Here is a 55,980-nt window from a genome sequence, read left to right as displayed (position 1 = left end):
GTGGCCCGGGCGTGGTGCTCTGCCAGGAGATCTTCGGCGTCAATGCGGCCATGCGCGAAGTGGCCGACGCGCTCGCCGAGGAAGGCTACACGGTGCTGGTGCCGGACCTGTACTGGCGCCAGGAGGCCGGGGTTGACCTGGGCTACGACGAAGCCGACTTCCAGCGCGCCTTCGCGCTGTACCAGGCCTTTGACGAAGCCCACGGCATCCGCGACATCGCCGCCAGCTTGCGTCACTTGCGCGGGCTGGAGGCCTGCAGCGCGGACGGCCTGGGGGTGGTCGGCTATTGCCTGGGTGGCAAGCTCGCCTACCTCGCGGCCTGCCGCCTGCCGGAAGTGGCCTGCGCCGTCGGTTACTACGGGGTGGGCATCGAACAGGTGCTGCACGAGCTGGAGGGACTGTCCGGCCGCCTGGTCCTGCACTTCGCCGAACTGGATCAGTTCTGCCAGGCCGACGCCCGCGAGGCGATCATCGCCGCCCTGGAGCAGAAGCCGGGCACCGAGGCCTACGTCTACCCCAACGTCGACCACGCCTTCGCCCGTCCTGCCGGCCATCACTACCACAAGCCTTCGGCACTGCTCGCCCACGAGCGCAGCATCGCCGCGCTGCGTCGCACCATCGGCCCGGACTACAACCTGTCGGCACTTTGGGAAGAGCATATTCGCCACGAGTTCGATACCCGTGACGTGCCGGCCACCATGGCGACCATGGTGCCGCAGCCCTATGTCAACCATATCCCGACCATGACCGGCGGCGTCGGCTACCGCGAGCTGGCGCGCTTCTATCGCTATCACTTCGTCCATGGCAATCCGAAGGACATGAGCCTGACCCCGATCTCGCGCACCGTCGGCGCGTCGCAGATCGTCGACGAGTTCATCATGAGCTTCACCCACGACCGCGAGATCGACTGGCTGCTGCCGGGCGTCGCGCCTACCGGGCGTTTCGTCGAGATCCCCATGCTCGGGGTGGTCAAGTTCCGCGGGCCGAAGCTCTACCACGAGCATATCTACTGGGACCAGGCCAGCGTGCTGGTGCAGATCGGCCTGCTCGACCCTGCCGGCCTGCCGGTGGCCGGGGCGGTGACGGCGCACAAGCTGCTCGACGAGAGCCTGCCCTCCAACACGCTGATGCCCGGCTGGGGCGCCAGCGCCGACCTGCCGATCGAGGGCTGAGCCATGTCCATGAACCTGCAGGACAAAGTGGCACTGATCAGTGGCGGCGCAACCCTTATCGGCGCGGCGGTGGCCGCAGCGCTGGTCGCTGCCGGGGCCCGGGTGGCGCTTCTGGATATCGATCCCAGGGGGGCCGAGGTAGCGGCGGGCTTTGCCGATGCCGGTCTGTTCGTGGCCGTGGACCTGACGGACGATGCCGCCGTCGGTGATGCGCTGGGCCAGGTGCGCCAGCGCTGGGGGCGCATCGACCTGGTGATCAACCTGGCGTGCAGCTACCTCGACCAGGGCATCGCATCCGACCGCAGCGAATGGCTGCGCGCCCTCGATATCAACCTGGTATCGGCGGTGCAGCTGGTACGTGCGGTGCACCAGGACCTCAAGGCCAGCGGCGGGGCGGTGGTCAACTTCACCTCGATTTCCGCGGGCTGTGCGCAGACCGGGCGCTGGCTCTATCCGGTGTCCAAGGCCGCCATGGCCCAGCTCACCCGCTGCATGGCCATGGATCTGGCCGCCGACGGCATCCGGGTCAATTCGGTATCGCCGGGCTGGACCTGGTCGCGGGTCATCGCCGAGGTCAGTGGCGGCGACCGCGCCAAGGCCGACCGGGTGGCCGCCGACTATCACCTGCTCGGGCGTCTGGGTGACCCGACCGAGGTGGCCCAGGTGGTGGCCTTCCTCTGCTCGCCAGCGGCCAGCTTCGTCACCGGCGCGGACTACGCGGTGGACGGTGGCTACTCGGTGATGGGCCCGGAGCGCAACCTGCCGGCCATTCCCCGGCTGGCTGAATAGATCCTCTTTCTCTCAAGACATTCGAACAACAGGAGACACTCCAATGCGTCGCATCGCCATCGTCGGGGCCGGCCAGGCCGGACTCCAGCTGGGCCTGGGCCTGCTCGCCCACGGCTACCAGGTCAGCATCAGCACCAACCGCAGCGCCGAGCAGATCCGCGCCGGCAAGGTCATGTCCAGCCAGTGCATGTTCAACACCGCCTTGCAGACCGAACGGGAGCTGGGCCTGAACTTCTGGGAAGAGCAATGCCCGGCGGTCGAGGGCATCGGCCTGAGCGTGCCGGACCCGCAGCAGCCCGGGCGCAAGCTCATCGACTGGAGCGCGCGCCTGGAACGCTACGCCCAGGCCGTGGACCAGCGCCTGAAAATGCCGGCGTGGATGGACGAGTTCGTCCGTCGTGGCGGGGAGCTGAAGATCGAGGACGTCGGTATCCCGGAACTGGAACGCCTGGCAGCCAGCCACGACCTGGTGCTGCTGGCTGCAGGCAAGGGCGAGATCGTCAACCGCTTCCCCCGTGACCCCGAACGCAGCCGTTTCGACGCGCCGCAGCGCGCCCTGGCCCTCACCTACGTGAAGGGCATGACGCCGATGTCGCCCTATTCGCGGGTGGCCTTCAACCTGATCCCGGGTGTCGGCGAGTACTTCGTGTTCCCCGCCCTGACCCTGAGCGGGCCTTGCGAAATCATGGTGTTCGAAGGCGTGCCCGGCGGCCCGATGGACTGCTGGCAGGACGTGCAGAGCCCCGAGCAGCACCTGCAACGCAGCCTGGAAATCGTCCGCCGCTATGTGCCGTGGGAAGCCGAGCGCTGCCGCAATGTCGAACTCACCGATGCCGGCGGCGTGCTGGCCGGGCGCTTCACGCCGATGGTGCGCAAGCCCGTGCTGGAGCTGCCTTCCGGCCTGCCGGTGTTCGGCATGGCCGACGCCCTGGTGGTCAACGACCCGATCACCGGCCAGGGCTCCAACAACGCCGCCAAGTGCAGCAAGGTCTATCTCGATGCCATCCTCGCCCAGGGCGAGCAACCCTTCACCGAGCGCTGGATGGAGCAGACCTTCGAGCGTTACTGGGACTACGCGCAGCACGTGGTGGGCTGGACCAACAGCATGCTGCTGCCGCCCCCCGAGCACCTGCTGCAACTGCTCGGCGCCGCCGGGCAGTCCCAGGCCCTGGCCTCGGTCATCGCCAACAACTTCGACGACCCGCGGCGCTTCGCTCCCTGGTGGTTCGATGCCCAGGCCTGCCAGGCCTTCGTTGCCAAGCTTTCGCCTGTTGCGGCCTGAGGAGTGATGACCATGAACGCGCTGCATTTGCCCCTCGACCTGGTCGCTGCCGATGGCAGCGAGCCCCGCGCCTTGCGCAACCTGCTCGGGCAGTTCGCGACCGGGGTCACGGTGATCACCACCCGCGGCGCCGACGGGCGCAAGGTCGGCATGACCGCCAACTCGTTTTCCTCGGTGTCCCTGGACCCGCCGCTGGTGCTCTGGAGCCTGGCGCGCACGGCGCCGAGCGTGAGTGACTTCCTTGCAGCCAGCCACTTCGCCATCAACGTGCTGGGCAGCGACCAGCACGGCCTGTCCGGGCACTTCGCACGGCCTTCGGCAGACAAGTTCGCCGGCGTCGAGCATGTCGAGGCGACGGCTGGCGTGCCGTTGCTGGACGGCGCCATCGCCACCCTGGTGTGCCGCAACCTGACCCAGTACGAGGGCGGCGACCACCTGATCTTCCTCGGTGAAATCGAGCACTACCGACACAGCGGCGGAGAACCGCTGGTCTTCCACGCCGGGCAATACCGGGTCGCCATCGCGCACCCCGAACTCGGGCGTTGAACCTCCTGCCTCCCATAACAACAGCAATGAGGAGCCTTGCATGAAAAATCCGTGTTATCTGGCCTGCGCGCTTGCGCTCGCCACCGGCAGCGCCCAGGCCTACGACCTGCCGGTGGTCAACCTCGGGCTCACCAGCTTCCTCGACGGTGGCTTGCCGGCGGGACCGGGCTGGTACCTGCAGCAGTACTTCCAGAACTACAGCGCCAACCGCCTGGTGGACGCCAACGGCGACAAGCTCGGTCTGCCGAAGACCCGCCTGGACTACCAGGTCGCGGTGACCCAGGTCAGCTACCTCTCGGACCTGCGGCTGGGCAACGCCAGCCTCGGCCTGAACACCGTGCTGCCCATCGTCACCAGGATGAAGGTCGACGATGGCCTGGACAACGCCGCCCTGAAGGACCAGGGCGGGGTCGGCGACTGGTTGATCGGCCCGTTCATCCAGTTCGACCCGATCATGGGCAAGGACGGCCCGCGCTTCGTGCACCGGATCGAGTTGCAGGTCAACCTGCCCACCGGCGAGTACAGCGACAAGAAGGACATCAACCCCGGCAACAACGCCGTATCGTTCAACCCCTACTGGGCGGCGACCTACTGGTTCACCCCGGACTGGACCGCCTCGGTGCGCGCCCACTACCTGTACAACTTCAAGAACCACGACCCTGGCTACGGCTTTGGCGATGCTGGCGACATCCAGGCCGGCCAGGCCCTGCACGCCAACTTCGCCAGCGAATACGCGGTCACCCCGCAACTGCGCCTGGGCATCAACGGCTACTGGCTCAAGCAGATCAGCGATACCCGCGTGGACGGCCACGAAGTGTCCGGGCGCCGGGAGAAAGTCTGGGCCATCGGGCCCGGGGCGATGTACAGCTTCTCCAAGGATGACCACCTGGTGTTCAACGCCTATTTCGAGCAGGACGTGGAAAACCGTCCGGACGGCTCGCGGCTGCAGGTGCGTTACATCCACCACTTCTGATCGGGCCTTGATCGTCAGCCTGCATCAGCGTTTGGCCTGCCGTTAGCGGCAGGCTTTTTTTTGAGGATTTGCCATGGATTTCGAAGCACTGATCTGCCGCACCGACCTGCAGGGGCGGCTGGTGTTCTTCACCGACGACTTTTGCCAGGCCCACGGGCTCGATGCCGCGGCCCTGCATCAGTTGCCGCTCGACGACCTGCTGCATCCCCGGGTGCCACGCCGCCTGGTCGAGCACCTGCAGCAAACCCTGGCCAGCGACCGGCCATGGCTGGGGCCGCTGTGCCACCGGCGTGGCGATGGCGGCGAGCTGTGGCTGGAGCTTTACATCAAGCCGGTGCACGGGGCCGCGGGGATCAGCGGCTACGGCGCGGTGTTCATCGCCCTGGAGCCGGCGCGCATCGAGCAGGTGCGCGGCGGATACCGGCGTATCGCCCGCCACGGTGCGCCCGGCGGGGCGTCCTGGTGGCGCGGGTTGCGCGCGGGGCTTTCCGGCCTGCTGCCGCAGGTGCTGCTGCGCCGGCGCATCGCCGGGTTGCTGGACCAACACGGCAAGGTCTGCGGCGACCCCTGGCTGGCCGGTTTCCTGGGCGGCGAGACGGCCCTTGCCCGTGTGGCCTGGAGCCTGCGCAGCGAGGAACGGCGCCTGCAGGCTGCACTGCTACGCATCGGCAGCGCAGGAGCAGGGTTGGGTGGGCAGGCCCGGGACATGGCCGGGATGATCCGCGAGGAAGCGTTGCAGCTCGATCGCCAGCGCGAGGCCAACCAGCAGGTGGCCACGGCCCTGCACGAACTGGCCGCGACCATCCAGGAGGTGACGCGCAATGTCCAGGTGGCCAGCCAGTCCACCGGTGAGGCCAGCAGCCTGGCCGGTGGCGGGCAGCAGCATGCGCGGCAGGCCCGGGAGGCACTGGGTTCGCTGGAGCAGGCGATTGGCTCCAGCGCCCGCGCCGCCCGGGAAGTGGCCGAGGAGGTCGAGGCCATCGCCGGCTTCACCAGCCTGATCGATGCCATTGCCAGCCAGACCAACCTCCTGGCGCTCAATGCCGCCATCGAAGCGGCCCGGGCCGGCGAGGCCGGGCGGGGTTTCAGCGTGGTGGCCGACGAGGTGCGTCAGCTGGCGTCCCGCACCCAGGACGCCACGGCGCGGATTCAACCCTTGCTGGAGCGTCTGCAGCAGGCCAACGGGCGCAACCGCGAAGTCGCGCAGCGTTGCGAGCAACTGGCACAGGCCAGTGCGGTGCAGGTGCACGGTGTCGACGCGGCGCTGGCGGCGGTGGCCGAGCGGCTGCAAGGGGTGGACAGCCTTGGCCAGCAGATCGCCGTGGCCATGCATGAGCAGGAACAGGTGGTGCAGTTGCTGGATGAACAGTTGCAGGGGAATGTCGATGCCATCGGCCGCAGTGCCGGGCAGGCGAGGGTGGCGGAGGGGGTGAGCGGGGAGTTGATGCGGCAGTCGGAGGGGCTTTTGAGTCTGGCGCGGTATTTCGATCGTTGAAGGTGTGAAGCGAGGACCCTGTAGGATCGGGTAGACCCGCTCTCATGGAGCACCGCCTAACTCATTGATTCATTGGGAACTTGTGGGAGCGGGTTCACCCGCGATTGCGTCGGTGAATTCACTATCGCAATCGCGGGTAAACCCGCTCCCACAGGGTATGCGTCGCTCTTTCAACCTCTGCTCACCCATGCAGCGATGAGGTCATCAAGGGCCCGGAAGAGCTCAGGCCCCTTGCCCTTGCAACGCCCGAGGCCGCTGGCTGCGTTCCTGGTCATCGGCACTGGCCGCACCCTGCAGGGCGAAGTCGAAGGTCATGTGCGCCTGGCGCCCGTCCTCGCTGAAGGTCACGTCCCCCACCAGCCCGTCCCGGGTGGCATAGGCGAAGTCATCCCACAGGTACTGGTCGCCGGACAGGTTGATCTGGGTCGTCAGGTGCCGGTAACCCGGCGCCGAGATGAAGAAGTGCACATGCGCCGGCCGCTGGCCGTGGCGGCCAAGCTGGTCCAGGCATTCCTGGGTCGGTCCCTGCGGGTTGCAGCCGTAGCCGCTGGGCACGATGCTGCGGGCACGGTAGCGGCCTTCGGCATCGGTGACGATGCGCCGGCGCAGGTTGTAGTCCGACTGGCTCTGGTCGAAGTACGAGTAGTTGCCCTTGGTGTTGGCATGCCACAGGTCGACGATGGCGCCGGCGATCGGCGCGCCGTCCAGGTCCAGCACCCGGCCGTCGAGGAACATCACCGTGGCCTGGCCGTCCTCGCTGCCGTCGTCCATGCGCACCTCGCCCTGGGCAAGCGGGGCCCCGGCGACATACAGCGGCCCTTCGATGGTCCGCGGCGTGCCACCGACCTTGCCCGCCTGGGCATCCCGGGCATCGGCGAGCAGGTCGAGGAAGTGTTCCAGGCCCAGTCCGGCCACCAGCAGCCCGGCCTCGTTCTTGCCGCCGAGGCGGTTGAGGTAATCCACGGCAGTCCAGAATTCGTCGTCGCTGATCTGCAGGTCCTCGATCAGCCGCGCGGCGTCCTGCAACACCCGCAGGACAATGCGCTTCATCCGCGGGTTGCCGTTATCGTTGCGGTAGCCGGCGGCTTCTTCGAAGAAGGCTTGCACGTCGGCGGTCTGGGAAATGGCTACGGTCATGATGTTTGCCTCTCTTGTTGTGATTGTTCGGTCAAGCTCGGGTCGTTGCGCTTTGCAGGAATTTCTCCGCATAGACCTGCACCCCCGCCGGGGCCTGCTCGGCCACCCAGCCTTTCACCGCCTCGACCATCGGCGGCGGGCCGCACAGGTACATGTCGAACGGCGTGGCGGCCAGGCGCGTGGCATCGAAGTGCTCGTGGATATAACCGCGGCGGCCTTGCCAGTCCTCCCCCGGCTGGCTCACCACCGGGGTGAACTCGAAACCGGGAATGCGCTGGCGCAGGCCCTCCAGGCGTGCGGTCTCGCACAGGTCGGCTTCCTGGTTGACCCCGTAGAACAGCTGGATCGGGTAGCCGCAGTCACCGCGCTCGGCGATTTCGTCGAGCATGCCGAGGAAGGCCGACAGGCCGGTGCCGCCCGCCACCATCACCAGCGGCCGCTCGACCTGGCGCAGGTAGAAGCTGCCCAGCGGGGCCTCCAGCTGCATGTCCATGCCAGGGGCGCAGTGTTCGCGCAGGAAGTTGCTCATCACGCCGTCCGGCAGCAGGCGGATCAGGAACTGCAGCTGGTTGCCGGGGTTTGGCCGGTTGGCGAAGGAGTAGGCGCGCCACTGGTCGGTACCCGGCACGCGCAGGCGGGCGTACTGGCCGGGAAGGAATTGCAGGGTGTCGGCCTGGGCGCCGGCATCCAGGTGGAGGATCGCGGTACTGGCCGAGACCTGCTCGACCCGCAGCACCTTGCTCTGCAGGCGCAGCGGCTCGCCGGCATGGCAGTGGCTGGAATCGTGGTCGAAGTAGAAGGTGGCGTCGGACTGTACGCGGGTCTGGCAGGCGAGCATCTTCCGTTCGGCCAGATCGCGGGCGCTGAGGGCTTCGTCGTCGACGTATTCCTGCTCGTAGCGTCCGGACTCACAGCGGCCCTGGCAGGTGCCGCAGACGCCCTCGCGGCAGTCCAGCGGCAGGCTGATGCCCTGGCGCAGGGCGGCATCCAGCAGCAGCTCACCGGGCTTGACCGCGATAAAGAAGGTCTTGCCGTCGGCAAAGCTGAGGGCAACGTTATGGGACATGGCGGCAACCCTCAGAGGTGATAGAAATCGAGCACGGAGTCGATGGTGTCGTTGAGCAGCAGCACGTGCTTGCGGCGGATGCGGAAACCCTCGCCGTCCTGGCGCAGCAGGTAGGTGCAGTGGCCGAAGAAGCTGCCCTGGCGCCCCTGGCGGGCGTACAGGGTGTGCCAGGCGACGCGGGCCTCGAACTGCCCGTCGTCCAGCTCGCGCACCCGCAGGTTGCTGATCTGGTGCAGGGTGCGCGGGTGTGGGGTGGACGCCGCCGACTTGCCGGTGCGCAGGCGGAACACCCGGTCTTCCAGGCCGGAGCGATCCTGGTAGTAGATGTACGAGAGGCCCTGGTCGGGGTCTTCGACATAGCGGTGCTCGCTCTCCCACTGCGGCAGGTGGAACAGGCTGTCGGGATCGAACAGTTCCACGTAGGCGTCCCAGTCCTGGGCATCGCACAGCTCGGCCTTGCGCAGCAGGAACTGCTCGATGGCGTAGTGCAGGGAAAGGTTCATGCCGGGATCTCCTTCGGTTGCAGGGCGCGGCGGGCCAGGCCTTCGAGCAGCAGGCGCTGCCAGGTGCCGTGCTGGTTGACATAGAGGCCTTCGTGGGTGAACTCGCGGCCGGTCAGCAGCGGCTGGATACCCAGTGCTTCGCTGTTGGGCGTGGCGCCCTCGGTCCAGCGGTGATGGCCGCGGGAGATATCGCTCCAGCGCTCCAGGCGCGCCTGGAAGCCGCGCTGCTGTTCGCGGAACTCCACCAGGTCGTCCGGCGTGCCCATGCCCGAGACGTTGAAGAAGTCCTCGAACTGGCGAATGCGATTGCGTCGGTCGGCGGCTGATTCGCCCTTGACCCCGATGCACTGGCTGGTGACTTCGGTCTTGTTCCAGGCCACCGGGCGCACGATGCGCAGTTGCGAGCTGATCTGGTCCATGAAGAACAGGCTCGGGTAGATGTTCAGGTTGCGCAGGCGGTGCATCATCCATTCGGCGCGGACCTGCCCGTATTCGCTGACCAGCCGTGGCATCACGCTGGCGTAGCCGGGGCGCACGGCCGGGTTGGGCATGTCGCTGAACAGCACGCTGTGGCCGTTGTGGAAGCTGAACCAGCCATCGTCGGTCTCGGCGTCGCCGGCGCCCAGCTTGCTGTAGTCCAGGGTGCTGTCGCCCTGGCCTTTGGCGGCATTGACCTGCTGGCGGTGCTGCACCGTGGACACGTAGTTGTAGTGCACGGTGCTGACGTGATACCCGTCCAGCCCGTTCTCGTTCTGCAGCTTCCAGTTGCCGTCGTAGGTGTAGGTGGACTTGCCTGGCAGCACTTCGAGTTCGCCGGTGGGGGACTGGGCGACCATCATGTCGAAGAAGATCCGCGCATCGCCGAGGAAGTCTTCCAGCGAGTCGCTGGCGTGAGTGTCCAGGCTGATGAAGACGAAGCCCTTGTAGCTCTGGATCCGCGCCTTGCGCAGGCCGCGGGTGGCCTTGTCGAAGCCTTCGGGGTATTCCCCCGGCGCCTTGACCTTGACCAGGCGACCGTCGCTTTTGTAGCACCAGGCATGGAAGGGGCAGGTGAAGGTCGACTGGTTGCCGGAGCCCTGGCGGGTCAGGGTCGCGCCGCGGTGCTGGCAGGCGTTGATCAGGGCGTGCAGTTGGCCATTGCCGTCGCGGGTGATGATCATCGGCTGGCGCCCGGCGCGCATCGTGAGGAAGTCGTTGGGCTGGCTGATTTCGCTTTCATGGCAGGCGTAGATCCACTGCTTCTCGAAAATCAGCTCCATCTCCAGGTCGAACAGTTCCGGCTCGGTGAAGATATCGCGGGCGACGCGATAGACCCCTTCGACGGGGCGGAAGTCCAGGCAACCCCGGACGTAGTCTTGCCATTGGCTCAGGTTGCGGGCGCTCATCGGGCGTGTCCTCGTTGTTGGCTTTCTGTGCCGGATTGAAGCGCTGGCGGCGGGCTCGCTCTAGCCGCTTTGTGGGCATTGACCAGCCATTTCTTGCGCCCTTGCAGCGGGCGGATGGAGGAGGGGCAAATAGCTGCAGAAAACGGATAGTGGCGAGGGCGCTCGCGCGCGGAGAATCGTCCATGCCCGCCATCGCCAGGAGACGCCCATGCACCGTGCCGCCGCTACCCTGCACAACCACTGCGCCGAACTGACCCAGGCGCAGCAGTGGATGAGTGATATCTGCGGGCCTCACCAGTTGCGCTCGCGGCATCCCGAGCAACTGAGCTTCAGCCACCTGGGCACGCGTCTGCCGGCCCTGGGCACGGTGCTGGGGCGTATCGCCTACGGCACGGCAGTGAGCATCGACATCCGCTCCCTCGATGCCTACAGCATCAGCTTGCCGCTGCGCGGACGGCAGCGCTTGCGCAGCGGTCGCGCCCAGGTACGTTCCGACGCGGCCTGCGGGCTGGTGGTGTCACCGCTGGAGGCGCACTCGCTGGAGCTGGGCGGAGACTGCGAAAAACTCCAGGTGGTGGTGAGCCGCCGCGCCCTGGAAGAGGTGGCCGAGGACATGCTCCAGCGCCCCCTGCGCGAACCGATCCGCTTTCGCGCGGAAATGGACATCGGCTGCGAGCAGGTGGCGGCCTGGTGGCTGAGCGTTCGCCACCTGCTGGATAACTGGCCGCAGCTCGGTGCGCTGTATGCGCAGCCGCGCCTGGCCCGGGACATGGAGTGCCTGCTGATCCGCGCGCTGTTGCTGGCGCAGCCGAACAATCACTCCGACGAGCTGGAGCAGGGCGGGCTGGAGCGGGTCCCGCAGTACCTGGTACGGGCCCGGCAGTTCCTTCAGGAACATGCCCGGGACGCGCTGCGCCTGAACGACCTGGAGCAGGTGGCCGGAGTTTCCCGGGAGAAGCTGTATGAGGCTTTTCGCCGTCATCACGGCCTGACGCCGATGGCCTACCTCAAGCATTACCGGCTGACGGCGGTGCGCAGTGCGTTATTGGCCGGGGGCGCGGCGGCGAGTGTCTCCAGCGTGGCGCTGGAGTGGGGCTTCGGGCACCTGGGGCGCTTTGCCAGTGACTATCGCAAGGCATTCGGCGAGTCGCCGTCGGGCACCCTGGCGCGGTTGCGCTGAGGGTGGGTATCTACACATCTTCAGTCAGTCACGAAACGATAGAGCGCCGCGTACCTGTGGGAGCGGATTTATCCGCGATTGGGCGCGAAGCGGCCATAAAACCTGTGTCCTCGGTGTGTCAGGCAGACTTGGGATTCAGGTTTTACGACGGCTTCGCCGCCGATCGCGGCGGTCCGGCGTCCCGGTAAATCCGCTCCCACAGGGTCCGCGTTCTACCAGATCAAAGATGTGTAGATACCCATGCCCCGCGGGTGCCATCAGGACACCCGGAAGCGCCGGGTCGCCGAGGGCAATTCTCCATAGCGCCGCTTGTACTCCTGGGCAAACCGCCCCAGGTGGGCAAACCCCCATTTGAACGCCACGTCCGTCACCGAGGCCTGGTCGTTGCGGGTCAGTTCCTCGTGCACCTGTTCCAGGCGCAGTTCGCGAATGTAGGCCATCGGGCTGGTATTGCGGAAGCTGCGGAACCCGGCGAACAGCGTGCGCACGCTGATCCCGGCCTGCTCGGCCAGTGACTCGACGCTCAGCGGCTCGTGCAGGTGTTCGCGGATATAGGCCTCGGTGCGCTTGATGAAATAGGGCGAGATGTTCTTGTCCGCCGGACGCTCCAGGTTGTCCAGGGCGCTGTGAGCCTGGCCGTAGAGCAGGGAATTGAGCAGCGCCGATTCGAACTGCTTGAGCACCAGCGGTTGGTGCAGCGGATGCTCGGGACTGCCGAGGGCGTTGGCCAGGGTATTGAGCAATTGCAGGAAGTACGCCGCTCCGGGTCGCGAGAAGTCCAGGCGCGGGTCGAATTGCGGCAGGTGCTGGCTTGCCTGGGGAATGTGCTGGCGGCAGTGGTAGGCCATGTCCGACTGTTCCAGGCGCAGGGTCAGTTGCGGCGAGTGCCCTTGCCAGCGCATGCGCGCCGGCAGGCTCGGCGAGAGCAGCGAGGCGACCTGTGGCGAGGACTCGAACTCCAGCCCCTCGCAACGGATCAGCGCGCCGCCCTGGATGGGGATCTGGATCAGATAGAAATCTTCCAGGCGCCCGGGGTCGATATCCACTTCCGTGGCGTACTCCAGGCGGCTCAGGGCCAGGCCGCCGCGAGCGACATGGTGCATGCAGGCGCCGACCGTCTCCTGGGGGCGTACCGCAGACAGCTCGTGAGGCTTGAAGATGCGCCCGACACTGGAGCGCACGCTGTCCAGGTCGTAGTGCAGGAACAACTGGTTCTCTTCAGTGAACAGCTGCAATTCACTGAAGCACTCACCGCTCGCAAGGCTTGCTTCGTTGGAGATCATTGTCACCTCTCGTTACACAGGCAACCACGGCTGCACGCTTTTGGACCCGGTGCCTTGCAGTTACCGGATGGTCGCTGCAGTGTCCGGATAGTGCCTGGGCGGCAGTGTGATCCTTGGTGCCGATCACCGTCGGCTTGCCTGTTACTCAGCAAGGAACAGACCAATCTGTATGTTGGTCGTCGCTAGGTGGTGAGGCGACCAGCGAACCTGGGCGGCCAGCGCCCGCCAGGCTGCTGCTGTGATTTGCTGCGATGGAAAAACAATCCTCCCATCCGTCTATCTGTCGAGCGCCATCAGGATGTTCAACAGGAAGACGAGGCAATACGCATGCAGGGATCCCCGCGACAGCCAATGACGGCAAAAAGAAAGATCGGACTCGCGCTGCTCGGGTGTCTGGTCATGCCCGCGGCGGCACTGCTGGCCGCCGTAGCCGTTTACGACATCAGGGTATTTCTCCCCCACCGCCAGCAATTCAACGAGATCCTCGCCAGCGCATCGGCTGGGGATCTCGCGCCAAACCCGGCGTTCATCCGAACGACGCAGTCAGTGGATGGAAACGACGCAATCACCTTGATGGTGACTCGGCGATTGCTGACCAATGCGTACCCCGACCGTCCCCCCGTATCGTGGTACCTGGACCTGGCACTCTGGCGCCTGCTTGTGGACCTGCATCTGGCTTCCGGGGAGATCGAGGTCTTGTATCGCGTCCTGGCCGTGCCAGGCGGCTGCAATGGCCTCTCGATGCAGATGTTCGGCAGCCCGCTGAGCCAGCTCGACGATGAGCAACTCATGCGGGTGGCCGTGGTGATTCGCTCCCCAAACCGGTATTTGCACAGACCTGAGCTGGTGGACGAGCATCTGCGCAGATTGCGCGACAACGCAGGGTTCAGGCGCTTCTAGGGGGTTCGACATTCTCGTCGGGTTGTACTCCACTCACGCCTTCCTGATCCCCTGGTCCTGCCTATCGACGCCGTTCAATCGCCACAGGTCGATCGGATTTCAGGATTTTTCGCCGTCGCCCGCCATTCCCGCTCCGTTCGTTCGATGACCTCGACCGGCAGCCAGTAGCCGGTCTGTTCGTCACTGCTGCGCAACACCAGCGTTGCCACGGTCCCGAGCAGGCTGGCCAGCGCCAGCCACCAGATATGCCAGACCATGGCGAAGCCCAGCAGCAGGCTCGACAGACCGATCACCAGCCCCAGGCTGGTATTGTGCGGCAGGTAGATCGGCTGGTAATCCGCTGCCGCCTGGGCCTGGACCCCGCGTTCCTTCATGCCCCAATACGCATCGATGCCTTCCACCACCGGCCGCACGGCGAAGTTGTACACCGGCGGCGGCGAGGCAGTGGCCCATTCCAGGGTCCGGCCGTTCCACGGATCGCCCGTGTGGTCACGGTTTTCGTGGCGCTGGCGGAAGCTCAGCAGCAACTGGGCGAGCTGGCAGCCGACACCGCAGAGGATGATGGCCACGCCCAGCATCTCCATCAGCAGCAGCGGTCGCCATTCGGGCACGTCCACCGCATTCAGGCGCCGGGTCATGCCCATGAAGCCCAGCACGTAGGAGGGCATGAAGGCGAAATAGAAACCCACCAGCCAGCACCAGAACGCCGCCCGCCCCGAGCGCTCGTGGAGCCTGAAGCCGAAGGCCTTGGAGAACCAGTAGCTCAGGCCGCAGAGATAGCCGAATACCGCGCCGCCGATGATCACGTTATGGAAGTGCGCCACCAGGAACAGGCTGTTGTGCAACAGGAAGTCGGCGCCGGGCACCGCCAGCAGCACGCCACTCATGCCGCCGATGCTGAAGGTGACGATGAAGCCCAGGGTCCACAGCATCGGCGTCTCGAAGCGCAGGCGGCCGCGGAACAGGGTGAACAGCCAGGTGAAGATCTTCACCCCGGTGGGCACGGCGATGACCATGGTCATGATGCCGAAGAAGGCATTGACGCTGGCCCCCGCGCCCATGGTGAAAAAGTGGTGGGCCCAGACCACGAACGACAGCACGGTGATGACGATGCTCGCCCAGACCAGCGAGTGGTAGCCGAACAGGCGCTTGCCGGCGAAGGTCGAAACCACTTCGGAGAACACGCCGAACGCCGGCAGGATGAGGATGTACACCTCCGGGTGACCCCAGGCCCAGATCAGGTTGATGTACATCATCGGGTTGCCGCCCAGGTCGGTGGTGAAGATGTGCATGCCCAGGTAGCGGTCGAGGCTGAGCAGCAGCAAGGTGGCGGTGAGGATGGGGAAGGCGGCGAGGATCAGCACCATGGTGCACAGCGCGGTCCAGGTGAACACCGGCATGCGGAACAGGGTCATGCCGGTGGTGCGCATCCTGATGATGGTGACGAAGAAGTTCACCCCGGTCAGCAGCGTGCCGACCCCGGCGATCTGCAATGACCAGATCCAGTAGTCCACGCCCACCCCGGGGCTATGGTCGATGCCCGACAGCGGCGGGTAGGCGACCCAGCCGGTGCGGGCGAACTCGCCGACGCCAAGGGAAATGTTCACCAGCAGCGCGCCGGCGACGAACAGCCAGAAGCTGACCGCGTTGAGAAAGGGAAAGGCCAGGTCGCGGGCGCCGATCTGCAGGGGCACGACGATGTTCATCAGGCCGATCAGCAGGGGCATGGCCATGAAGAAGATCATGATGGTGCCGTGGGCGGTGAAGATCTGGTCGTAGTGGTCCGGCGGCAGGTAGCCCGCCGAGCCGCCGGAGGCCATGGCCTGCTGGGTGCGCATCAGCAGGGCGTCGGCGAAGCCGCGCAGGAGCATGACCAGTGCGGCGACGATGTACATCACGCCGATGCGCTTGTGGTCCACGGAGGTCAGCCATTCGCGCCACAGCCAGGTCCATCGGCGCTGCCAGGTGATCGCCACCAATACCGCCAGGCCGATCAGGCCGACCACGGCCAGGGTGGTCATGATGAGGGTGTCGTGTACCGGGATGGCGTCCCAGCTCAGCTTTCCGAACATGGCTCTGGCCTTGTGCTGGTTTGCCCCGCTTGCAGGCTTAGAAGCAGCACGATGGACGCAGAGTTGCGTAGCGCGCGCAAACGGGCGACGAACGGTCGGTCAGCGCGCTGCCAGGCCCAGCAGCTCCAGGAACGACGCCAGGCACGGATTGCCATTGTGCGGATGCCAACTGATCCCGAACTCGATCTGCGGCGAATCGGCGAGGGCGTGGAAGCGAATGCCTTGCAGGTTGCTGCGGCTCATCGCCGACGGCACGATGGACACCCCCAGGCCCTCGGCCACCAGGTTGACGATGGTGCCCTGCAACTGGGTGTACATGCGCACCTGAGGATCGAAGCCTGCCGCCTGGCACTGGCCCATGATGCTGTCGTACAGCGCCGGTGCCGTGTTGCGCGGGGTGAGGATGAAGGGCTCGTCGCGCAGGTCGCCAAGGCTCAGGTTACGGCGCCGGGCCAAGGGGTGATCGGCGGGGAGGGCGATGCACAGTTTTTCCGTGTGCAAGGGCCGGTATTGCAGGGCTTCGTGACCGGCCTGGCGAAACGACAGGCAGATGTCGTTGAGCCCGCCCGCTACCGATTGCTCCAGCTCCGCCGGCATCAGCTCGTGCAGGGACAGGTCGATATCGGGATAGGCCTCGGAAAAGCCTTTGATCAGTTTCGGAAAACCGGTCCAGGCCACCATCGAGGTGAAGGCGATGCGCAACTCGCCCCGTTCGCCACGGGCCACCGCCTGGCTGGCGCGGATCGCCGAGTCGAAGGCCGCCATCAGCTGGGCCCCGTTGCGCTGCAGTTCGCGGCCGGCGGCCGTCAGGCTCACCGAGCGCGAGTTGCGCTGCACCAGCTCGCAGCCCATGGCCTGTTCCAGGCCGGAGATCTGCCGGCTCAGCGAAGGCTGCGCCAGGTGGAGGCTGGCGGCGGCATTGCCGAAGTGCAGGTGCTCCGCCAGGGCGAGGAAATAGCGCAGTTGTCTGAGTTCGATCATCGATGCCTCCAGGCTATGGATCGAGGCATTCTAAGTCATTGGACCGTATCGAAGCAGATTCCTACACTGGCGCCGGTTTCTCCTGACTGGAAGCGTCATGCACACCGTTCTTGTTGTCGTCGTCCCCATCTTTGCCCTGATCCTGGTCGGTTACCTGTGCCGCAAGAGCGGCAAGCTGGGTCCCCGGGCCGCTTCGGAAATCAACCTCATGGTGGTCTGGCTGTGCCTGCCGGCGCTGCTGTTCAAGGTCACGGCCACCGCGACCTGGGCCGCGATCTGGCAGCCGGGGTTCGTCCTGGCCTTCGGCGGCGGGACGCTGGCGATGTTCCTGGTGACCTTGCTCTGGCGCCTGGGCAGCGGCCACGGCCTGGCGACGGCGAGCATCGACGGGCTCAGTTCGGGGTACGCCAACACCGGCTATATCGGCATTCCCCTGTGTGCGCTGCTGTTTGGTGACGCCGGGTTGCAGCCGGCGTTGATCGCCACGCTGATCGTGGTCTGCGTGCTGTTCGCCATCGCCGTGGTGTGCATCGAGGTCGGCTTGCAGACCGAGAAGCATGTGGGGCGCGCGGCGGCGAAGGTGCTGCGGGCGCTGGCGAAGAACCCGCTGGTGATCGCGCCGGTCGCCGGCGGACTCTGGGCCTGCACCGGGCTGGGCATCGCCCTGCCGGTGATGCACTTCCTCGACATGCTCGCGGCGGCCACCACGCCGTGTGCCCTGGTCTCGCTGGGGCTGTTCCTGGCGCAGCCGGCGCCGCAGCAGAAAAGCAGCGCCTGGCCGCTGGTGGCGATGAAGCTGGTAGGCCAGCCGCTGCTTACCTGGGTGCTGGCGTTCAAGGTCCTGGCCCTGCCGTCGATGTGGGCGACCTCGGCGGTGCTGCTCGCCGCGCTGCCCACCGGCACCGGGCCGTTCATGCTGGCGGAGTATTACCAGCGCGAGGCGGGGGTGGTGTCCAAGGCGATATTGCTGTCGACGATGGGGTCGTTGCTGACCTTGGGCGGGTTGCTTTACTGCTTCCACTTTTCTGCCTGAGGCGGGTCTGCGCAGCGCCTGCAAGACCCGCCCGGATAGCTGCGCCGATCAGTCGCCGAACGGCCCGGCCGCGGTGAAGGCACCGCCCTGGAGTCCGGCGCCTGGCTCGCCTGCCGCCGCTTGCGGCAGTTGTTCGAGGCGTGCGCGAAAACGCTCGGAGTTGTCCTGCGGGGCGAAGCCCAGGTGGGCGGCGTGGCGGTTGTCCCACCACAGGTCGCGGTTCGCCGAGACGCCATAGACCACGGTGTGGCCGACGTCTTCGGCCAGCAGCGCGCGTTCCACCAGGTGCGCCAGGTCGGCATAGCTGAGCCAGGTGGAGAGCATGCGCACGTTGCGCGGCTCGGGGAAGGACGAGCCGATGCGCAGGCTCACGGTCTCGATGCCGTAGCGGTGGAAGTAGAAGGTCGCGAGGTCTTCGCCGTAGGACTTTGACAGCCCGTAGTAGCAGTCCGGGCGACGCGGCGAATGGGCGTCCACCGTCTCGTCCTGCGGGTAGAAACCGGTGACATGGTTGGAGCTGGCGAAGATGACCCGCTTGATCCCCTGTTTGCGCGCCGCTTCATAGATATGGAAGGTGCCGCGGATATTGGCGTCGAGAATCTCCTCGAAGTTACGCTCGGTGGAAATCCCGCCCAGATGCACGATGGCATCGACGTCATTGGCCAGGGCAAGGACGCCAGCCTTGTCGGCCAGGTCGCAGGGCATCACTTCTTCATGGGCGCCAGCGGCGGGCGCCATGCTGCTGATATCGGAAACGCGGACGATGTCCGCATGGGCGAGCAGGGCTTCGCGCAGGATCTGCCCGAGGCCGCCGGCGGCGCCGGTCAGCAGCAGGCGGTGGAAGGGTTTGTTCGCGGTGGTGGTCATGACGGCTGCCTTTCAAAGCGTGACCGGGCAGCCGCAATGGCTGCCCGGAGCGTGGATTACAGGAAGTTGTACTGGATCCCGATACGCCAGCGTGCCTGGCGGTCGTCGGTGGTGGAGTTGACCTTGATGTCGCCCACCTCCATGAACGGCGCCCACTGTTTGTTGAGCTTGTACTTGATGATCAGGTTCTGCTCGTAGTCGCTCTTCTTGTTGTCGTAGCGGATGTAGTCGGTCTCGAAGTGGATGTACTGGTACTCGAAGGCCCAGGGGCCCTTGGGGGTGTAGCCGAGCCAGCCTTCCAGGCGGGTGGTGTTCTGGTTGTCCTTGGCGCGGTCGTCCTTGCTGCGGTCGATCAGGTCGCGGTCCAGGCTGCGGGCGTCCTGGCGCACCCGGGCGGCGACGTACCAGGTGTCGGAGATCTTGTAGTTGTACTTCAGCCCGAACTTGTAGGTGGTGGCGTCCTTGGAGCTGTCCATCTGGAACGCCGGCGTCAGCGTCGACCTGGGACTCAACTTGTAGTTGTAGTCCACGGTGAACTCATGGCCGTTGTTGACCATGTTGTCGTACGCGACGTCCTCGCGGTCGCCCGCGGTCTTGTACTTGATCTCGGCGGCGAAGCCGAGGCCGCTGTCCATCCGGTAGTTCATCTTGATCCGGTCCGAATGGATGCTGTCGTCTTCGGTGAAACCGTGACGGTAGTTGATGCTGGCCGAGTCTGCGTGGGCGTGCAGGGACAGGCCGAGGGTGGCGACGGCGATAAGGCTGCGAAATGTGGTGTTCATGCGATCTTCTTTTGTTTTTGTTGTCGAGGTCGTGATGAGGCGCGGGTGTCGGTAGAGGTGTGGTGGGCAGGTGGCTCCGAGGCGAATTTGAAAAATAAGTTATCGGACAACTATGAGGTTGTCTACGATTTCTTGAGATGTTGTCTGACGACGAAATTAGAGGGCTCTATTCCGGTGATTTCGCCGGTTGTATTGGGATTTGAAGGGGGTTGATGGGTTGTTTTGTGAGGCGCAGAACGGGGTTTTGAAAGATTTGAAAGGGGTGCTTTTAAAAAGTTGTATGATGACGTAGGATCTCGTCCAGAGCGTGACTCCTTCGCCGCCAACCCTAATAAAAAGGCCCAGACGTCCATGATCATCACCGCTGTAAACGTGCAGATCTTTTCCTACCCCACCCGCCGTGCCGTCGACAGTGCCGGGCATGCCCATCCGGGCGACGTGACCCAGGCCAGCATGGCCCTCCTGCGGATCAAGACCGAATGCGGCAACGAGGGCTATGCCCTGGGCGCGCCGGAGCTGATTCGTCCCTATGTGCTGGATGGCTTCGTGCGCAAGGTGCTGGTGGGGGCCAATGCCTTCGACCGCGAGAAGATCTGGCATGACCTCGCCCACTGGCAGCGCGGCAGCGCCAGCCAGCTGACCGACCGCGCCTTGGCGCTGGTGGAGCAGGCGCTGTGGGACTGGGCCGGACGCAAGCTGAATGTGCCGGTGCACAAGCTGATCGGCGGCTACCGCGACAAGGTCCCGGCCTATGGCTCGACCATGTGCGGCGACGAGCTGCCGGGCGGCCTGTCCACCCCCGAGGAATACGGCCGCTTCGCCGAGACCCTGGTCAAGCGCGGCTACAAGGCGATCAAGCTGCACACCTGGATGCCGCCGGTGTCCTTCGCGCCCAGCGTGGGCATGGACATCAAGGCCTGCGCCGCCGTGCGCGAGGCGGTCGGCCCTGACATCGCCCTGATGATCGACGGCTATCACTGGTACAGCCGCACCGACGCCCTGACCATCGGCCGCGCCTTGGAGAAGCTGGATTTCGCCTGGTTCGAAGAACCGATGATGGAAGACTCCGCCGAATCCTACGCCTGGCTGGCGGGACAGCTGGACATCCCGATCCTCGGCCCGGAAAGCCTCGGCGGCAAGCACCTGAGCCGGGCCAGCTGGGTCAAGAACGATGTCTGCGACATTCTTCGCGCCGGTGTCGCCGGGGTCGGCGGCATCGCCCCGTGCCTGAAGGTGGCGCACATGGCCGAGTCGTTCGGCATGGACTGCGAGATCCACGGCAACGGCGCGGCCAACCTGGCGGTGGTCGGCGCCATCAAGAACTGCACCTGGTACGAGCGCGGCCTGTTGCACCCGTTCCTCGACTATGACGAAGTACCGGCCTACCTCAAGCGCCTGGTCGACCCGATGGACGCAGACGGTTTCGTGCACCTCTCGGACCTGCCTGGCCTGGGCGAGGACATCGATTTCAACTACGTCGAGACCAACACGCAGCACAGCTACTGATCCGTGCCTGGCGGCACGCCTGCGCGCGTGCCGCCCGAGAAGTCCAATAACTACAAGAAAGGCAATCTCACATGAGCGTTCTCCCGAAACTTCGCGCGGGGGCGTTGACTGCGCTGCTGGCCCTGAGCGCCACGCCCCTGGCTTTCGCCAAGACCCCGGCCGACCAGTTGATCGTCGGCATGAGCATGATCAACCTGCTGTCCCTCGACCCGGCCGCCGCCACCGGGCTGGATGTCTCCGAGGTCAATGCCAACCTCTACGACATGCTGCTGGTGCAGGATGCGCAACAGCCGGACCGGCTGGTCCCGGCCCTGGCCGAGAGCTGGCAGGTCAGCGACGACCGCAAGACCCTCACCTTCACCCTGCGCAAGGGCGTCCAGTTCCAGTCCGGCAATCCGCTGAGCGCCGAGGATGTGGCCTGGTCGCTGCAGCGGGTGCTCAAGCTCAACCTGGCCCTGGCCTCGACCTGGAAGGCCTACGGCTTCAGCGCCGGCAACGTCGACCAGCAGATGCGCGCGGTCGATGAACACACCTTCGTCATCGAGCTGCCACGGCCCACCGACCCGTTGCTGGTGCTCAATACCCTGGCCACCTCGCCCAGCGCCTTCATCCTCGACCGCAAGGTGGTGCAGCAGCACCAGAAGGGCGACGACATGGGCGGCGCCTGGCTGACCACCCACGCTGCCGGCAGCGGCCCGTTCATCCTCAAGGACTGGCGTGCCAACGACGTGATCCTGATGAACCGCTTCGATGGCTACTGGGGTGGCCCGGCCAGGCTCAAGCGCATCGTCATGCGCAACATGACCGAGTCGCAATCCCTGCGCCTGATGGTGGAGCGCGGCGACCTCGACCTGGCCAAAGGCATGTCGGCGCCGGATATCGAGGCGCTGGAAAGCTCGGACCAGGTGCGTACCCAGACCGTGCAGCGCGGCACCCTGTACTACGTGGCCCTGAGCGTGAAGAGCAAGCCCTACGACGATGCCCGGGTGCGCAAGGCGGTGCGTTCGCTGATCGACTACCAGGGCATCAACCAGACCGTGATGCCGCACTACGGCCAGCTCAACCAGCGTCCGCTGCCCCTGGGCCTGGCGGCGCGCCTGGACGATCCGGGCTACACCCTGAACGTCGCCGAGGCGAAGAAACTGCTGGCCGAGGCCGGCTACCCCAACGGCTTCAAGACCACCATCCGCGTGCTCACCGAGCCGCCGTTCATCAACATCGCCTCCAGCCTGCAGGCGACCCTGGCCCAGGCCGGGATCCAGGCGACCATCGTCACGGGTACCGGCAACCAGATCTACGGCGCCATGCGCGAACGCAGCTTCGACATCCTGGTCGGTCGCGGCGGCGGCGGTGCCGAGCGCCATCCCCACTCCAGCCTGCGCACCCTGGTGTACAACCCGGACAACCGCGACGAGGCCAAGCTGAGCAACTTCCAGGGCTGGCGCACCTCGTTCTACAGCCCCGAGCTGAACAGCCTGATCGAGCGCGCCGAAGTCGAGCCGGACAAGGCCAGGCAACTGGCCGACTACCAGCAGATCCAGAACACCCTGGACGAGCAGGTGGGGGCGATCCTGCCGGTCTCGCAGATGACCGACACCGTGGTGCTGTACCACGACGTCGAGAACTACCAGGGCCATAGCGCCGCCACCACCCGCTACAAGGACGTCTACAAGTCGCGCTGAGCGCAGCGGGGCCCGCGGGCCCCGCACGCCGCGTCGACCCACGAACGCCATTTCAGGAGCCCGTTATGTTTCTTTCGACTGCCTCGGTACTGGGCGCCCGCGTGTCCGGTACTGCCCGCCGGACCGGCACGGTCCTGGTGACCCTGCTCGGTCTGCTGGCGCTGACTTTCTTCATCGGCCGGGTGATGCCGCTGGACCCGGTGCTCGCCGTGGTCGGACCGGACGCCGACAGCTCCACCTACGACCAGGTGTACCAGGCCATGGGCCTGGACAAGCCGATCTGGACCCAGTTCGGCCTGTACCTGAACGACCTGCTGCACGCCGACTTCGGCAATGCGCTGCTCACCGGGCACCCGGTGCTGGAAGACATCAAGCGGGTGTTCCCGGCCACCCTCGAACTGGCGACCCTGGCGATCCTCTTCGGCGTGCTTATCGGCCTGCCATTGGGCGTGGTCGCCGCCAGCAACCAGGGGCGCCTGGGCGACCATGTGGCGCGGGTCATCACCCTGTTCGGCTATTCCACGCCGATCTTCTGGGTCGGCATGATGGGCCTGCTGGTGTTCTACGCCTGGCTCGGCTGGGCCGGCGGGGCAGGGCGTATCGACCTCGCCTACGACGGCATGGTCCCGGAGGTCACCGGCCTGATGCTGGTCGACACCGCCCTGGCGCGCGACTGGGAGGCCTTCAGCAGCGCGCTGCGGCATATCGTCCTGCCGGGGCTGATCCTCGGCCTCAACTCGGTGGCCTACATCAGCCGCATGACCCGCAGCTTCATGCTCGAACAACTGTCCCAGGAGTACATCATCACCGCCCGGGTCAAGGGCCTGTCGCGGCGCCAGGTGGTCTGGGGCCATGCCTTCCGCAACATCCTCGTGCAGCTGCTCACCGTGGTCGCCCTGGCCTACGGCTCGCTGCTGGAGGGCGCGGTGCTGATCGAGACGGTGTTCGCCTGGCCCGGTTTCGGCCAGTACCTGACCAGCAGCCTGATGCTTGGCGACATGAACGCGGTGATGGGCTGCGTGCTGGTGATCGGCCTGATCTTCGTCGCCCTCAACCTGATCAGCGATGCGCTCTACAAGGTGTTCGACCCAAGGACCCGCTGAGCCCCCGGCCGGCGCGAACACATCGACAACTATAAAAAGAAGGATGCCCCATGAAGACTGTATTCCCGACCCTGCGCCTGACCCTGCTGGGCGCCATCCTGGCCCTGGGCCCGATGGCCGCGGTGCAGGCCAGGACGCCGGCCGACCAGCTGATCGTCGGCATGAGCCTGGTCAACCTGTTCTCCATCGACCCGGCCAATGCCCCGGGCCTGGACGCCTCCGGGATCAACGCCAACCTCTACGACACGCTGATCAAGCGCGACAACGGCAACCCGGAAAAGCACCTGCCGCAACTGGCCGAACGCTGGGAAATCAGCGAGGACGGCAAGCGCATCACCTTCCACCTGCGCGATGACGTCAGGTTCCACTCCGGCAATGCCCTGACCGCCGAAGACGTGGCCTGGTCGCTGTACCGGGTGATGAAACTCAACTTCGGCCTCGCCACCACCTGGAAGGCGTACGGCTACAGCGTCGACAACATCCAGGGCCTGATCCGCGCCAGCGACGCCCACACCCTGGTGGTCGAGCTGCCGCAGGCGACCGATCCGCTGCTGGTGATCGACTCCCTGGCGATTTCCCCCAGCGCGGTGGTGGTCGACCGCGTGGAAACCCTCAAGCACGAGAAGAACGGCGACCTCGGCGGTGCCTGGCTGGTGACCAACGAAGCCGGCAGCGGGCCGTTCACCCTGAGCAAGTGGAGCGCCAACGACGCCCTGGTGATGACCCGCTTCGACGGCTACTGGGCTGGCCCGGCGAAAGTGAAGCGCGTGCTGCTGCGGCACATGACCGAGTCGCAGTCGCTGCGCCTGATGCTCGAACGCGGCGACCTCGACCTGGCCTACGGCATGGCCGCTCCGGACATCAAGGCCATCGAGGCTTCCGACAAGCTGCAGGTCCAGGCCCTGCAGCGCGGCACCATGTACTACGTGGCGATGAGCATGAAGCAGCCGGAATTCGCCAACCGCAAGGTGCGCGAGGCGGTCCGCAACCTGATCGACTACAAGGGCCTGGACGAGCAGGTCATGCCGCACTACGGCAAGCTCAACCAGCAGCCGATGCAGCTTGGCCTGGAGGCACGCCTGCCGGATCCGGGCTACACGATGGACGTGGCCAAGGCCAAGGCGCTGCTGGCCGAAGCCGGCTACCCGCAAGGCTTCTCCACCACCATCCGCACTCTGTCCGAGCCGCCGTTCATCGATATCGCCGCGCGCATGCAGGCGACCCTGGCCGAAGGCGGGATCAAGGCCACCATCGTCACCGGCACCGGCAACCAGGTCTACGGTGCGATGCGCGCGCGCAACTTCGAGATGATCGTGGCCCGCGGTGCCGAGCGTTACCCGCATCCGTACTTCAGCCTGCGCACCTTCGTCTACAACCCGGACAACAGCGACGCCGCCGGCCTGCCCAACTTCCAGGGCTGGCGCGCATCGTTCTTCAGCCGCCAGCTCAACGACCTGATTGACCGCGTCGGCGTCGAGCGCGATGCCGGCAAGCGCCTGGCCATGTACCACGAAGCACAGAACCTGTACGACCAGCAGGTCGGCCCGATCATGATGATCTCGCAGATGACCGACACCGCCGTGAGCGCGGTGGACGTCAAGGGCTTCGTCGGCGACGACGCCGAGGCGACCCGCTACCTGGGCGTCTACAAGCAACGCTGAGTACCGGGCCGGCGCCTGTGGGCGCTGGCACGGCCATGAGTCCACACCGAGAACATGCCGATGATTGCCAACATGTCTTCCAGCGAAACCGCCGCCAAGCGGCAAGCCGACACTACCCCGGCGTCCAGCCTCGACGCCTTGTACAAGAGCAGCCTGCGGGTGCTGCGCCACCTGCTGCGCAACCCCATGACCCTGGCGGGCCTGGTGGTGGCCTTGCTGCTGGTGGTGGTGGCGGCCTTCGCGCCCTGGATCGCCACCCACGACCCGGTGCTGCAGAACCTCGCCAATGCCTTGCAGGCGCCCAGCGCCGCGCACTGGTTCGGCACCGACGAATATGGCCGGGACATCTTCAGCCGGCTGGTCTACGGCTCGCGCATCACCCTCTACATCATCGCCCTGGTGAGCATCATCGTCGGCCCCATCGGGCTGTTCATCGGCACCGTCTCCGGGTATTTCGGCGGCGTGGTCGACACGGTGTTCATGCGCATCACCGACATCTTCATCTCCTTCCCGAGCCTGGTCCTGGCGCTGGCCTTCATCGCCGCCCTCGGCCCTGGCCTGGAGCATGCCGTGGTGGCCATCGCGCTCACCTCGTGGCCGCCGATCGCGCGCCTGGCACGGGCCGAAACCCTGTCGCTGCGCAAGGCCGACTTCGTCGTCGCGGTGGAGCTGCAGGGCGCCTCGTCGAGCCGCATCATCCTGCGCCATATCGTGCCCATGTGCCTGTCGTCGGTGATCATCCGCCTGACCATGAACATGGCCGGGATCATCCTCACCGCCGCGGCCCTTGGCTTCCTCGGCCTGGGTGCCCAGGCGCCGCTGCCGGAGTGGGGGGCGATGATCTCCACCGGCCGGCGCTACATGCTCGAATGCTGGTGGCTGGTGGCGGTACCGGGGGCGGCGATCATGCTCGTGAGCCTGGCGTTCAACCTGCTGGGCGACGGCCTGCGGGACATTCTCGATCCGCGTAGCGAATAACTGGAGGCTGTATGTCGACGCCAAAACTCACTGTCGATTCGCTCAATGTGCGCTTCGTCAACGGCAAGAAAGAAATGCACGCGGTGCGTGACGTGTCCTTCACCCTGGGCCGGGAAAAGCTCGCCATCGTCGGCGAGTCCGGCTCGGGCAAGTCCACGGTCGGGCGCAGCCTGCTCAAGCTGCACCCGGCCAGCACGCAGATCAGCGCCAAGGCCCTGCGCTTCGGAGAGGTCGATCTGCTCTCGGCCAGCGAAAGGGCCATGCAGAAGATCCGCGGCAACCGCATCTCGATGATCATGCAGGACCCGAAATACTCGCTCAATCCGGTGGTCAAGGTCGGCGAGCAGATCGCCGAAGCCTACCTGGCCCACCACAAGGCCAGCCGCGCCGAGGCCCGCGAGCGGGTCCTGGGCATGCTGGAAAAGGTGCATATCCGCGACCCCAAGCGGGTCTACGACCTGTACCCGCATGAGGTCAGCGGCGGCATGGGCCAGCGCATCATGATCGCGATGATGGTGATCACCAGCCCGGAAGTGATCATCGCCGACGAGCCCACCTCGGCCCTCGACGTCTCGGTGCGCCAGCAGGTGCTCAACGTCCTGGAGGAACTGGTGGTGGAAAACCGGATGGGCCTGATCTTCGTCAGCCACGACCTCAACCTGGTGCGCAACTACTGCGACCGGGTGCTGGTGATGTATGCCGGGCGGGTGGTCGAATCCCTTGCCGCCTGCGACCTGCACCACGCCGAACACCCCTATACCCGTGGCTTGCTGGCGGCCTTGCCGAGCATGGACAACCGCCGTCCGCGCTTGCCGGTGCTGCAACGCGACCCGCTCTGGCTCACCTGCTGAGGAACCGACCATGTCCATGATCCAAGCCCAATCGTTGAACCTGAGCTTTGGCGTCGGCCCGGCGCTCAACCAGGTGCTGCACGACGTCAACCTGAGTGTCGAGGACGGCGAGTCGTTCGGCCTGGTGGGGGAGTCGGGTTCCGGCAAGACCACCGTGCTGCGCTGCCTGGCCGGGCAGTACCGGCACTGGAGCGGGGCGCTGAGCATCGCCGGCGTGCCGTTGCAGCACAAGATCCCCAAAGAACACTTTCGCAAGGTGCAGATGGTCTTCCAGGACCCCTACGGCTCCTTGCATCCACGGCACACCATCGATACCGCGCTGCGCGAGCCGCTGACCATCCATGGGATGGACGACCGCGACGACCGGATCAACGACATCCTGCTCAAGGTCGGGCTCAACGACAGCTTCCGCTACCGCTACCCGCACCAGTTGTCCGGCGGCCAGCGCCAGCGCGTGGCCATCGCCCGTGCCTTGATCCTGGAACCGCGGGTGCTGCTGCTCGACGAACCGACCTCGGCCCTCGATGTGTCGGTGCAGGCGGAGATCCTCAACCTGCTGTCGGACCTGCGCCAGCGCGAGAAGCTCACCTACCTGATGGTCACCCACGACCTCGGCGTGGTCAGCCACCTGTGCGACAAGGTCGCGGTGATGCAGCACGGGCGCATCGTCGAGCGCCTGGACTGCCAGGGCCTGGGCCAGGACCTGGCGACCCACGAGTACACCCGCATGCTGGTCCAGGCCAGCCGTGATTTCAGTGCCGAGAGGAGCGGGCCATGCCTCACTGTTTGATCGAATGCCCGGCGGCGCTGGCCGCGCGGGTGGGGGAGCCGCTGTTGCTGAAGGCGGTGCATGACGCCATCGATGCCAGCGGGTTCTTCAGGCCCGGCGATATCAAGGTGCGAATAGCCGGCTATGAACATTACCGCTGTGGTGAGAGGCCGGAGGATTTTGTCCATGTGACGTTGTCGGTGCTCGACGGCCGCAGCGCCGAACAGCGCCGCAGTCTGGCGACCGCAACCCTGCAGGTCCTGGTGGAGCTGCTGCCGGAGGTGGCGGCGCTGTCCATGGATGTCCGCGAGATGGCGCGGGAGGTGTTCGTCAATCGCGCTCAGTACCTGCAAAGCACCTCGGCTTGATCACAAGGCCCTGTGGGAGCGGGTTCACCCGCGATTGCGATAGTGAATTCACCGACGCCATCGCGGGTAAACCCGCTCCCACAGGGTACGCGATCAACGCAATCCACCCTGCCGCTGCCGATACTCCCCCGGCGTCACCTGGGCATAACGCAAGAAGAACCGGCTGAAATACGCCGGATCCTTGAACCCCAGGCTGTAGCAGATCTCGTTCGCCGAACTGCCGGTAAACAGCAGCAGCCGCTTGGCCTCCTGCATCACCCTTTCCAGTACCAGGCGCTTGGACGGCAGGTCGGCGATGCGCCGGCAGACATCGTTCAGCCGCGCTTCGGTCACCCCGATTCCCTCGGCATAGCGCGACAACGGCCAATGCTCCAGGTAATGCGCCTCGATCAGCTCGTTGAAGCGGTGGAAGATCTGCAGGTCCTCATGCCGCGTGGTCCGCGCCGGCAGTGAACGGGCACAAAGACGCAACAGGCTGACCATGATCAGGCGGGTCAGGCTGTACAGCGCCGCCTCGCGTCCGGCTTGCATCCCCTCCACTTCCGTTCCGAGCAATTCGAAGAGCAACTCCAGACGCTGCGCCTCCGCCGCGAACGCCGGCTCCAGCCCGCTCAACGCCACGCACGCCGGCGCCACCTGCGGCCCCGGCGCCAGCCCCGGATCCACCTCCAGCAACTGCCACACCAACTGTTGGCGCACGGTCAGCACATGCCCGTCGGCATCCGCTTCGGTGACGAAGGAATGGGGAATGGTCGGCGGAGTGAGGAAGAACATCGGCCCGGATTCGACGTACTGCTGGTCGTCCAGGTACACCCGCACCGTTCCCGACTTGACGTAGTGCACCTGGAAGAAGCGGTCGTGCCGGTGCACCGGCATGTTGCGCCCGAAAAACCCGGCGAGGTTGCCGAGCTTGTCGTAGTGCACCTCCGAGTCGCTGTAGCGCTGGTCGTAGACCTGGCCGATGTTGATGTTGGGGATCGGCGTGCGATCGCTCATGTGCCTTTACCTCGTACCGCTTCTTGTTCTGCCCGCCAGCTTACCGCGCCATCGAACACACGGCAGCTTGCATTTCGTTAACATCTTAATTATAACGTTAACACATTAACAATTGTCCCCGCGGGGCACCCTGTGTCGTCCCGCCCACTGTCAGGAGAAGAGCATGAGCCGTGCCCTGCATGACGCTGCTACCGGCACCCTGTTCGGCGTCGCGCTGAACTACAAGGGGCTGCTGGAACAGCGTCTCGCCGAATTCGAACAGGCGCCGTACCAGAAGCCACCGGTCAAGCCGGTGCTGTTCATCAAGACCCCCAATACCCGCAATGGCCACGGCCAGCCGGTGGTCTATCCGCAGGGCGTCGAGCGCTTGCAGGCCGGCCCGGCCCTGGGCGTGGTGATCGGCAAGCGTGCCAGCCGCGTCAGCGCCGAACAGGCGCTGGAACACGTCGCCGGTTTCACCATCGTCAACGAATTCAGCCTGCCGGAAGAGAGCTACTACCGCCCGGCGGTCAAGGCCAAGTGCCGCGACGGCTTCTGCGTGATCGGCCCTGAGCTGGTCCCGGTCGCCCAGGTCGCCGACCCGCATGCCCTGGACATCCGCCTGTTCATCAACGGCGAAGTCCGCCAGCAGAACAGCACCACCAACCTGGTGCGCGGCATCCCGCAACTGATCGCGGAAATCTCCGAATTCATGACCCTGCATGAAGGCGACGTGCTGATCACCGGCACCCCGGAAGGCCGCGCCGACGTCAAGCCGGGCGACCAGGTAGAAATCGAGATCACCGGGCTCGGCCGCCTGGCCAACCCCATCGTCGCCGAGCAGGAGGCCCACTGATGAAACACGCTCGTATCCGTTTCCAGGGTGAAGTCCACGCGGTGACCGTGGAAGCCGACAACGCCGTGCGCCTGGCCGATGGCCGCCTGATCGCCGAAGACCAGGTCGAATGGCTGCCGCCAGCCAACGGCAGCATGTTCGCCCTCGGCCTGAACTACGCCGACCATGCCGCGGAGCTTGCCTTCGCGCCGCCGACCGAGCCGCTGGCCTTCGTCAAGTCGCCGGGCACCTACACCGGCCACAACGCCATCACCTGGCGCCCGGACAACATCAAGTACATGCACTACGAGTGCGAGCTGGTGGCCGTGATCGGCAAGCCGGCGCGCAACGTCAAGCGCGAGGACGCCCTGGAGTACCTGGCGGGCTACACGGTCTGCAACGACTACGCCATCCGCGACTACCTCGAGAACTACTACCGCCCCAACCTGCGGGTGAAGAACCGCGACTGCACCACCCCGGTCGGTCCGTGGATCGTCGACGTGGCCGATGTGCCCGATCCGTCCAACCTGACCCTGCGCACCTGGATCAACGGTGAGCTGAAGCAGGAAGGCAGCACCAAGGACATGATCTTCGACATCCCCTACCTGATCGAATACCTGTCCAGCTTCATGACCCTGCAACCGGGCGACATGATCGCCACCGGCACCCCGGAAGGCCTGGCCGACGTGGTCCCGGGCGATGAAGTGGTGGTGGAAGTGGAAGGTGTCGGCCGCCTGGTCAACCGCATCGTCAGCGAAGCCGAGTTCTTCGCTCAATACAACAAAGAGGCATGAGCATGATCAAGCACTGGATCAACGGCCGCGAGGTCGAGAGCAAGGACACCTTCGTCAACTACAACCCGGCCACCGGCGAAGCCATCGGCGAAGTCGCCAGCGGCGGTGCCGAGGAAGTCGCCCAGGCGGTCGCCGCGGCGAAGGAAGCCTTCCCGAAATGGGCCAACACCCCGGCCAAGGAGCGCGCCCGCCTGATGCGCAAGCTGGGTGAGCTGATCGACCAGAACGTGCCGAAACTGGCCGAGCTGGAGACCCTGGACACCGGCCTGCCGATCCACCAGACCAAGAACGTGCTGATCCCGCGTGCCTCGCACAACTTCGACTTCTTCGCCGAAGTCTGCACGCGCATGGACGGCCACACCTACCCGGTGGACGACCAGATGCTCAACTACACCCTGTACCAGCCGGTCGGCGTGTGTGGCCTGGTATCGCCGTGGAACGTGCCGTTCATGACCGCCACCTGGAAGACCGCGCCGTGCCTGGCCCTGGGCAACACCGCGGTGCTGAAGATGAGCGAACTGTCGCCGCTGACCGCCAACGAGCTGGGTCGCCTGGCCGTCGAGGCCGGCATCCCGAATGGCGTGCTCAACGTCATCCAGGGCTACGGTGCCACCGCCGGTGACGCCCTGGTCCGTCATCCGGACGTGCGGGCCATCTCCTTCACCGGCGGCACCGCCACCGGCAAGAAGATCATGCAGACCGCCGGCCTGAAGAAATACTCGATGGAACTGGGCGGCAAGTCGCCGGTGCTGATCTTCGAGGACGCCGACCTGGAACGCGCACTGGACGCCGCGCTGTTCACCATCTTCTCGCTGAACGGCGAGCGCTGCACCGCCGGCAGCCGGATCTTCATCCAGGAGAGCGTGTACCCGCAGTTCGTCGCCGAGTTCGCCGCACGCGCCAAGCGCCTGATCGTCGGTGATCCGACCGATCCGAAGACCCAGGTCGGCTCGATGATCACCCAGGCCCACTACGACAAGGTCACCGGCTACATCCGCATCGGCATCGAGGAAGGCGCCACCCTGCTCGCCGGCGGTCTGGAGCGTCCGGCCAACCTGCCGGCGCACCTGGCTCGCGGCCAGTTCATCCAGCCGACCGTGTTCGCCGACGTGAACAACAAGATGCGCATCGCCCAGGAAGAGATCTTCGGCCCGGTGGTCTGCCTGATCCCGTTCAAGGACGAGGCCGAAGCGCTGCAACTGGCCAACGACACCGAGTACGGCCTGGCCTCGTACATCTGGACCCAGGACATCGGCAAGGCCCACCGCCTGGCCCGTGGCATCGAGGCCGGCATGGTGTTCATCAACAGCCAGAACGTACGCGACCTGCGCCAGCCGTTCGGCGGCGTGAAGGGCTCGGGTACCGGTCGCGAAGGCGGTCAGTACAGCTTCGAAGTGTTTGCCGAGATCAAGAACGTGTGCATCTCGATGGGTAGCCACCACATTCCGCGCTGGGGTGTTTAAACCCGCATAGATCCGGGATGTACACCGAACCTGTAGGAGCGGGTTCACCCGCGATTGCGGTGGTGAATCCACCATTGCAATCGCGGGTAAACCCGCTCCTACAGGGATCGCGCAACCAACAAGAACCAGGAGTTCCATCATGGGCGAAGTCGTCCTGGCAGCCAAAGTCTGCCACGTCCCCTCGATGTACCTGTCCGAACTGCCGGGCAAGCACCACGGCTGCCGCGAGGCGGCCATCGCCGGGCACAAGGAAATCGGCCGCCGCGCCCGCGAGCTGGGCGCCGACACCGCAGTGGTGTTCGACGTGCACTGGCTGGTCAACAGCGCCTACCACATCAACTGCGGCGAGCACTTCAAGGGTGTCTACACCAGCAACGAGCTGCCGCACTTCATCCGCGACATGGAATTCGAATACCCCGGCTGCCCCGAACTGGGCCAGTTGATCGCCGAAGAGGCCAACGCCGCCGGCGTACGTACCCAGGCCCACAACATTCCTAGCCTGGAGCTGGAATACGGCACCCTGGTACCGATGCGCTACATGCACATGGGCGTGCCGGACGCGGAAAAACTGCAGGTCGTGTCCATCGCCGCCTGGTGCGCCTGGCACCGCCTGGAAGACAGCCTGGCCTTCGGCGCCGCGGTGCGCCGCGCCATCGAGAAGAGCGACCGCAAGGTCCTGGTGCTGGCCTCCGGCTCCCTCTCCCACCGCTTCTCCGACGACCGCAACGCCGAAGCCAACATCCACAACTGGACCCGCGAGTTCGACAAGCAGGTCGACATGCGCGTGGTGGAACTGTGGAAGCAGGGTCGCTTCAAGGAGTTCTGCGCGATGCTGCCGGACTACGCCGCGCACTGCTACGGCGAAGGCGGCATGCACGACACCGCGATGCTCCTCGGCCTGCTCGGCGGCGCCGACTACGACAAGCCGGTGGAAGTCCTGACCGAAGCCTTCGGCAGCTCCGGTACCGGCCAGATCAACGCGATCTTCCCGCTCTGATTCCGAGGAGTCCCCATGCCCCATTTCATCGCTGAAATCACCGACAACATCGAACGGCAAGCCGACCTGCCCGGCCTGTTCGAGAAGGTCCACGCCACCCTCGGCGCCAGCGGCGTGTTTCCCCTCGGCGGCATCCGCAGCCGCGCGGTGCGCCTGGACACCTGGCGCATGGCCGACGGCAAGCATGACTACGCCTTCGTCCACATGACCCTCAAGGTCGGCCACGGCCGCGACCTGGAAACCCGCACCCAGGTCGCCGAACAGCTGTTCGCGGTGATCACCGAGCACTTCGCCGCGCTGCAGGCCGAGCGCCTGCTGGCCCTGTCGTTCGAAATGATCGAGCTGCACCCGCAACTGAACTTCAAGCAGAACAACGTCCACGCATTCCTGAAGAACCAGGCGGGTTGACCTCCCCGCCTTACCCCCAACGGCCCCACTCTGACAAAAAGTACAAGATCATGAGCACAGCCAATACCGCAGAACCCGTAGCGCTTGCCCGTCAACAATCCACCCACTCCACCGTCACCTGGCGGCTGATGCCGCTGCTGCTGGTGTGTTACCTGTTCGCCCACCTCGACCGCATCAACATCGGCTTCGCCAAGATGCAGATGAGCACCGACCTGCACTTCAGCGACACGGTGTATGGCCTCGGCGCCGGCCTGTTCTTCATCGCCTACGCGCTGTTCGGCGTACCGAGCAACATGGCCCTGGACCGCGTCGGCCCGCGGCGCTGGATCGCCACCCTGATGGTGGTCTGGGGTGCGCTGTCGACCAGCATGCTGCTGGTGCAAAGCGCCAGCGGCTTCTACGTGCTGCGCTTCCTCCTGGGCGTGGCCGAGGCCGGCTTCTTCCCGGGCATCCTGGTCTACCTCAACCGCTGGTACCCGGCCCGTCGCCGCGCCGGCATCACCGCGCTGTTCGCCATCGCCGTGCCCATGGCCGGCGTGGTCGGCGGCCCGTTGTCCGGTGGCATCCTCGAACTCTTCCATGACGCCGCCGGCCTGCGCGGCTGGCAGTGGATGTTCCTGCTCGAAGGCGCACCGGTGATCCTGCTCGGCCTGGTGGTGCTCAAGTGCCTGCCGGACAGCTTCGACAACGTCAGCTGGCTCAGCGCCGAACAGAAACACGACCTGCGCGAACAGCTTGCCAGTGAAGAAGGACGCAAGCCGATCAACTCCTTCGGCGGCATCCTCAGCGATGCCCGCGTGTGGCTGCTGGTGGCGGTGTACTGCGCGGTGATGCTGGCGGTGAACACCCTGGCCTTCTGGATGCCCACGCTGATCCACGGCGCCGGCATCGGCAGCGACGGCCGCGTCGGCCTGCTCAGCGCCGTGCCCTACCTGGCCGGCTGCTTCTTCATGATCGCCTGCGGACGCTCCTCGGACCGTCGCCGCGAACGCCGCTGGCACCTGTGCGTGCCGCTGCTGATGTCGGCCGCCGGCATCGCCGTGGCCGGTATCGCACCGGACAACGCCACCCTGGTGATGAGCGGCCTGATCGTCGCCGGCATGGGCGCCAGCGCCGCCTTGCCGATGTTCTGGCAACTGCCGCCGGCGTTCCTGTCCAACACCACCCAGGCCGCCGGCATCGGCCTGATCAGCTCGCTGGGCAGCATCGCCTCGTTCGCCGCGCCCTACCTGATCGGCTGGATGCGCGACACCACCCACAGCGCCAGCCTCGCCCTGTACGTGCTGGCCGTCTTCATCACGCTCGGAGGCCTGCTGGTGCTGCGCACCCAGGCCGCCACCGTAAATCCTCAGTAAGAGATCCCGACCATGCTTGACCACAGCCAGATCCTCGCCGCCGCGGCCCAACTGGACCGCGCCGAACGCAGCCGCGAACAGGTGCGCCAGTTCTCCCTGGAACATCCTGGCATCACCATCGAGGACGCCTACGCCATCCAGCGCGCCTGGGTGGCACAGAAGATCGCGGACGGGCGCAAGCTGGTCGGCCACAAGATCGGCCTGACCTCCCGCGCCATGCAGGTGTCGTCGAACATCACCGAGCCGGACTACGGCGCCTTGCTCGACGACATGCTGTTCGACGAAGGCACCGACATTCCGTTCGAGCGCTTCATCGTGCCGCGCGTGGAAGTGGAGCTGGCGTTCATCCTCGGCAAGCCGCTGAAAGGCCCGAACGTCACCGTCTTCGACGTGCTCGACGCCACCGAATGGGTGATCCCGGCGCTGGAAATCATCGACGCGCGGATCCAGCAGGTCGACCCGCAGACCCAGGCCACGCGCAAGGTCTTCGACACCATCTCGGACAACGCCGCCAACGCCGGCGTGGTCATGGGCGGGCGTCCGGTGCGACCCACCGATATCGACCTGCGCAAGGTCCCGGCGGTGCTCTACCGCAATGGCGTGATCGAGGAATCCGGCGTCTCCGCCGCTGTGCTCAACCACCCGGCCAAGGGCGTGGCGTGGCTGGCCAACAAGCTGGCGCCGTACGACGTCACCCTGGAAGCCGGGCAGATCATCCTCGGCGGCTCCTTCACCCGTCCGGTGGCAGCGCGTCCGGGCGACACCTTCCATGTCGACTACGACATGCTCGGTTCCATCGCCTGCCGTTTCGTCTGATCAGGAGGTCTTCATGGACATGCCCGTCAACCGCTTCAAACAGCGCCTGCAGCAGGACCAGGCGCAGATCGGCCTGTGGCTCGGCCTGGCCGATGCCTACTGCGCGGAGCTGGCGGCCAACGCCGGCTTCGACTGGCTGCTGATCGACGGCGAACACGCGCCCAACGACCTGCGCGGCATGCTCTCGCAACTGCAGGCCGTGGCGCCCTATGCCAGCGAGGCGATCATCCGCCCGGTGATCGGCGATACCGCGCTGATCAAACAAGTGCTGGATATCGGCGCGCAGACGCTGCTGGTGCCGATGGTCGACAGCGCTGAACAGGCACGTCAGCTGGTCCGCGCCGTGCACTACCCGCCCAAGGGCGTGCGTGGCGTGGGTAGCGCGCTGGCGCGGGCGTCGCGCTGGAACAGCATCCCGGGCTACCTGGATCATGCCGATGCGCAGATGTGCCTGCTGGTACAGATCGAGAACCTGGAAGCGCTGGCCAACCTCGACGAGATCGTTGCGGTGGACGGAGTGGATGGCGTGTTCATCGGGCCGGCGGACCTCAGTGCGTCCATGGGACATCGCGGCAATCCGGGGCACCCGGACGTGCAGGCGGCGATCGAGGACGCGATCCTGCGGATCAACAAGGCCGGCAAGGCGGCGGGGATCCTCAGCGCGGACGAGAAGCTGGCGCGGCGCTATATCGAGCTGGGGGCGAAGTTCGTTGCCGTCGGTGTCGATACCACGGTGCTGATGCGCGGGTTGCAGGGGTTGGCGGCGAAGTTCAAGGAAGGTCAGGTGGTACAGCCAACTTCCGGCGGCGTCTATTAGAAAGCCATCGCTGCGGTTCGGCGCCCCGACAAGCCAGCTCCCACAAGGTCCGCGGTGCATGCGGTCCCTGTGGGAGCTGGCTTGCCAGCGATGAAGCCCTGAAGTTCACCGCCGAACCTGTTTGAGTTCATCCAGCAACCCCAGCAACTGCTGCAACTTCTCTTCCCCGAACTGCCCCTGCAGTTTCTGGTAGTTGGCCTCCATGCACTGGCTCATCGAGGCAAAGCTCTCCTCGCCCTTCTCCGCCAGCTCCACCAGCACCCGACGCTGGTCGTTCTCGGCCTTGCGCCGCTTCACCAGTCCGGCGGCCTCCATGCGCACCAGCACACCGGTCATGCTCGGCTTGAGGATGCAGGCCTGGTCGGCCAGGCGATAGATCTCCATCTCGCCCTGCTGGCGCAGGATACGGATCACCCGCCACTGCTGCTCGGTCAGGCCGTGTTCGTTGAGGGAAGGTCGGAAGAAGCGCATGGCGGCTTCGCGGGCTTGCAAAAGGGTCAGTGTCAGGGACTGACGAGGACGACTGGACATGAAGAATCTGGGTTCTCAGGCTATTTGTTAATACTTTAACAAAAACCGTACCACGCAACAGCGCCCCGATCGTTCTGGCAACCCGGAACAAATACCGCGGCACGGGCGATCAAGACTTCATTTCCGCCAAGGGTCTTAATGGCGGCATCTTCATTCCCTTGTTCAAGGACCACTGCCATGACCCTTATTGCCAGCCAGCAGAACATCCAGCTCAGCGACCTCGACGCCTGGGGTACCGTTGCCGACCTGGGCTCGGAAATTCTCGAAGGCGAAGTACGCGCCTTCGGCAAGATGACCTTCGGCGCGCCGACCGATGCCGTCAGCAGCGCCTATTTCGGCACCACCCAGGGCAAGTTCCGCATGGTCTACCCGTTCAACGAACAGGCCGTGGTGGTGACGGGCGCCGTACGCCTGACCGACGAGAGCACCGGCCAGGTGACCGAGTACAAGGTGGGTGACAGCTGGTTCGTGACCAAGGGCACGCCGGTGCTGTGGGAGATCCTGAGCGAGAGCTTCGTGAAGCATTACTTCGCGGTAGCCTGATTCAAACAGGCGCATCAATCCTTTGTGGGAGCGGGGGTGACCCCGCTGAAGGCGGAGGGGGGACCGCCCGGAAAGCGCGGGTGCACGCACCCACAGCGCCCGTGTCGGGGGGTTTTAACCCCCAGCCCACAACCCTCCGCACCACCCCGCTGGGGCCGCGCACACCCCCCCCACACCGGCCGCCGCGCACCCGCCGCTTGGGGGCGCCCCCCCGCTCCCACAGAGCCAGTGTCCGGCCTTTAGACAGCCGCCTCCAGCGAAGCCGCAAAGATCGTCCACATCGCCTTCAGGCGCCGCTCATACGCCGCCTGCCCCGCGTAGATCAGTTCCACCGTCAGGCTGTCGATCACCCCCAGGTAGGCATCGACGAACAGTTGCCGACGCTCCGCCCCCAGCCGCGGAAACTGCTGCTCCAGCGCCTTGCCGAACACCTCGCCCATGCGCAGCAGGTACGCCTCGAAGCCCGAGGAAATCATTGGCCGCAAATCCGCCGGCGGAAAGAACGCCGCCCGCAGCAGGAAGCGCAAGTGCGCCGACTCCTGGAAACGCTCCGCCAGACGCTGCCCGTACAAGGCCCCGGGCAAGCCGGTATCGGCGGCGAAACAGCCGTCCACATAGAGCCGCTCGGCCTCGATGGCGCGCTCGAATACCGCCTCGAACAAATCCACCTTGCTGCTGAAATGCGCGTACAGCGACGGCTTGCGCATGCCCACCGCCACCGCGATGTCGTTGAGCGAGGCGGCGTCGTAGCCGGATTCGGCGAACTGCTCGACCGCCACCACGCAAATCTTCTCCGCCGAAGGCGACAGGACTCTCATGCAACACTTCTCCAGGCAAACGGGTAAATCAATGACCGGCCAGGCTGTTCGTTTCAGCCGGCGCATGACGGGTGCTGGCATGTACCAGCGCGGCGACCAGCAAGGCCGCCAGGCTCAGCAACAAGGCCCAGTGCGCCGCGCCCAGGGGCGCCATGATGCCTGACAACGGCGTGGCCGACGACGAAATGATCAACTGCAGGGCGCCCAGCAGCGCGGCGGTGGAGCCCAGGGCGCGGGTCTGCGAGGACATCACCAGCGACATCAGCGTTGCCTCGGCCACGCCCAGGCCGAACATCGCCAAAGCCATGCCGGCGACGATGCCCCACAGGCCGGCGCCCAGTTGGGTACCGAGCACGGCGATCAGCGCCCCCACCAGCATCGACCCCGCGCCCCAGCGCGCCAGGCGCACCAGGCCCTTGCGCGCCACCAGGCGGCCGGCCGTGATCGCGCCGAGCAGGATGGCCACGCCGGTAGCGCCGAACAGCGCACCGAAGGCTTCCACCGACAGACCGAAATGGTGCTGGTAGACGAACGCGGCCCCACCGATATAGGCGAACAGGAAAAAGAACACCGCCGACAGCGCCAGCGCCGGGCGCAGGAAGGCGCCATCGCGGGCGATACGGGCGTAGGTCCGGGCGAACTCCGCCGGCTGCCAGGCCATGCGCTTGTCCAGCGGCAGGGTTTCCTTGAGCACCAGCGCCGAATTCAGCAGCACCAGCACGCCCAGCCCGGCCAGGGTCAGCATGATCGCCCGCCAGCCGAAATGCGCCCCGATGAAGCCGCCCAGCGCCGGCGCGATCACCGGGGCCAGGCCCTCGATGGTCATCAGCAGGGCGAAGATCTGCGCCGCCCGCGCGCCAGAGGCGACATCGCGGACCATGCTCATGATCACCACCAGGGTCAGGGCGCTGCCCAGTCCCTGGACGAAACGCGCCAGCAACAGCGCGTCAAGGCTGCCGGCCTGCGCCGCGGCCAGGGAGCTGGCGACGAACACCGCCAGCCCCGCGAGCAGCGGCCGGCGCCGGCCCAGGGTATCCACCACCGGCCCGAACAGCAGCTGCCCGGCGCCCATGGCGAGAAGGAAGACGGTCAGGGTCAGTTGCACCCTGGCATAGGACGCCCCGTACTCCTCGGCGATACCGGGCATGCTGGCCAGGTACATGTCGACCGCCGACGGACCAAGGGCACCGATCAGGGCCAGGGCGACGGCGAATCCGACGTGAGGGGTCGGGGCGGATTTCGGGGTTTGCATAAACTCGCATCCAAGCAAGGGGGTGGAACGTGAAACCGGTCGCCAGGTGAATTTTTCACCTAACGACCGGTAGGTAGATAACTTGGGCGAGCCTAAAGGCAACCTTTCACAGGGTCAAGTCAACGGCGATTCAATTTCCTTTCTCAGCTAAGGACCAGACCCGCGAGGCTGCTGCTGCGGAAGTCCTTGGGCGACTGCTCGAACTGCTTCTTGAACGAACGGCTGAAGTGCGCCGAATCGGTGAAACCCCACTTGTAGGCAATGGTGGTGATGGATTCGGTCTTGTGGATCGGGTTGGACAGGTCATCGGCACTGCGCTGCAGGCGAGCGCGCTGGATGTAGCGGCAGACGCTGTCGCCCTGCTCCTCGAACAGGCGGTACAGGTGGCGCACCGAGATGTTCAGGCGGTTGGCCAGGCTGACCGGGGTCAGGCCGGGTTGGCCGAGGGACTCGTCGATGACCTTCTGCACATAACTGCGCAGGTCGGCCCCCTGCAACGATGCCGGCAGGCGCGGATCCTGGTCGCTGCCTTCGAGCGCCGAGCCGAGCAGCGAGAGGAAGGCACTGTGCAGCGCATCGCCCTCGGCGTGTTCGCCTTCACCGGCAGCGGTCTCCTTGCACAGCTGGTCCATCAGCAGGTGAAGCATGCGCCCGCAGGCCTTGCTCTGGGAGATCTTGCCGAAGATCTTCTGGTCGCCGCCCAGCTGCCGGCTGACCTGGTCTCGCGACAGCGACAGCGAAGCATGCTCGATCAGGCCGAAAGGCATGATCTCGCAGGCGCCCACGGCGTCCATCAGCAGCATCTCGCCGGGCGCCAGTTGCAGGCTGGTGCCGTGCTGGGTGATCTGGGAAAAACCGGTGCGCTGGCTGACCAGGAAGCAATGCTGGTCGTTGTCGCGGTCGGCCTTGAGGCCATTGCGCCGGATCACGCCGGCGTTGGTGCGCAGGTTGGCCATGCCCAGGCCTCCCCGTGACCAAGTGGAAATCTCGCCGATGAACAGCGAGCGGTTGAACGCAAGTTCGGTTTCGAAATACCCGCACGTTGCCTGCATCGCCGCGTTCCAGCGATCCAGGGCCGAGCCGGTAGCCTGATGGATACTCATACGTACCTCCACAGTGGCATCTTGTTTTTGTCGGGCAATAGTTAACATGTTATCTATATGCGCGCAACAATTCCGTAAGCACAGGTGTGAAAGCATATTGAGTGCCAACCTTTCGTTAGGTTGGTTTAGGCGGGCCTTGTGGGGCGGGTTCTCCCGCTCCCACAAGGGGATTTCCGTCAGACTTGGGCCAGCAGCCTTTGCAGGCCGGTCAAAGCGCTGAGCAGCAACGCCCTTTGCTGCGAATCCACTCGGATATAGCGCCGAAATGCCGGCATCCTGTTGACAACTTCACTACCGCCCATGTGCTCCAGGACCACCGTCCATTGCCCTTCGGCACGCTCCAGGCGCAAGCGCTTGAAGTCCAGCGGCATCAGCGCCTGGTGCAACGTGGCGTCCTGCTCCAGGCGCTGGCGGATACGTTCCAGCAACCCCGCCTCGCCGCCCTTCTGTTTCCAGCCCAGGCCACTGCGGCGAATCGCCCCGGTGTGGTGCAGTTCCAGGGTCGCAGCGCCCTCGGAAGCGGCAGGGCACTGCAAGCGAAACTCACAGACGACGATATGCATCAACAGCTGCGATTCGGTGCGCTCGCGCACCTCGAACTCCACCCCGTCGGCCAGGCTGAAACGCGCCCGGCCGGACTCCAGCACCTGGCACCCGGCCAGGCCGAGATTGCGCCGCAGGTGCTCCAGGGTCACCCCCGGGCGGTAGCCCGAGGGTGCGCGGTCAAACAGTCTTTGCCAGAGGTTCGGCGTAGTGGCTGCCATGATGGACTCCAGGTTCGTTGGCAAACTCCTTCGCCAGGACTTCCTCGACCACGGCCGGCTTGAACGGGTTGACCCGCTGCACCACCAGGGTCCAGAACAATGCGTAGGCCGCGGTACCGCCGAGCATCCAGGCGAACGGCACATAGACGTCGGCAGGGTTCATGCCCGGCGGGGTGATGAACCACATGCCCAGCAGGATACCGGCGCTGGACAACACTTGCGGCAGCGGGAAGAACGGCGAGCGGTAGGCCCGTGGCAGGTCCGGACGGCGGATGCGCAGGATGACCACCGACAGGGTCACCAGCAGGTAGGCGGTGCTCCAGGCACAGACCGCAGCCAGCACCAGGTGCATGATGTTGTCGGTGTTGCCGCCCAGGTACAGGGCGTGCAGGCACGGGATCAGCATGGCCACGAGGATGCACACCAGCGGGGTCTTGAAGCGCGGGTGCAGGTAGGTGAAGACCTTCGGCAGCGCGCCGTCCACGGCCATGCCGTAGAGGATCCGCGGCACGCCGGCCATCAGCGTGTTGATGGTCGCGGCGCCGGCGAACAGGAAGCCGATGCCCAGCCACAGCGGGCCGATGTCGCCCATCACCTGCTCGGCGAATTTCGGAATGGCCATCGGCGTGTCCAGCAGGTGCACGCCGCTGGCGGCATCCAGCACCACGTTCTCGACCTGGCGCTTCATCGCCGCGCCGTAGATGAACATGCAACTGGCCACGCCCAGCAGGCCGAGGGCCATGGCCCGTGGCATGGTCCGCGCCGAGCGGCGCAGGTCCGGGGCCAGCGGGGTGACGAACTCGCAGCCGACGAACATGAACATCGCCATGCCCACCAGCGACAGCACGGTGATCAGGTCGGTGCCGACCATCGATTCGCCGAACCAGCCGTCCAGTTGCACCGCCGGCGCGGCGATCAGGCCCAGCAAGCCGAAGATCATCAGGGTGGTCCACATGCCGAAGGTCAGGATGATCTCGGCCTTGCCGAAGACGCTGACGCCGAAGGCATTGAGGATGGCGAACACCACCACGAAGCCGACGCCCAGCAGCCAGGAGCCGCCGGCGGATTCGGCCAGGGTGTTGAGGTGTTCGAAGTTCACCAGGGCCATCACGCCGGAGAGGATGGTTTCCGCGGTGCCGGCGAAGACATGGACGATCAGGTACGCGGACAGGGTGCCGGTGATGGCGAAGAAGCGGCCCATGCCGCAGTTGATATAGTCGTAGACCGAGCCGGTGGTCGGCAGGATCGCCGCGGCTTCGGCGAAGGTGGTCGATTGCGCCAGCATCAGCAGCACCGCGATCAGCATCGCCACGGCGAAGGCACTGCCGCCGATGCCGAAGCCCATGGTCGCGGTCAGGATGACGGGGCTGGCCATGATCAGGCCGATGGTACTGGCAAGGGCGGTGGGGAACCCGATCGTGCCCCGGTTCAGGTGCGCGCTGAGCGTGTCGTTGAGCGACATGGTGAAGACCTCAAGTGCCGTTGTTATGGTTGTGCGTCACTGTGCGCCGCACTCCATGCCACGTCTTGCCCCAGGCTGCCGGGGGTTTTGTTGCTGGCTGCCAGTGCTGGCAAGCCTTGAGTCCTTCACATTGTTCGAAAGCGCGACACAGATCCTGTGGGAGCGGGTTAACCGGGACGCCGGACCGCCGCGATGACGCTGGTGAATCCGCTACCGTTATCGCGGGTGAACCCGCTCCCACAAGGGGACGAGATAGCTCCGCTCAGGCTTGCCCGTGCGCCTTCTGCTTCAACTTCTCGGTATCCACCTGGACGAATACCGAATCGGCCATGACCGTCAGCACATCCCCGGCCCAGACCTCGCAGATCACCCGGGTCTTGCGCCCCAGTTCGCCCTCGACCCGGGCCTTGAGGGTCAGTTCCACGCCCATCGGCGTCGGTTTCAGGTAGGTCAGCCCCAGATGCCCGGTGACGCAATCGATGCGCGGCAGCGAACCCGGCTCGCGCCCTTGGGCCCGGTAGTGATACGCCATCACCGTCCAGTTGGAATGACAATCCACCAGCATCGCCAGCAAGCCGCCATAGACCAGGCCAGGCCAGCCACAGAAGGTGCTGTCGGGAGAATGGGTGCAGACCACATGGACGCCGTCATCGGCCCAGTGGCTTTTCAGGTGCAGGCCGCTCGGGTGGGCCGAGCCGCAGCCGTAGCAGACGCCGTCGGGCGCCGCCAGGTCCTGGAGGGAGAGTGCTGGGGAGGTCATTTGTTTCCAGATTTGTTTTTGTAGGAAAGTTCAGATGTTAACGCTCTCCCCGTTCTGATTCAAAGTCAGCCGTTTCATGCGTCATTAAGTCTCATATGGCTTCCGGCCATGTCGGGAAGGAGTAAGCTACACCCCCAGCAAGGCCCCACATCAGAACAAGGACTGCTGCGATGATTGCTCAATCTGCCGGCTGGCATTACGCCGATGACGGATCCCCGCGCCACGCCCCCTACACCGGCCTGTTCCTCGCCTGGAGCGCGAACCAGGACCTGCTCAGCCACGACTTCAAGGCCGACTACGACGCCGAGATCCAGGCCCTCGGCGAACGCCTGCTGACCCCTGCCCGCTTCTTCCAGCTGTGCTGCGACAACCTGCTGGTGGACGAAGACCTCAACCGCCTGGGCAATGCCTTCGCCGCCCATTACCTGGGCCAGCACACTCCGTCGCTACCGGAGGACCTGACGCAACTGCTCGGCATGGTCGGCATCGACGAGCCGGGCGCCAGCTGGGAACACTACGACCTGCTGGCCCCCCGTCTCGACCAACGGTTCGCCCAATGGCGCGCCGCCCAGTGAACCTGATGCGATAAAAACGGTCTTTGCGCTGGTGGCTTGCTCAAGACGAGCCACCGGGGACGTCCAACGGTTATCCCCTTTTTTTCGTTGCGTCGAGGGCAGGCATGCGCTCGGCGGTGTTCATTTTTTCTTCTCGGGGAAGATAACCATGCGCCTGCTTCGCCCTCTCCGCGCACGCTCCGCCGTGCTTCCCGCGCTGTTCGCCGGCCTGTTCCTGCACTCGATCGCCCATGCCGAAGAGCCCGCCAGCGACGAGCGCTGGGTCAGCGACAGCCTCACCACCTACGTGCGCAGCGGTCCTACCGATGGCCATCGCCTGGTCGGCACCCTGAAATCCGGGCAGAAGGTCAAGCTGCTTACCACCCAGGGCAACTACAGCCAGGTCCGCGGCGATTCCGGTGACATTGTGTGGATTGCCAGCAGCGACCTGCAGGACGTGCCCGGCCAGGCCGAGCGCCTGCCGCAACTGACCGAGCGCGTCGCGCAGCTGGAGGAACAGCTCAAGGGCATCGACGACAGCTGGAAGACCAAGGTCCAGGGCATGCAGGAAACCCTCGACGCGCGCAAGAACCTGGTCGACGAGCTGCAAGCGCGCAACCAGTCCCTCAATGAAGAACTCACCCAGGCCCAGTCGCAACTGCGCGACACCCAGGCGCGCCTTGGCGACGAGAACAAGCAGGTGCTGATGCGCTACATGGTCTACGGCGGCGGCATCGCCGGTGCCGGCCTGCTTGCCGGCTTGATCCTGCCGATGCTCACCCGCAGCCGCAAACGCAACAGCGGCTGGGCTTAACCCTCGTCGCTCAACGCATAGGGCCCGCTGGCCAACTGCTCGCGCAGGAACGCCACGCAGGCCCGCACCTTGGCCGAGCTCGACGAGCGCACCGCCGTCACCGCCCAGATGTCCGCCGGCTGGTACCAGCCCGGCAATACCCGCACCAGCGCACCGCTGGCCAGGCTGCCGGCGATATCCCAGGCCGAAGCCATGATGATGCCGTGGCCGTCGTGGGCCCACTGGCGCACGATGTCGCTGTGGTTGGAGGCCATCGGCCCGGTCACCTTCACCGTCTCCGCGCCGTTGGGCCCCACCAGCCGCCACACCCCGAAGCGATCGTCGCGGCTGCGGAACAGCAGGCAATCGTGCTGCGCCAGGTCCGCCGCCACCTTGGGCGCGCCGCGCCGGGTCAGGTACTCCGGCGCCGCCGCCAGCACCCTGGTGCTCTCGGCGATACGGTGGGCGATCAGGTGCTTCTCCTGCACCTCACCGACGCGAATATCGATATCGAAGTTGTCGGCGATCAGGTCGGCCCGCCGGTCGAGCAATTCCAGCCAGACCTCCAGCGCCGGGTACTGGCGACGCAACAGCGAGAGGATCGGCGCGATATGCTCGCGCCCCAGGCGCAGGCTGGTGCACAGGCGCAAGGTGCCTTGCGGTTCGCGCTGGCCGCCGGACAAGGCATCCACCATCGCCCCCACGTCTTCGAGAATCTTCTGCGCCCAGGCGAAGGCCGCCTCGCCGTCACTGGTGATATTGACCCGCCGCGTGGTGCGGTTGAACAGCTTGACCCCGAGTTGCTCCTCCAGCGTCGCGATGCGCTTGCTGACGTGCGCCGGCGACAGCCCGGTCTCGCTGGCGGCGGCGATGAAGCTGGAGCGCCGGGCGACTTCGCAGAACAGCTGGAGATCGCGCAATAGCGGCTCATTATTCGCTGTGAGCACATTCTGATTCTTCATTACGCCCGATTATCTCCTGGGACTTTTTATTTAGCCTCTCATACAACCTGCTCTGCCTTGAAGCAGGACGTCAAAAGAACAAGAGAGACCTATGAAGAAGACCCGCATTGCCGTGGCCGGCGCCGGGCTGATCGGCCGCCGCCATATCGAACTGATCCAGGCCAGCGCCGAGTGCGAGCTGGCCGCCATCGTCGATCCACTGCCCGCCACCGCCGCCTTCGCCCGGAGCCTCGGCGTACCGCTCTACGCGGACCTGGAAAGCCTGCTTGGCGACCAGCGCCCGGATGGCGTGATCCTCGCCACCCCCAATCAATTGCATGTCGAAGGAGCCCTTGCCTGCATCAGCCATGGCGTGCCTGCGCTGATCGAAAAGCCGGTGGCGCATACCCTGGACGAAGGCAAGCGCCTGCTGGCCATCGCCGAACAGGCCGGGGCGAAGTTACTGGTGGGCCATCACCGCGCCCACAGCGCGATCCTGGAAAAGGCCCGGGAGGTGATCGCCGAAGGTGTGCTCGGCAACCTGGTGGCAGTGATGGGCAGCGCGCTGTTCTACAAGCCCGACGACTACTTCGACGCCGCCCCGTGGCGCCGCGAGGCCGGCGGCGGGCCGGTGCTGATCAACATGATCCACGAGATCGGCAACCTGCGTTCGCTGTGCGGCGAGATTGTCTCGGTACAGGCCCAGGCCTCCAGTGCCACCCGTGGTTTCGCCGTGGAAGACACGGTGGCGGTGAGCCTGCGCTTCGCCAGCGGCGCCCTCGGCACCTTCATGCTCTCCGACACTGCCGCCTGCGCCCGCAGCTGGGAACAGACGGCCCGGGAAAACCACGATTACCCGAGCTACGACGACGAGGACTGCTACGTGCTGGCCGGCAGCCAGGGTTCGCTGTCGATCCCGACCATGCGCCTGAAGTACTACGCCAAGCGCGAGGACCGCTCGTGGTGGAAGCCGTTCGAGACCGCCGTGGCGAGCCTGGAAGAAGCCGACCCGCTGGCGCGCCAGCTGGCGCATTTCCGGCAGGTGATCCGCGGCGAGGCCGAGCCGCTGGTGACGGTGCGCGACGGGCTGCGCAACCTGCAGATCGTCGAGGCGATCAGCGAGGCGGCGCGGACCGGGCAGATCGTCTCCACCGAGCAGTTGTAGTACGCAAGTCCTGTGGGAGCGGGTTCACCCGCGATAACGGTGGTGAAACCACTGACGTCATCGCGGGTGAACCCGCTCCCACAGGCCCCGCGTAAACACCATGAAAACAACAAGAGAAACCACCATGGCTACCCACGACAACACCCGCCAGACCCGCAAGGCCACCGCCAGCGGCTGGGTCGGCTCCGCCCTCGAATACTACGATTTCTTCATCTACGCCCAGGCCGCCGCGCTGATCTTCCCGCAGATCTTCTTCCCCGCCGGCGACCCCAAGCTGGCGATCATCGCCTCCCTCGCCACCTACGGCGTCGGCTACCTGGCCCGCCCGGTGGGCGCCTTTGTCCTCGGCCACTGGGGCGATACCCGCGGGCGCAAGAACGTCCTGCTGCTGTGCATGTTCCTGATGGGCATCGCCACCTTCGCCGTCGGCCTGTTGCCGACCTTCAACCAGATCGGCTACTGGGCCCCGGCCCTGCTGGTGGTGCTGCGCCTGGTCCAGGGCTTCGCCGTGGCCGGCGAGATCGCCGGGGCCAGCTCGATGATCCTCGAACACGCGCCACCCGGCCGGCGCGGCTTCTTCGCCAGCTTCACCCTGCAGGGCGTGCAGGCCGGCCAGGTGCTGGCGGCGGCGATCTTTCTGCCGCTGGCCTACTTCATGCCGGAAGAGGCGTTCAACAGCTGGGGCTGGCGCATTCCGTTCCTGCTCAGTGCCGCCGTGCTGATCGCCGCCTTCATCATTCGTCGCGAGGTCAAGGAGCCGGAAGCCTTCGTGCAGAAAGTGGAACAGGTCAGCCGCACCCGCTCGCCGATCCGCGAGGCCTTCAAGTACAGCTGGCACGGCATGCTGGTGGTGTTCGGCGTGTCGCTGATGAACGTGATCCCGGTGGTGACCACCATCTTCGGCGCCGCCTACGCGGTGCAACCGGCCTACGGCGTGGGCTTCGACAAGAGCGTCTACCTGTGGATCCCGGTGGTCGGCAATATCGTTGCGGTGCTGGTGATCCCCTTCGTCGGCAACCTGTCCGACCGTATCGGCCGGCGCCCGTTGATCATCGGTGCGGCGATCGGTTGCGGGCTGATGTCCTTCCTCTACCTGTACGCCATCAGCATCCACAGCGTGCCATTGGCCTTCGCCGCCTCGTTGCTGATGTGGGGAACGATCTACCAGGGCTACAACGCGATCTTCCCGAGCTTCTTCCCCGAGCAGTTCCAGACCCACTACCGCGTCTCGGCCATGGCCGTGGCGCAGAACATCGGCTACATGATCACCGCCCTGCTCCCGGCACTGTTCACCGCCGTCGCCCCGCCCGGCTCGGACAACGTACCGCTGCTGATCGGCGCCATCACCTGCGTGGTCACCGCCATCTCGGCAATCGCCGCCTGGAGCGCGCCGGAAACCTATCGCACGCCGCTGGACCAGCTCGGCAAGGCCGACGCCGTGGCCCTCGACAAATCCACCTACGACGCACTGCGGGCCCAGGCCCTGCGCGCCACTTCCTGACTGGACACCATCACCATGCAAACCCTGCTCGTACTCAACGGCCCCAACCTGAACATGCTCGGCCTGCGCCAGCCCGAGGTCTACGGCCGCGAGACCCTGGCCGATGTCGAGGCCCTGTGCCGCGCCGCCGGCCAGCGCCATGACCTGGCCATCGAATTCCAGCAGACCAACCACGAAGGCCAGATGATCGACTGGATCCACCAGGCCCGCGGCCGGGTCGCCGGCATCGTCATCAATCCCGGTGCCTGGACCCACACCTCGGTGGCCATCCACGACGCCCTGATCGCCGCCGAAGTACCGGTGATCGAGGTGCATATCTCCAACGTGCACCGCCGCGAGGCCTTCCGTCATCACTCCTACGTGTCGCTGGTGGCGCAGTCGGTGCTGGCCGGTTTCGGCACCCACGGCTATGTCCTGGCCATCGACCACTTCGCCAAGCAACTGCAAGGAGGCAAGTCATGAAAACCCTCGGCAACCCGACCCAGCGCCTGCGCCTGGGCTTCGTCGGCGGCGGCCTGGAGTCGTCCATCGGCTCCACCCACCGCTACGCCGCCCACCTGGACGGCCACTTCGAACTGGTGGCCGGGGTGTTCGCCCGCGACCCGGCACGCAACCGTGCCGCCGCCGAGGCGTACGGCATCGCCGCGGACCGGGTCTACCCGGACTTCCAGAGCATGGCCGTGGCCGAAGCCGCCCGTGAAGACGGCATCCACGCCGCCGCGATCATGGCCCCCAACGCCGTGCACGTACCGGCCAGCCTGGCCTTCCTCGACCAGGGCATCGACGTGATCAGCGACAAGCCGCTGGCCGCCAGCCTCGACGAGGCCGAGCACTTGCTGGAGCGGGTACGCAAGGGCCCGGCCCTGCACCTGCTCACCCACAACTACAGCGGCTACCCGCTGATCCGCGAGGCCCGCGAGCTGATCGCCAGTGGCGCCCTCGGCGAAGTACGCCTGGTCCAGGTCGAGCATGCCGCCGGCTTCGGCACCCGAGCCCTGGAGCAGCAAGGCGCCAAGGCCCTGATGTGGCGTACCGACCCGTCCCAGGCCGGCGCCTCCTCGGTGCTGGCCGATGTCGGCGTGCATGCCCATCAACTGCTGCGCTTCGTCACTGGCCAGGAAATCAGCCAGGTCTCGGCAGAACTGAGCACCCTGGTGCCAGGCCGGATCAGCGACGACAACGCCCACGTCAAGCTGCGCCTGGGCAATGGCGCGCGCGGCATGCTCTGGGCCAGCTTCGTCGCCGCCGGACACCGCCACGGCCTGCAGTTGCGGGTGTTCGGCGAGAAGGGCTCGCTGTACTGGCACCAGGAAGACCCGGAGCGTCTGGAAGTGCGCTACCAGGACCAGCCGCACCAGATCCTGCGCCGTGGCGAAGCCTGGCTGAGCGAGTCGGCACGGCTGTCGACGCGGATCAAGGCGGGTCAGCCGGAGGGACTGCTGGAGGCATTCGCCAATATCTACAGCGAAGCGGCGGAGCGCATTCGTGCGCGGCGCGAGCAGCGGGCGCCGAGTGCACAGGGAATGCTGTGTCCGACGGCGGAGGATGGCTTGCGTGGGATGCGTTTTATCGATGCCTGCGTGAAATCGGATCGGGCCGAAGGGCGGTGGACCGAGGTCATGTGATGTGTTGGTGCTGATGGCCTCATCGCTGGCAAGCCAGCTCCCACAGGTACAGCGTCGTTCTCCAGGACAGTGGAGAACCTTGTGGGAGCTGGCTTGCCAGCGATAGGGCCATCCGCATCAATACAGATGCCAGGGAATCACCACCCGGCACTCGCCCAGGCACAACCCCCAGCCTCTGCTACCGTGGAAGGACCATCCCCTTCCCCACCGCAGCACAGGTGACCCGACATGGCGCGCACCACCCCCATCGAGCTGTACCGCAACATCGGCATCGTCGCCCACGTCGACGCGGGCAAGACCACCACCACCGAACGGATCCTGTTCTACACCGGGGTCAACCACAAGATGGGCGAGGTCCACGACGGCGCCGCGACCATGGACTGGATGGCCCAGGAACAGGAACGCGGGATCACCATCACCTCGGCGGCGACCACGGCCTTCTGGCAGGGCTCGACCAAGCAGTTCGCCGACAAGTACCGCTTCAACATCATCGACACCCCCGGCCACGTCGACTTCACCATCGAGGTGGAGCGCTCGCTGCGCGTGCTCGACGGCGCGGTGGTGGTGTTCAGCGGCGCCGACGGCGTCGAGCCGCAGTCCGAGACGGTGTGGCGCCAGGCCAACAAGTACCATGTGCCGCGCCTGGCCTACGTGAACAAGATGGACCGCCAGGGCGCCGATTTCCTGCGCGTGGTCAAGCAGATCGACCAGCGCCTCGGCCACCATCCGGTACCCATCCAGCTGGCCATCGGTGCCGAGGAGCATTTTGCCGGGCAGATCGACCTGGTGAAGATGAAGGCCATCTACTGGAACGAGGACGATCAGGGCACCAGCTACCGCGAGGAAGAAATCCCCGCCGAGCTGCTGGAACAGGCCCGCGAATGGCGCGCCCACATGATCGAGGCCGCCGCCGAAGCCAACGACGAGTTCATGACCCTCTACCTCGATGGCGCCGAACTGAGCAACGAGCAGATCAAGGCCGGCCTGCGCCAGCGCACCCTGGCCAACGAAATCGTGCCGGCGATCCTCGGCTCGTCCTTCAAGAACAAGGGCGTGCCGCTGATGCTCGACGCGGTGATCGACTACCTGCCCGCCCCCTCGGAGATCCCGGCGATCAACGGCACCGACCCGGACCACGAGGACAAGCACCTAGAGCGCCATGCCGACGACAACGAACCGTTCTCGGCCCTGGCCTTCAAGATCGCCACCGATCCCTTCGTCGGCACCCTCACCTTTGCCCGCGTCTATTCCGGCGTGCTCAGCTCCGGCGACGCCGTGCTCAACTCGGTCAAGGGCAAGAAGGAACGGGTCGGGCGCATGGTGCAGATGCACGCCAACCAGCGCGCCGAGATCAAGGCGGTGTGCGCCGGCGACATCGCCGCGCTGATCGGCATGAAGGACGTCACCACCGGCGACACCCTGTGCGATATCAACAAGCCGATCATCCTTGAACGCATGGACTTCCCCGACCCGGTGATCTCGGTGGCGGTGGAGCCCAAGACCAAGGCCGACCAGGAAAAAATGGGCATCGCCCTCGGCAAGCTGGCCCAGGAAGACCCGTCGTTCCGGGTCAAGACCGACGAGGAAACCGGGCAGACCATCATCTCCGGCATGGGCGAGCTGCACCTGGACATCATCGTCGACCGCATGCGCCGCGAGTTCGGCGTCGAGGCCAATATCGGCAAGCCGCAGGTGGCCTACCGCGAGAAGATCCGCAACACCTGCGAGATCGAAGGCAAGTTCGTCCGCCAGTCCGGCGGCCGCGGCCAGTATGGCCACTGCTGGATCCGCTTCGCCCCGGGCGACGAAGGCAAGGAAGGCCTGGAATTCATCAACGAGATCGTCGGCGGCGTGATCCCCCGCGAATACATCCCGGCGATCCAGAAAGGCATCGAGGAACAGATGCAGAACGGCGTGGTTGCCGGCTATCCGTTGATCAGCCTGAAGGCCGCGGTGTTCGACGGTTCCTACCACGACGTCGACTCCAACGAACTGGCGTTCAAGGTGGCCGCGTCCATGGCCACCAAGCAGCTGTCGCAGAAAGGCGGCGCGGTATTGCTGGAGCCGGTGATGAAGGTGGAAGTGGTGATGCCCGAGGAATACATGGGCGACATCATGGGCGACCTCAGCCGTCGTCGCGGCCTGATCCAGGGCAGCGAGGACACCCCGGCGGGCAAGGTGGTGCGTGCCGAAGTGCCGCTGGGCGAGATGTTCGGCTACTCCACCGAAATGCGCTCGATGACCCAGGGCCGGGCCAGCTACTCGATGGAGTTCACCCGCTACGCCGAGGCGCCGGCGAGCATTGCCGAGGCGATCATCAAGAAGCAGGGCTGAAACGTCCGGGGCCGGGCGAACCGGCCCCGGCAGACTTCAGATGAGCAGGCGGCTGATGGTCAGCCGCCGGGTCTGGGTCTGAGGATCGGTGATGTTGGCCGATACCAGCAAGGTCCCTGGCACGTGCCTCAGCAGTTGCTCTTCCGGGAAGTGATACACCGGCCCGGCAAGCGGCAACTGGAACGGTGGCGATTCGTCAAAGCCGTCGGGCGTCAGGCTTCTGAGTTGCGCCTTGTCGGCAAGCTCCTCACGCTCCAGGGCGAGCACGCGCCCGGAGCTTTCGACGACCATGCCACGCCCGCTGATCCTGGGCAGGATCAGCGGTTCACCGCGGTTGAACGAAGGGTCGCGCTCGCCGTCCGGGCGCAGCTTCATCAGATAGCTGCGGGGATTGTCGGAACTGGACGCCAGCAATCCCTGAACGAGGATTCTGCCGTCATCCTGCAGGGCCAGTCGTTCCGTGTACATTTCTTCCCCGGTTGGCGACGGCAGTTGCGCAACGCCCCCATCACCAAACGCAAGATCGGGTTGCCCCGCCGCATCGTAACCCCTCACTACAGAGTAAAGGCCCTCGGTACCGGCCATGAGCAAGCGACCGTCCGGCCGCGCCACGCAATCAGGCAGCCTGAGATCGCGCTCCACGTAGTGAATGCCACCAGTGCCGAAGGACGTATCGAAATGGCCATCCGGATTGAGCCGAACCAGGGCATTGGCCCTGTAGTTCTCGGGCATCTGGACACCCTCGAAATGAGCCAGGATCTTGCCTTGGCCATGGAACAACATGCTCCAGGCATGGAAATTCCGGTTGGTAGGCGCTACCACCGTGGTCCCGGCGTTGCCGAAGCTGGTGTCGAGGGTTCCATCCGCCCTGACGCAAGTGAAGAAGTAGTCCTGGGCAAGATACCCGGGCACATTGCGCTTGCCGAGCAACACCACCCGCTCATCCGCCAGGGCCAGGCAGTGATGGACCACGTGTTCGAGATCGGCAGACATTTCGAGGGTCGCCACCCCATCCGCGCCGAAGGTCGGGTCGATGGCACCGTCCTGCTCGAACCTGGCCAGCACGATCGTGTGGGTGCTGTCGCCGGGCATCCCCACCGCTACGATCCTGTTCGACGGCGTCACGCAAAGAGTGGCGCCGTAGCTCATGCCCGGCAGCCCGAAGCTGGTCGTGCCGCCCTCGCCGAACGAGGGATCGAGCCCGACCGATAACGCCTTGCCTTGTGAGTTCATCTTGATCTCCAGTGTCTCGGCGGCGCCCGGGGAGCGGGCGTCGTGCCTGGAGCCATTCAAAACCAATTGGCAAGCGCCCGCACCTGACAGAAATATCAGGTGCCAGCCCTTCAGTGATCCGCGCCGGCGCGCTTCAACAGCTGCTTGCAACGCTCAGACAGGTGCACCACCCGCAGGTGCTTGCCGGCTTTTTCATAGCGTTCGCGCAGGGTCTTCAGCGCCGCGATCGCCGAGTAGTCGACGAAGCTCAGGTGTTGGCAGTCCAGGGTCACCTGGGCCGGATCGTTGGCCGGGTCGAACTGGTTGAGGAACGGCGTGCTGGAGGCGAAGAACAGCGTGCCATGCACGCGGTACAGCTTGCTGCCGTCGGCCTGCAACTGGCCGTCGGCGTACAGCTCGCGGGCGTGTTGCCAGGCGAAGTTGACGGCGGCGATGACGATGCCGAACAGCACCGCCGTGGCCAGGTCGGTGAACACCGTGACCACGGTCACCGCGATGATCGCCAGCACATCGCTCAGCGGCACCTTGTGCAGCACCCGCAGCGAGGCCCAGGCGAAGGTCTGCTGGGCCACCACGAACATCACCCCGACCAGCGCCGCCAGCGGGATCTTCTCGATCAGCGGCGAGAGGAACAAAACGAACAGCAGGATCATCACCCCCGCCACCACGCCCGAAAGGCGGCCACGACCGTTGGAACTGAGGTTGATCACGGTCTGCCCGATCATCGCGCAGCCGCCCATGCCGCCGCACAGCCCGGAGACCATGTTGGCCGCGCCGAGGGCCACGCACTCGCGGTCGGGGTGGCCGCGGCTCTCGGTGATTTCATCGGTGAGGTTGAGGGTCAGCAGGGTTTCCAGCAGGCCGACCAGGGCCATCAGCACTGCATAGGGGGCGATGATGCGCAGGGTTTCCAGGTTCCACGGGATATCCGGCAGGGCCAGGGACGGCAGGCCGCCGGCGATGTGGGCCATGTCACCGAGGGTGCGGGTCGGCAGGTCGAGCAGGTACACCAGCACGCCGACACCGAGGATCGCCACCAGCGCCGGCGGCACCGCGCGGGTCAGTTTCGGCAGCACGTAAACCACCAGCATGGTCAGGCCCACCAGGCCGAGCATCAGCCACAGGGCCGAGCCCTGCAGCCAGGCTTCGCCCTGCTTGAAATGCTCCAGCTGGGCCATGGCGATGACGATGGCCAGGCCGTTGACGAAGCCGAGCATCACCGGGTACGGCACCAGCCGCACCAGCTTGCCCAGGCGCAACAGGCCGAACAGGATCATCAGCAATCCGCCCAGCAGCACCGTGGCCAGCAGGTACTGCACGCCCTGCTGCACCACCAGGGCGATGATCACCACCGCCATCGAGCCGGCGGCGCCGGAGATCATCCCCGGCCGCCCGCCGAACAACGCGGTCAGGGTGCAGATGATGAAGGCGCCGTACAGGCCCATCAGCGGGTTGAGGTGGGCGACCAGGGCGAAGGCGATGCATTCCGGCACCAAGGCGAAGGACGTGGTCAGGCCGGCGAGGACATCGCTGCGCACGCGCAGGGCCCGGCTTTTCGGGTGAGCTTGGGACATCGGGGGGTTCCGTGGGGACAGGCGGGGGAAAATCGTTAGCAAGCTTACCGGATTCATGGGACAGCCGCGAATTCGTTGACTTGTACATAGATCCTGTAGGAGCGGGGTCACCCCCGCTTTTGAATGTGGAATAAACACCCCAAAAGCGGGGGAAACCCCCCCGACAGAATGCCCACTGCTACCCCGAAATACAAATTCAAAAA

Annotated in this window: 53 protein-coding genes (1 of these 53 only partly in view); 33 read left to right on the top strand and 20 right to left on the bottom strand. The window is 65.6% G+C overall.

What is annotated here, in order from left to right; translation table 11 throughout:
• From V0R59_RS19240 to V0R59_RS19215, 6 genes are all read left to right on the top strand, one after another.
• Positions 1-1,172: the 3' portion of a dienelactone hydrolase family protein gene (locus V0R59_RS19240; protein ID WP_330076290.1), read on the top strand. Its footprint begins 79 nt before the window's first position; only the last 1,172 of its 1,251 coding nucleotides appear in the window; the start codon falls outside the window, past its left edge; the stop codon is at positions 1,170-1,172.
• Between the two features lie 3 nt (positions 1,173-1,175).
• Positions 1,176-1,961 (top strand): SDR family oxidoreductase, encoded by a 786-nt coding sequence (locus V0R59_RS19235; RefSeq protein WP_330076291.1) that lies wholly within the window; start codon positions 1,176-1,178, stop codon positions 1,959-1,961.
• Positions 1,962-2,004: 43 nt separating this feature from the next.
• On the top strand, positions 2,005-3,243 hold the full coding sequence (locus V0R59_RS19230) for a styrene monooxygenase/indole monooxygenase family protein (RefSeq protein ID WP_330076292.1): 1,239 nt from the start codon (positions 2,005-2,007) through the stop codon (positions 3,241-3,243).
• 12 nt (positions 3,244-3,255) lie between these two features.
• Positions 3,256-3,789, top strand: a complete 534-nt coding sequence (locus V0R59_RS19225) for a flavin reductase family protein (RefSeq protein WP_330076293.1) — start codon at positions 3,256-3,258, stop codon at positions 3,787-3,789.
• Between the two features lie 40 nt (positions 3,790-3,829).
• Complete coding sequence (locus V0R59_RS19220; protein ID WP_330076294.1) at positions 3,830-4,762, top strand: SphA family protein; 933 nt, start codon at positions 3,830-3,832, stop codon at positions 4,760-4,762.
• 73 nt (positions 4,763-4,835) lie between these two features.
• Positions 4,836-6,257 carry a methyl-accepting chemotaxis protein gene (locus V0R59_RS19215; protein WP_330076295.1) on the top strand — a complete coding sequence of 474 codons (1,422 nt, stop codon included), beginning with the start codon at positions 4,836-4,838 and terminating at the stop codon, positions 6,255-6,257.
• Positions 6,258-6,479: 222 nt separating this feature from the next.
• On the opposite strand, the gene catA is transcribed toward V0R59_RS19215, so the two are convergent.
• Genes catA through antA form a run of 4 tightly spaced genes read right to left on the bottom strand, consistent with a single transcriptional unit; the run spans position 6,480 to position 10,348 of the window.
• On the bottom strand, positions 6,480-7,394 hold the full coding sequence (gene catA, locus V0R59_RS19210; RefSeq protein ID WP_330076296.1) for a catechol 1,2-dioxygenase: 915 nt from the start codon (positions 7,392-7,394) through the stop codon (positions 6,480-6,482).
• 31 nt (positions 7,395-7,425) lie between these two features.
• Entirely contained in the window at positions 7,426-8,460 is a 1,035-nt protein-coding gene (gene antC / locus V0R59_RS19205) for an anthranilate 1,2-dioxygenase electron transfer component AntC (protein WP_330076297.1), read from the bottom strand.
• Positions 8,461-8,471: 11 nt separating this feature from the next.
• Positions 8,472-8,963, bottom strand: coding sequence for an anthranilate 1,2-dioxygenase small subunit (antB, locus tag V0R59_RS19200; RefSeq protein WP_330076298.1), 492 nt, complete (start codon positions 8,961-8,963; stop codon positions 8,472-8,474).
• A complete protein-coding gene (antA, locus tag V0R59_RS19195) occupies positions 8,960-10,348 on the bottom strand; it encodes an anthranilate 1,2-dioxygenase large subunit (RefSeq protein ID WP_330076299.1) in 1,389 nt (462 codons plus the stop codon). The genes antB and antA overlap by 4 nt, the downstream gene beginning before the upstream one ends.
• Before the next feature lie 208 nt (positions 10,349-10,556).
• On the opposite strand from antA, the gene V0R59_RS19190 reads away from it, so the two are divergent.
• Complete coding sequence (locus V0R59_RS19190; RefSeq protein WP_330076300.1) at positions 10,557-11,528, top strand: AraC family transcriptional regulator; 972 nt, start codon at positions 10,557-10,559, stop codon at positions 11,526-11,528.
• 257 nt (positions 11,529-11,785) lie between these two features.
• Here the strand turns inward: V0R59_RS19190 and V0R59_RS19185 are convergent, their stop codons facing one another.
• Positions 11,786-12,811, bottom strand: coding sequence for an AraC family transcriptional regulator (locus V0R59_RS19185; RefSeq protein WP_330076301.1), 1,026 nt, complete (start codon positions 12,809-12,811; stop codon positions 11,786-11,788).
• Between the two features lie 327 nt (positions 12,812-13,138).
• Here V0R59_RS19185 and V0R59_RS19180 point away from each other — a divergent pair, with 327 nt between their 5' ends.
• A complete protein-coding gene (locus V0R59_RS19180; RefSeq protein ID WP_330076302.1) occupies positions 13,139-13,711 on the top strand; it encodes a hypothetical protein in 573 nt (190 codons plus the stop codon).
• Positions 13,712-13,785: 74 nt separating this feature from the next.
• On the opposite strand, the gene cyoB is transcribed toward V0R59_RS19180, so the two are convergent.
• Positions 13,786-15,783: a cytochrome o ubiquinol oxidase subunit I gene (cyoB, locus tag V0R59_RS19175; protein WP_330076303.1), complete on the bottom strand. Its 1,998-nt coding sequence runs from the start codon at positions 15,781-15,783 to the stop codon at positions 13,786-13,788.
• A gap of 99 nt (positions 15,784-15,882) precedes the next feature.
• Positions 15,883-16,764, bottom strand: a complete 882-nt coding sequence (locus V0R59_RS19170) for a LysR family transcriptional regulator (RefSeq protein WP_330076304.1) — start codon at positions 16,762-16,764, stop codon at positions 15,883-15,885.
• 97 nt (positions 16,765-16,861) lie between these two features.
• On the opposite strand from V0R59_RS19170, the gene V0R59_RS19165 reads away from it, so the two are divergent.
• Positions 16,862-17,797 (top strand): AEC family transporter, encoded by a 936-nt coding sequence (locus tag V0R59_RS19165; RefSeq protein WP_330076305.1) that lies wholly within the window; start codon positions 16,862-16,864, stop codon positions 17,795-17,797.
• 48 nt (positions 17,798-17,845) lie between these two features.
• Here the strand turns inward: V0R59_RS19165 and V0R59_RS19160 are convergent, their stop codons facing one another.
• Together V0R59_RS19160 and V0R59_RS19155 are read right to left on the bottom strand one after the other, a co-directional pair.
• Positions 17,846-18,664, bottom strand: a complete 819-nt coding sequence (locus V0R59_RS19160; RefSeq protein WP_330076306.1) for an NAD-dependent epimerase/dehydratase family protein — start codon at positions 18,662-18,664, stop codon at positions 17,846-17,848.
• 56 nt (positions 18,665-18,720) lie between these two features.
• The gene (locus V0R59_RS19155) at positions 18,721-19,446 is read right to left on the bottom strand and encodes an oligogalacturonate-specific porin KdgM family protein (protein ID WP_330076307.1); all 726 of its coding nucleotides are present in this window, start codon (positions 19,444-19,446) and stop codon (positions 18,721-18,723) included.
• 351 nt (positions 19,447-19,797) lie between these two features.
• Between V0R59_RS19155 and V0R59_RS19150 the strand changes: the two genes are divergently transcribed.
• The 8 genes from V0R59_RS19150 to V0R59_RS19115 all read left to right on the top strand — a co-directional run bounded on the left by V0R59_RS19150 (position 19,798) and on the right by V0R59_RS19115 (position 28,364).
• Positions 19,798-20,952: a mandelate racemase family protein gene (locus tag V0R59_RS19150; protein WP_330076308.1), complete on the top strand. Its 1,155-nt coding sequence runs from the start codon at positions 19,798-19,800 to the stop codon at positions 20,950-20,952.
• Between the two features lie 71 nt (positions 20,953-21,023).
• On the top strand, positions 21,024-22,634 hold the full coding sequence (locus V0R59_RS19145) for an ABC transporter substrate-binding protein (RefSeq protein ID WP_330076309.1): 1,611 nt from the start codon (positions 21,024-21,026) through the stop codon (positions 22,632-22,634).
• 65 nt (positions 22,635-22,699) lie between these two features.
• Positions 22,700-23,737, top strand: coding sequence for an ABC transporter permease (locus V0R59_RS19140; protein ID WP_330076310.1), 1,038 nt, complete (start codon positions 22,700-22,702; stop codon positions 23,735-23,737).
• Positions 23,738-23,787: 50 nt separating this feature from the next.
• Positions 23,788-25,398, top strand: coding sequence for an ABC transporter substrate-binding protein (locus tag V0R59_RS19135; protein ID WP_330076311.1), 1,611 nt, complete (start codon positions 23,788-23,790; stop codon positions 25,396-25,398).
• 60 nt (positions 25,399-25,458) lie between these two features.
• Positions 25,459-26,376 (top strand): ABC transporter permease, encoded by a 918-nt coding sequence (locus V0R59_RS19130; RefSeq protein WP_330076312.1) that lies wholly within the window; start codon positions 25,459-25,461, stop codon positions 26,374-26,376.
• Positions 26,377-26,387: 11 nt separating this feature from the next.
• Complete coding sequence (locus tag V0R59_RS19125; RefSeq protein WP_330076313.1) at positions 26,388-27,227, top strand: ABC transporter ATP-binding protein; 840 nt, start codon at positions 26,388-26,390, stop codon at positions 27,225-27,227.
• A gap of 10 nt (positions 27,228-27,237) precedes the next feature.
• Entirely contained in the window at positions 27,238-28,017 is a 780-nt protein-coding gene (locus V0R59_RS19120; RefSeq protein ID WP_330076314.1) for an ABC transporter ATP-binding protein, read from the top strand.
• Positions 28,002-28,364, top strand: a complete 363-nt coding sequence (locus tag V0R59_RS19115) for a 5-carboxymethyl-2-hydroxymuconate Delta-isomerase (RefSeq protein WP_330076315.1) — start codon at positions 28,002-28,004, stop codon at positions 28,362-28,364. Before V0R59_RS19120 ends, V0R59_RS19115 begins: the two co-directional genes overlap by 16 nt.
• Before the next feature lie 93 nt (positions 28,365-28,457).
• Here the strand turns inward: V0R59_RS19115 and hpaA are convergent, their stop codons facing one another.
• Positions 28,458-29,360: a 4-hydroxyphenylacetate catabolism regulatory protein HpaA gene (gene hpaA, locus V0R59_RS19110; RefSeq protein WP_330078382.1), complete on the bottom strand. Its 903-nt coding sequence runs from the start codon at positions 29,358-29,360 to the stop codon at positions 28,458-28,460.
• Positions 29,361-29,523: 163 nt separating this feature from the next.
• Between hpaA and V0R59_RS19105 the strand changes: the two genes are divergently transcribed.
• From V0R59_RS19105 to hpaI, 8 genes are all read left to right on the top strand, one after another.
• A complete protein-coding gene (locus V0R59_RS19105; RefSeq protein ID WP_330078381.1) occupies positions 29,524-30,195 on the top strand; it encodes a fumarylacetoacetate hydrolase family protein in 672 nt (223 codons plus the stop codon).
• Complete coding sequence (locus tag V0R59_RS19100) at positions 30,195-30,968, top strand: fumarylacetoacetate hydrolase family protein (RefSeq protein WP_330078380.1); 774 nt, start codon at positions 30,195-30,197, stop codon at positions 30,966-30,968. The genes V0R59_RS19105 and V0R59_RS19100 overlap by 1 nt, the downstream gene beginning before the upstream one ends.
• A gap of 2 nt (positions 30,969-30,970) precedes the next feature.
• Positions 30,971-32,431 (top strand): 5-carboxymethyl-2-hydroxymuconate semialdehyde dehydrogenase, encoded by a 1,461-nt coding sequence (hpaE, locus tag V0R59_RS19095; RefSeq protein WP_330078379.1) that lies wholly within the window; start codon positions 30,971-30,973, stop codon positions 32,429-32,431.
• A 139-nt stretch (positions 32,432-32,570) separates the two neighbouring features.
• On the top strand, positions 32,571-33,428 hold the full coding sequence (hpaD, locus tag V0R59_RS19090; RefSeq protein WP_330078378.1) for a 3,4-dihydroxyphenylacetate 2,3-dioxygenase: 858 nt from the start codon (positions 32,571-32,573) through the stop codon (positions 33,426-33,428).
• Between the two features lie 15 nt (positions 33,429-33,443).
• Complete coding sequence (locus V0R59_RS19085; RefSeq protein ID WP_330078377.1) at positions 33,444-33,836, top strand: tautomerase family protein; 393 nt, start codon at positions 33,444-33,446, stop codon at positions 33,834-33,836.
• A 50-nt stretch (positions 33,837-33,886) separates the two neighbouring features.
• Positions 33,887-35,191 carry an MFS transporter gene (locus V0R59_RS19080; protein ID WP_330078376.1) on the top strand — a complete coding sequence of 435 codons (1,305 nt, stop codon included), beginning with the start codon at positions 33,887-33,889 and terminating at the stop codon, positions 35,189-35,191.
• A 12-nt stretch (positions 35,192-35,203) separates the two neighbouring features.
• The gene (gene hpaH, locus V0R59_RS19075; RefSeq protein ID WP_330078375.1) at positions 35,204-36,007 is read left to right on the top strand and encodes a 2-oxo-hept-4-ene-1,7-dioate hydratase; all 804 of its coding nucleotides are present in this window, start codon (positions 35,204-35,206) and stop codon (positions 36,005-36,007) included.
• Positions 36,008-36,020: 13 nt separating this feature from the next.
• Entirely contained in the window at positions 36,021-36,824 is an 804-nt protein-coding gene (gene hpaI / locus V0R59_RS19070; RefSeq protein WP_330078374.1) for a 4-hydroxy-2-oxoheptanedioate aldolase, read from the top strand.
• A gap of 105 nt (positions 36,825-36,929) precedes the next feature.
• On the opposite strand, the gene hpaR is transcribed toward hpaI, so the two are convergent.
• Positions 36,930-37,355 carry a homoprotocatechuate degradation operon regulator HpaR gene (hpaR, locus tag V0R59_RS19065; protein WP_330078373.1) on the bottom strand — a complete coding sequence of 142 codons (426 nt, stop codon included), beginning with the start codon at positions 37,353-37,355 and terminating at the stop codon, positions 36,930-36,932.
• A gap of 177 nt (positions 37,356-37,532) precedes the next feature.
• Here hpaR and V0R59_RS19060 point away from each other — a divergent pair, with 177 nt between their 5' ends.
• The gene (locus V0R59_RS19060) at positions 37,533-37,898 is read left to right on the top strand and encodes a cupin domain-containing protein (RefSeq protein ID WP_316923242.1); all 366 of its coding nucleotides are present in this window, start codon (positions 37,533-37,535) and stop codon (positions 37,896-37,898) included.
• Positions 37,899-38,137: 239 nt separating this feature from the next.
• On the opposite strand, the gene V0R59_RS19055 is transcribed toward V0R59_RS19060, so the two are convergent.
• The 6 genes from V0R59_RS19055 to V0R59_RS19030 form a co-directional block, all read right to left on the bottom strand.
• Complete coding sequence (locus V0R59_RS19055; RefSeq protein ID WP_330078392.1) at positions 38,138-38,716, bottom strand: TetR/AcrR family transcriptional regulator; 579 nt, start codon at positions 38,714-38,716, stop codon at positions 38,138-38,140.
• Between the two features lie 28 nt (positions 38,717-38,744).
• Positions 38,745-39,968 carry a multidrug effflux MFS transporter gene (locus V0R59_RS19050; protein ID WP_330078391.1) on the bottom strand — a complete coding sequence of 408 codons (1,224 nt, stop codon included), beginning with the start codon at positions 39,966-39,968 and terminating at the stop codon, positions 38,745-38,747.
• 143 nt (positions 39,969-40,111) lie between these two features.
• Entirely contained in the window at positions 40,112-41,071 is a 960-nt protein-coding gene (gene feaR / locus V0R59_RS19045) for a transcriptional regulator FeaR (protein WP_330078390.1), read from the bottom strand.
• Between the two features lie 176 nt (positions 41,072-41,247).
• Complete coding sequence (locus tag V0R59_RS19040) at positions 41,248-41,835, bottom strand: DUF3156 family protein (RefSeq protein ID WP_330078389.1); 588 nt, start codon at positions 41,833-41,835, stop codon at positions 41,248-41,250.
• The gene (locus tag V0R59_RS19035) at positions 41,795-43,297 is read right to left on the bottom strand and encodes an APC family permease (RefSeq protein ID WP_330078388.1); all 1,503 of its coding nucleotides are present in this window, start codon (positions 43,295-43,297) and stop codon (positions 41,795-41,797) included. The genes V0R59_RS19040 and V0R59_RS19035 overlap by 41 nt, the downstream gene beginning before the upstream one ends.
• 262 nt (positions 43,298-43,559) lie before the next feature.
• Positions 43,560-44,057 (bottom strand): PaaI family thioesterase, encoded by a 498-nt coding sequence (locus V0R59_RS19030; protein ID WP_330078387.1) that lies wholly within the window; start codon positions 44,055-44,057, stop codon positions 43,560-43,562.
• A gap of 170 nt (positions 44,058-44,227) precedes the next feature.
• Between V0R59_RS19030 and V0R59_RS19025 the strand changes: the two genes are divergently transcribed.
• On the top strand, positions 44,228-44,632 hold the full coding sequence (locus V0R59_RS19025) for a DUF7832 domain-containing protein (protein ID WP_330078386.1): 405 nt from the start codon (positions 44,228-44,230) through the stop codon (positions 44,630-44,632).
• Between the two features lie 148 nt (positions 44,633-44,780).
• The gene (locus tag V0R59_RS19020; RefSeq protein ID WP_330078385.1) at positions 44,781-45,425 is read left to right on the top strand and encodes a TIGR04211 family SH3 domain-containing protein; all 645 of its coding nucleotides are present in this window, start codon (positions 44,781-44,783) and stop codon (positions 45,423-45,425) included.
• Here the strand turns inward: V0R59_RS19020 and V0R59_RS19015 are convergent.
• Positions 45,422-46,366: a LysR family transcriptional regulator gene (locus V0R59_RS19015; RefSeq protein ID WP_330078384.1), complete on the bottom strand. Its 945-nt coding sequence runs from the start codon at positions 46,364-46,366 to the stop codon at positions 45,422-45,424. The two genes, V0R59_RS19020 and V0R59_RS19015, sit on opposite strands and share 4 nt — an antisense overlap.
• A gap of 91 nt (positions 46,367-46,457) precedes the next feature.
• Between V0R59_RS19015 and V0R59_RS19010 the strand changes: the two genes are divergently transcribed.
• The 5 genes from V0R59_RS19010 (at position 46,458) to fusA (ending at position 52,970) form a co-directional block, all read left to right on the top strand.
• Positions 46,458-47,510 carry a Gfo/Idh/MocA family protein gene (locus V0R59_RS19010; protein ID WP_330078383.1) on the top strand — a complete coding sequence of 351 codons (1,053 nt, stop codon included), beginning with the start codon at positions 46,458-46,460 and terminating at the stop codon, positions 47,508-47,510.
• A 124-nt stretch (positions 47,511-47,634) separates the two neighbouring features.
• Positions 47,635-49,011, top strand: coding sequence for an MFS transporter (locus V0R59_RS19005; RefSeq protein WP_330075443.1), 1,377 nt, complete (start codon positions 47,635-47,637; stop codon positions 49,009-49,011).
• Positions 49,012-49,026: 15 nt separating this feature from the next.
• The gene (aroQ, locus tag V0R59_RS19000; protein WP_330075442.1) at positions 49,027-49,473 is read left to right on the top strand and encodes a type II 3-dehydroquinate dehydratase; all 447 of its coding nucleotides are present in this window, start codon (positions 49,027-49,029) and stop codon (positions 49,471-49,473) included.
• The gene (locus V0R59_RS18995; protein WP_330075441.1) at positions 49,470-50,636 is read left to right on the top strand and encodes a Gfo/Idh/MocA family protein; all 1,167 of its coding nucleotides are present in this window, start codon (positions 49,470-49,472) and stop codon (positions 50,634-50,636) included. Before aroQ ends, V0R59_RS18995 begins: the two co-directional genes overlap by 4 nt.
• A 228-nt stretch (positions 50,637-50,864) precedes the next feature.
• Positions 50,865-52,970 (top strand): elongation factor G, encoded by a 2,106-nt coding sequence (fusA, locus tag V0R59_RS18990; protein WP_330075440.1) that lies wholly within the window; start codon positions 50,865-50,867, stop codon positions 52,968-52,970.
• A gap of 36 nt (positions 52,971-53,006) precedes the next feature.
• Here the strand turns inward: fusA and V0R59_RS18985 are convergent, their stop codons facing one another.
• Both V0R59_RS18985 and V0R59_RS18980 read right to left on the bottom strand, forming a co-directional pair.
• The gene (locus V0R59_RS18985; protein ID WP_330075439.1) at positions 53,007-54,203 is read right to left on the bottom strand and encodes a hypothetical protein; all 1,197 of its coding nucleotides are present in this window, start codon (positions 54,201-54,203) and stop codon (positions 53,007-53,009) included.
• A gap of 110 nt (positions 54,204-54,313) precedes the next feature.
• A complete protein-coding gene (locus V0R59_RS18980) occupies positions 54,314-55,777 on the bottom strand; it encodes a SulP family inorganic anion transporter (RefSeq protein ID WP_330075438.1) in 1,464 nt (487 codons plus the stop codon).
• Between the last annotated feature and the right edge of the window lie 203 nt (positions 55,778-55,980).

The sequence above is a fragment of the Pseudomonas ulcerans genome, assembly GCF_036324125.1.
Classification (GTDB): domain Bacteria; phylum Pseudomonadota; class Gammaproteobacteria; order Pseudomonadales; family Pseudomonadaceae; genus Aquipseudomonas; species Aquipseudomonas ulcerans.
Note: the sequence above shows the minus strand (reverse complement) of the source record. Positions and strands in the feature narration are given on the sequence as shown.

Excerpts from the sequence above, each read along its gene's own strand:
- V0R59_RS19235 (WP_330076291.1), top strand. The coding sequence starts at position 1,176 with ATGTCCATGAACCTGCAGGACAAAGTGGCACTGATCAGTGGCGGCGCA.
- V0R59_RS19230 (WP_330076292.1), top strand. The coding sequence starts at position 2,005 with ATGCGTCGCATCGCCATCGTCGGGGCCGGCCAGGCCGGACTCCAGCTG.
- V0R59_RS19225 (WP_330076293.1), top strand. The coding sequence starts at position 3,256 with ATGAACGCGCTGCATTTGCCCCTCGACCTGGTCGCTGCCGATGGCAGC.
- V0R59_RS19220 (WP_330076294.1), top strand. The coding sequence starts at position 3,830 with ATGAAAAATCCGTGTTATCTGGCCTGCGCGCTTGCGCTCGCCACCGGC.
- V0R59_RS19215 (WP_330076295.1), top strand. The coding sequence starts at position 4,836 with ATGGATTTCGAAGCACTGATCTGCCGCACCGACCTGCAGGGGCGGCTG.
- catA (WP_330076296.1), bottom strand. The coding sequence starts at position 7,394 with ATGACCGTAGCCATTTCCCAGACCGCCGACGTGCAAGCCTTCTTCGAA.
- antC (WP_330076297.1), bottom strand. The coding sequence starts at position 8,460 with ATGTCCCATAACGTTGCCCTCAGCTTTGCCGACGGCAAGACCTTCTTT.
- antB (WP_330076298.1), bottom strand. The coding sequence starts at position 8,963 with ATGAACCTTTCCCTGCACTACGCCATCGAGCAGTTCCTGCTGCGCAAG.
- antA (WP_330076299.1), bottom strand. The coding sequence starts at position 10,348 with ATGAGCGCCCGCAACCTGAGCCAATGGCAAGACTACGTCCGGGGTTGC.
- V0R59_RS19190 (WP_330076300.1), top strand. The coding sequence starts at position 10,557 with ATGCACCGTGCCGCCGCTACCCTGCACAACCACTGCGCCGAACTGACC.
- V0R59_RS19185 (WP_330076301.1), bottom strand. The coding sequence starts at position 12,811 with ATGATCTCCAACGAAGCAAGCCTTGCGAGCGGTGAGTGCTTCAGTGAA.
- V0R59_RS19180 (WP_330076302.1), top strand. The coding sequence starts at position 13,139 with ATGCAGGGATCCCCGCGACAGCCAATGACGGCAAAAAGAAAGATCGGA.
- cyoB (WP_330076303.1), bottom strand. The coding sequence starts at position 15,783 with ATGTTCGGAAAGCTGAGCTGGGACGCCATCCCGGTACACGACACCCTC.
- V0R59_RS19170 (WP_330076304.1), bottom strand. The coding sequence starts at position 16,764 with ATGATCGAACTCAGACAACTGCGCTATTTCCTCGCCCTGGCGGAGCAC.
- V0R59_RS19165 (WP_330076305.1), top strand. The coding sequence starts at position 16,862 with ATGCACACCGTTCTTGTTGTCGTCGTCCCCATCTTTGCCCTGATCCTG.
- V0R59_RS19160 (WP_330076306.1), bottom strand. The coding sequence starts at position 18,664 with ATGACCACCACCGCGAACAAACCCTTCCACCGCCTGCTGCTGACCGGC.
- V0R59_RS19155 (WP_330076307.1), bottom strand. The coding sequence starts at position 19,446 with ATGAACACCACATTTCGCAGCCTTATCGCCGTCGCCACCCTCGGCCTG.
- V0R59_RS19150 (WP_330076308.1), top strand. The coding sequence starts at position 19,798 with ATGATCATCACCGCTGTAAACGTGCAGATCTTTTCCTACCCCACCCGC.
- V0R59_RS19145 (WP_330076309.1), top strand. The coding sequence starts at position 21,024 with ATGAGCGTTCTCCCGAAACTTCGCGCGGGGGCGTTGACTGCGCTGCTG.
- V0R59_RS19140 (WP_330076310.1), top strand. The coding sequence starts at position 22,700 with ATGTTTCTTTCGACTGCCTCGGTACTGGGCGCCCGCGTGTCCGGTACT.
- V0R59_RS19135 (WP_330076311.1), top strand. The coding sequence starts at position 23,788 with ATGAAGACTGTATTCCCGACCCTGCGCCTGACCCTGCTGGGCGCCATC.
- V0R59_RS19130 (WP_330076312.1), top strand. The coding sequence starts at position 25,459 with ATGATTGCCAACATGTCTTCCAGCGAAACCGCCGCCAAGCGGCAAGCC.
- V0R59_RS19125 (WP_330076313.1), top strand. The coding sequence starts at position 26,388 with ATGTCGACGCCAAAACTCACTGTCGATTCGCTCAATGTGCGCTTCGTC.
- V0R59_RS19120 (WP_330076314.1), top strand. The coding sequence starts at position 27,238 with ATGTCCATGATCCAAGCCCAATCGTTGAACCTGAGCTTTGGCGTCGGC.
- V0R59_RS19115 (WP_330076315.1), top strand. The coding sequence starts at position 28,002 with ATGCCTCACTGTTTGATCGAATGCCCGGCGGCGCTGGCCGCGCGGGTG.
- hpaA (WP_330078382.1), bottom strand. The coding sequence starts at position 29,360 with ATGAGCGATCGCACGCCGATCCCCAACATCAACATCGGCCAGGTCTAC.
- V0R59_RS19105 (WP_330078381.1), top strand. The coding sequence starts at position 29,524 with ATGAGCCGTGCCCTGCATGACGCTGCTACCGGCACCCTGTTCGGCGTC.
- V0R59_RS19100 (WP_330078380.1), top strand. The coding sequence starts at position 30,195 with ATGAAACACGCTCGTATCCGTTTCCAGGGTGAAGTCCACGCGGTGACC.
- hpaE (WP_330078379.1), top strand. The coding sequence starts at position 30,971 with ATGATCAAGCACTGGATCAACGGCCGCGAGGTCGAGAGCAAGGACACC.
- hpaD (WP_330078378.1), top strand. The coding sequence starts at position 32,571 with ATGGGCGAAGTCGTCCTGGCAGCCAAAGTCTGCCACGTCCCCTCGATG.
- V0R59_RS19085 (WP_330078377.1), top strand. The coding sequence starts at position 33,444 with ATGCCCCATTTCATCGCTGAAATCACCGACAACATCGAACGGCAAGCC.
- V0R59_RS19080 (WP_330078376.1), top strand. The coding sequence starts at position 33,887 with ATGAGCACAGCCAATACCGCAGAACCCGTAGCGCTTGCCCGTCAACAA.
- hpaH (WP_330078375.1), top strand. The coding sequence starts at position 35,204 with ATGCTTGACCACAGCCAGATCCTCGCCGCCGCGGCCCAACTGGACCGC.
- hpaI (WP_330078374.1), top strand. The coding sequence starts at position 36,021 with ATGGACATGCCCGTCAACCGCTTCAAACAGCGCCTGCAGCAGGACCAG.
- hpaR (WP_330078373.1), bottom strand. The coding sequence starts at position 37,355 with ATGTCCAGTCGTCCTCGTCAGTCCCTGACACTGACCCTTTTGCAAGCC.
- V0R59_RS19060 (WP_316923242.1), top strand. The coding sequence starts at position 37,533 with ATGACCCTTATTGCCAGCCAGCAGAACATCCAGCTCAGCGACCTCGAC.
- V0R59_RS19055 (WP_330078392.1), bottom strand. The coding sequence starts at position 38,716 with ATGAGAGTCCTGTCGCCTTCGGCGGAGAAGATTTGCGTGGTGGCGGTC.
- V0R59_RS19050 (WP_330078391.1), bottom strand. The coding sequence starts at position 39,968 with ATGCAAACCCCGAAATCCGCCCCGACCCCTCACGTCGGATTCGCCGTC.
- feaR (WP_330078390.1), bottom strand. The coding sequence starts at position 41,071 with ATGAGTATCCATCAGGCTACCGGCTCGGCCCTGGATCGCTGGAACGCG.
- V0R59_RS19040 (WP_330078389.1), bottom strand. The coding sequence starts at position 41,835 with ATGGCAGCCACTACGCCGAACCTCTGGCAAAGACTGTTTGACCGCGCA.
- V0R59_RS19035 (WP_330078388.1), bottom strand. The coding sequence starts at position 43,297 with ATGTCGCTCAACGACACGCTCAGCGCGCACCTGAACCGGGGCACGATC.
- V0R59_RS19030 (WP_330078387.1), bottom strand. The coding sequence starts at position 44,057 with ATGACCTCCCCAGCACTCTCCCTCCAGGACCTGGCGGCGCCCGACGGC.
- V0R59_RS19025 (WP_330078386.1), top strand. The coding sequence starts at position 44,228 with ATGATTGCTCAATCTGCCGGCTGGCATTACGCCGATGACGGATCCCCG.
- V0R59_RS19020 (WP_330078385.1), top strand. The coding sequence starts at position 44,781 with ATGCGCCTGCTTCGCCCTCTCCGCGCACGCTCCGCCGTGCTTCCCGCG.
- V0R59_RS19015 (WP_330078384.1), bottom strand. The coding sequence starts at position 46,366 with ATGAAGAATCAGAATGTGCTCACAGCGAATAATGAGCCGCTATTGCGC.
- V0R59_RS19010 (WP_330078383.1), top strand. The coding sequence starts at position 46,458 with ATGAAGAAGACCCGCATTGCCGTGGCCGGCGCCGGGCTGATCGGCCGC.
- V0R59_RS19005 (WP_330075443.1), top strand. The coding sequence starts at position 47,635 with ATGGCTACCCACGACAACACCCGCCAGACCCGCAAGGCCACCGCCAGC.
- aroQ (WP_330075442.1), top strand. The coding sequence starts at position 49,027 with ATGCAAACCCTGCTCGTACTCAACGGCCCCAACCTGAACATGCTCGGC.
- V0R59_RS18995 (WP_330075441.1), top strand. The coding sequence starts at position 49,470 with ATGAAAACCCTCGGCAACCCGACCCAGCGCCTGCGCCTGGGCTTCGTC.
- fusA (WP_330075440.1), top strand. The coding sequence starts at position 50,865 with ATGGCGCGCACCACCCCCATCGAGCTGTACCGCAACATCGGCATCGTC.
- V0R59_RS18985 (WP_330075439.1), bottom strand. The coding sequence starts at position 54,203 with ATGAACTCACAAGGCAAGGCGTTATCGGTCGGGCTCGATCCCTCGTTC.
- V0R59_RS18980 (WP_330075438.1), bottom strand. The coding sequence starts at position 55,777 with ATGTCCCAAGCTCACCCGAAAAGCCGGGCCCTGCGCGTGCGCAGCGAT.